Source organism: Phaeobacter sp. 11ANDIMAR09 (assembly GCF_001294455.1).
In the GTDB taxonomy this organism is placed as follows: domain Bacteria; phylum Pseudomonadota; class Alphaproteobacteria; order Rhodobacterales; family Rhodobacteraceae; genus Pseudophaeobacter.
Genome location: NZ_LIKT01000001.1, coordinates 1 through 57155 on the forward strand (window position 1 = coordinate 1; position 57155 = coordinate 57155).

Below are 57155 nucleotides of genomic sequence, written 5' to 3' on the forward strand. Positions count from 1 at the left end.
CGATTAGTCATTTGGGATAGTTATCAACAGGTTAAGAAGGGGTGCAGGCGTATACCACAGATCTTTAGCCTCGGTGGGTGCAGAAGGTTTTGCGAAGATACTGCAGCGCAGCAAGACTCAGGCTGTGGCACGCTTTGGCACAAGGGGAAGACGGGTCGCAAGCAAGGCCAGGATCACAGCCAGGTAGATCAGCGGCTCGATCTGAAACCCCTTTGCCAGCATAACGAAATGCACCCCACCTAAGATTGCTACGGGATAGGTTAGCAGATGAAGACGCTTCCACCTGCGCCCCAGTCGCTTGACCGAGATATTGTTTGACGTAACCGCCAGTGGCAGCATCAGAACAAACCCGACCATTCCGATGGTGATATAGGGCCGTTTGGCGATGTCCGCGAGGATCTGGCTGATGATCTGCACATCCAGCAGCAACCAAACAAGCAGATGCAAGGCCACATAGGTGAAGGTGAGCAACCCCAGCGCCCGGCGAAACCTCATCAGATTCACGCCGACAAAGCGGCGCAAGGGCGTTACCGCCAGTCCCAAAACCAGAAGCTGCAGGGCGCGTTCCCCCATCTCATGTTCCAGGGCTTTCACCGGATCAGGGCCCAAACCGCCGGTCACGCCCAGAAAGAGCAGCCAGGCAGGATAGAGCGCCCCAATGAGATACAGCGCCCAGGTCGGGATTTTGCGCAGGGTCGTGTTCACAGTGTCAATCATCGGCGGTCTATCCTTATCCATTCAAACTTCAGCACCGTCACGCGCTCCTGAGAGATCACAAGACAGGATCCCGGGCTCACTCAAAGATAGGTCATCCCCGCTCCAACCCCAAAGGAGATTGCAGCAATCTCACCCAGAGTTCAGGTAGGTTACAGATCAGCGCCGGGGTGAAGAGAACCAAGAGAAAAGGGCACCCCAGAGGGATGCCCCAGCTTAGTGCAACCAACAAACTGCTCGGCAATGGGCCGGGGCTGTAGGGTCAAAAGAACTTGGTCAGGTCCATCCCGTCATAAAGCGAAGCGACCTCATCGCTATAGCCGTTGAACATCAGGGTGTCCTGTCGGCTGGCAAACAGCCCGCCACCAAGGCGACGTTCAGAAGCCTGGCTCCAGCGCGGATGTGACACCTCCGGATTTACATTACTATAGAAGCCGTATTCCCGCGCGTTGGCCATATTCCAACTGGTCTCAGGCTCTTTGTCTGTAAGGGTGATCCGCACAATGGATTTGATCGACTTAAAGCCGTATTTCCATGGCACCACCAAACGCAATGGCGCACCGTTCTGATTGGGCAGGTCCTGACCAAAGATGCCGGTGGCCATCAGGGTCAGCGGGTGCATCGCCTCGTCCAGGCGCAGACCTTCGCGGTAGGGCCAGTCCAGCACCTGATAGGCAGTGCCGGGCATCTCGGAGGGGCGATAGAGGGTTTCAAAAGCCACATATTTGGCGCCGCTTTGTACGCCAGCCAGGTTCAACAGATCGGCCAGTTCAAACCCGGTCCAGGGCACCACCATCGACCAGGCTTCAACACAGCGGAAGCGATAGATGCGCTCTTCCAGAGTCATCTCACCCAGGATCTGCTGGAAATCATAGTCGCCGGGGCGGTCCACCAGCCCGTCGATCTTGACGCTCCAGGGAGAGGTGGTCAGCTGACCTGCATATTTGGCAGGATCGCCCTTGCCGGTGCCAAACTCATAATAGTTGCAGTAGGTGGTGACATCCTCCCAGGAATTCGGCTCCAGCTCCTGGGCCTGTGCCGCCTGAGGCAAGGCACCCAGCCCGGCCAGACCGGCCGCACCGCCCAGACCCGCCATGATCTGGCGGCGGTTCAGAAAGGTGGCTTTGGGCGTCACATCAGCGGCGGTCAGGGTATTGGTCCAGCGGCGGGCCATCGGCGTCTCCTAAGATAGATTGCTCTCTACTGGCCTAGCGTAGCCGGCACGCCAGGCCAAAACATATCATCTCACGTCTGCGCGACGGCACTGTAACTTGGCATGATCTCACTCATCGGGCGGGACTGGCCATTCTCCTGCATAATCCGCACGTGACGGCGGCGCAGCTTGCGGGGCTCAGTGACGCCAACCGAGTGGGCAATGGTTTCGACCTCTTTGATGATCTCAGTCGCATAGCGCGCCACGCGCTGGTCTTTATCTTCGACCACCAGGCCCTTTTGAAACCGCGGGTCATGGGTGGTGATGCCGGTGGGGCAGGTGTTCTTGTTGCATTTCAGCGCCTGAATGCAGCCCAGCGAGAACATAAAGCCGCGCGCCGAGGTGACAAAATCTGCGCCCGCCGCCAGCGCCCAGGCCACATCGCCGGGATTGACCAGTTTACCGCTAGAAATCAGCCGGATACGATCGCGAAACCCGTATTCATCACGCAGATTGCAGACCAGCGGCAGGGCTTCGCGCACCGACATGCCCACCAGATCAATCAGCGGCATGGGCGCAGCCCCGGTGCCACCTTCGCCGCCATCAATGGTAATGAAGTCCGGCGCCGCCTCAGGACGCGACGCAATCACCATGAACATCTCCCGCATCACCGCTTCGGAGCCAACAACGGTCTTGATGCCGACCGGCTTACCCGTCACCTCCCGCACATGAGAGATCATATCCAGCAAATCATCAAAACTCTTCATCTCGGGGTGGCGGTTGGGTGAGATGCTGGCCTCGCCTTCCGGAATACCACGAATGGCAGCAATTTCGGCGCTGACCTTTTCGGCCGGCAGGATGCCACCTTTGCCCGGCTTGGCGCCCTGCGACAGTTTTAGCTCAAACATCCGCACCGTAGGATTGGCCGCCACCGCGCGCAGCTTTTCATCGTCAAACCCGCCCTCGGCATTGCGCACGCCGTATTTGGCGGTGCCAATCTGAAAGACGATATCGCAGCCCCCCTCCAGATGAAACGGGCTGAGGCCACCCTCGCCAGTGTTCAACCAAACACCCGCCTTGCGCGCGCCACGGCTGAGCGCCCGCACAGCGGGCTGTGACAGCGCACCATAGCTCATGCCCGAGATATTAAAGAAGGAGGGCGCCATATAGGGCACCCGCGCCTGCGCCCCGATGCACAGCGTCTCGGTCTTGGCATATTGGTCATTCAGCGGCGGGAAGGGTGCATTCACAAAGATCGGCGTACCGGGCACCGAAATATTGCGCGTCGATCCAAAGGCAACCGTATTGCCGACACCCTCGGCAGAGCGCCCAACCCATTCGCGTTGGGCCCGGTTAAAGGGCAGTTCTTCGCGGTCCATAGCAAAGAAATACTGACGGAAAAACTCCCCCATGGTGCTGAACAGATGACGAAATCTGCCAACAACAGGATAGTTCCTGCGGATCGCATCATGGGTCTGCAGCCGATCGACAAAGAAGAGCAAAAGACCAACCAGAACCAAAGCCCCAAGTAAGAAAACAAAACCAAGTGCGAGAAACTCTATAGCTTTTGCCGCGAAACCCATGCAAAAATCCCTATATATACATGTACAGGTGGCCCGGTGCTGCCTGTATCTATTCCCCAAAATGAAGGGGATGCTCTATTTGAGCAATACACCGCAGATCACATTGGGAGAATTCAAATGAAACATTTTGCCACCGCCATTGCCCTTGGCACGCTGCTCTTTACCCCCGCCTTTGCTCAGGATCAGGCCATGGTCAGCTATGCGACAGAGCTGGAGTATGATGATGTCACATTTGGTCTCGAAAGCGCCATCACCGACCGTGGTCTGGTGGTCGATCATATCAGCCATGTCGGCGAAATGCTGGAGCGCACCCGCGTCGATGTGGGGTCAGAGGTGGTGCTGTTTGACCGCGCAGATGTCTATTCTTTCTGCTCGGCCAAACTGTCGCGTCAGGTGATGGAGGCAGATCCGATGAATATCACCTTCTGTCCCTATGACATCTTTGTCGCCCAGCGCCCCGGCGAAGACAGTGTGACCATCGGGTTTCGCAGCTTTCCTGAAGGCGAGATGCAGATCATTCAGAACCTGCTGGATGAGATTGCGCGCGAAGCCATCGAGGAATAGGCAAACCGCCAAACAGGATTTGATCATAGAAAAGCCCGCCGGATTGGCGGGCTTTGCTTTTTTCAGGAACCAGATTGATCCAAGGGATCAATGCACCACCGCATCATCCGGTTTTGGCCGCTCGGAGGTGCCAAGCCGATCCCCAATGATCAGCCCCTCGCCACCTGCGGAAACCGGCACGGTATCACCATCCTTGACCTCACCGCTCAACAGCAGCTCGGCCAGGGCGTTCTGCAGGGCCCGCTGGATCACCCGTTTGAGCGGGCGTGCCCCAAAGACCGGATCATAGCCTTCATCCGCCAGCCAGGTCTTGGCGCCCTCATCCAGCGACAGGGTGATCTTGCGCGCAGCCAGACGTTTGGCCAGGCGGGCGATCTGGATATCAACGATCCCATCCATATCCTTGCGCGCCAGCCGATCAAAGATGATGGTCTCATCCAACCGGTTGAGAAACTCAGGCCGGAAATGAGCCTTGACCGCATCCATCACATCGCGCTTGGCATCCGAGGCATCGGCGCCTTCGGGCAGTTGGCTCAGCGCCTGCGCGCCGAGGTTGGAGGTCAGGATGATCAGCGTCTGCTTGAAGTCCACTGTACGACCCTGGCCATCGGTGAGCATGCCGTCATCCAGAACCTGCAACAGCACGTTAAAGACATCCGGGTGGGCCTTTTCCACCTCATCAAACAACACCACCTGATAGGGGCGACGCCGCACTGCTTCGGTCAAAGCACCGCCTTCGTCATAGCCAACATAGCCGGGAGGCGCCCCGATCAGACGGGCGACGCTGTGTTTCTCCATGTATTCCGACATGTCGATCCGCACCATGGCGTTGTCATCGTCGAACAGGAAGTTGGCAACAGCCTTGGTCAGCTCGGTTTTCCCCACCCCGGTTGGCCCGAGGAACAGGAAAGATCCCAGCGGGCGGTTCTCATCATTGAGCCCCGCACGCGCCCGGCGCACCGCATTGGCCACGGCCGTGACCGGCGCGTTCTGGCCGATGACGCGGGAGTGCAGCTCATCCTCCATGCGCAGCAGTTTCTCGCGCTCACCCTCCAACATTTTGGAGGTAGGGATACCAGTCCAGCGCTCGACCACTCCGGCGATCTGTTCGGGGCGCACGGCTTCTTCCACCATAACGCCCTGCTCTTCGCGGCTTTCGGCCTCGACAAGCTGCTTTTCCAGGTCAGGGATCACACCATAGGAGAGCTCCCCGGCGCGGGCCAGGTTGGCCTCACGCTTGGCGATCTCCAGATCAGCGCGGGCGCGGTCCAACTGTTCCTTGATATCGCGGGCTCCGGCCAGCTTATCGCGTTCGGCCTGCCACTGCGCGGTCATCTCGGCGCTCTGCTCTTGCAGATCCGACAGTTCCTTTTGCAGCGTTTCAAGACGATCCTTGGAGGCAGCATCCTCTTCGACCTTCAGCGCCTCTTCCTCGATCTGCATCTGCAGGATCTGGCGGTCGAGCGCATCCAGCTCTTCGGGTTTGCTGTCCACCTGCATCCGCAGTCGGCTGGCGGCCTCATCCACCAGATCGATGGCCTTATCCGGCAGGAAACGATCGGTGATATAGCGGTTCGACAGAGTCGCCGCCGCAACCAATGCCGCATCAGCAATGCGCACCCCGTGGTGCAGCTCGTATTTTTCCTTGATGCCGCGCAGGATCGACACGGTGTCCTCCACCGTGGGCTCCTGCACCACAACCGGCTGGAAACGACGGGCCAGAGCCGCGTCTTTTTCCACATATTTCCGGTATTCATCCAGCGTAGTGGCCCCGATACAATGCAGCTCGCCACGCGCCAAGGCGGGTTTGATCAGGTTCGCCGCATCCATGGCACCGTCAGATTTACCCGCGCCGACCAGCGTGTGCATCTCATCAATAAACAGGATGATCTCGCCAGCCGCCTCGGTCACCTCGGTCAAAACCGCCTTCAGACGCTCTTCAAACTCACCACGGTATTTGGCGCCAGCAATCAGCGCGCCCATGTCCAGCGACAGCAGCTGCTTGTCCCGTAGGCTTTCAGGCACATCGCCATTCACAATCCGCAGAGCCATGCCCTCGGCGATGGCGGTTTTACCCACACCGGGTTCCCCAATCAGCACCGGATTATTCTTGGTCCGGCGGCTCAACACCTGCATGGCGCGGCGGATTTCCTCATCCCGGCCAATGATCGGGTCGATCTTGCCTTCGCGCGCCGCCTCAGTCAGGTCGCGAGCGTATTTCTTCAGCGCGTCATAGCCCTCTTCAGCGGTCGCGCTGTCTGCAGTGCGCCCCTTGCGGATATCATTGATCGCTTCATTCAGCTTTTGCGCGGAAACACCGCCTGCCTCCAACGCCTCCTTGGCTTTGGATTTCACCATGCACAGCGCCATCAGCACCCGCTCGACGGGGACAAAACTGTCGCCAGCCTTTTCGGCAATCTTACTGGCCTCATCCAGAACCTTGGCCGTTTGCCCGTCTAGATAAACCTGCGCAGCGTCGCCGCTGACCTTGGGCAACTTGCTCACCGCCAGATCCACAGATTCGATCACCCGGACGGCATTGCCCCCAGATTTTCCAATCAGGTTGGCTGCGAGCCCCTGATCATCATCCATCAATGCTTTGAGAAGATGTTCCGGCACCATCCGCTGGTGCTCTTCGCGCATCGCAATCGTCTGCGCCGCCTGCACGAAACCCCGTGCCCGCTCAGTGAACTTGTTCAAGTCCATGTCTCTCTCCTTTTACAAGCGCCCGAATAGATATGCTGCGCCCGCTTTGCGGCACGCCCCGGTTCGGGCCTCACAGATCAATTTGGGAGGTCTTACCGCCTCTTCAAGATCATACTGAGTCAAAATTGCTGAAAAATCCCTGATATGGCTCAAAACGAAACCCGATTTCCGGGGTTTTGGGCTTTCTTCATGACGGTCTGCGCAGTAGGAAAGCGCCAATCCCCTCAGCCCAGATACCCGGAGAAGCCTCATGTCCCAGACCACAGCCGACGACCGCCTGATTGTTGCCATGGATGTTCCGGATGCACTCGCTGGCCTAAAACTGGCCGAGCAGCTGGGCGATGCGGTGTCCTTCTACAAGATCGGCCTGGGCATGCTCACTGGCGGCGGGCTCGCGTTGGCCAATGAGATGAAACAGGAACTGGGCAAGCGCATCTTTCTCGATATGAAGCTGTTTGACATCGGTGCAACGGTGGAAAAGGCCGTGCGCGGTTTGGCCCAGTTTGATCTGGATTTCCTCACCGTACATGGCGACCCCTATGTGGTGCGCGCCGCCAAGGAAGGCGCTGCGGGCAAGGACATGAAGATCCTCGCCGTGACCATCCTCACCTCGCTGGACCGCGGAGATCTGGACGGCGCACTGATCAAACCCGGCGAGATTCGCGATCTGGTGCAGGAGCGCGCCGGCAAGGCCTTTGCTTCTGGCGCCGACGGGGTGATTGCCAGCCCACAGGAGGCCGCGCTGATCCGCGCCCTGCCCGAAGCCAATGGCAAGCTGATTGTCACCCCCGGTGTGCGTCCTACGGGTACAGCTCTGGGTGATCAAAAGCGGGTCGCGACCCCGGGTGCCGCCATTGCAGACGGTGCAGATCACATCGTGGTGGGCCGCCCCATCTGGCAGGCCGAAAGCCCCCGAGCAGCGGCATTGGCCATTCTGGATGAGCTTCGCAGTCTCTAAAGCTTCAAACAGGCGCTGGCCGGGTCAAGAACCTTCCAGAAATCAGGGATATTTAGGAGGGCGTTTTGCCAATCAGAACGGCAATGAGCGCCCTCAGAACTCCAGACTCCCATAAAATCAGCACAAAATAACTCCGGACATGCTTCCGTCATGCCCGGAGTTAACGCGCACGCATCGAGTTTACGTAAGGTCAATGCGCTGTATTCAGTTGGAAATTTCATCACCGGGCGACAACTGTGCCAAATTGTCCCGTGACGGGAAAGCCACAGGCCGGGGGGAGGCCTCGGCCGCAACACCAGATGAAATTTGCGAAAGCCTATGAGATAGGCGATTCTAACCTAGAGACACTCCCCGACGGGCTCCTCTTCCTGAGGTCCGTCTTCCTTACCCCCGCCCCAGAGCGGGGGGGTTTTTTCCCGAAAAATCCAACCAAACCAACCCGCAGAGGCGATTCCTTGGTGAATCGCGCCCTGCAATCAGTGGCCAAGATAGCTTTGCAGCTGTTCGGCAAAAGGGGGCACGGCCAGGGCATGGTCGCAATAGCTGACAGGGTCCATCAATTGCCAATACTGCCCCTCGGAGCCAAGTTGGACTTGGTTCACCAGATCCGCCGGTTGATGACTGACAAAGAACCAAACCAACCCACGCGGGCGCTGATAGCTGTTGGACCAGCTCAGTTCTGATGTCGGGATTGTCAGGCCAACCTCTTCCAGGGTTTCCCGCAACACGCAATCTTCTGGGCTCTCGGTGCCTTCGCGCCCTCCGCCCGGCAGATCCCAATAGCCAGGATAGGGAATATCCGGCTTGTCATCGCGCTTGATGACCAAAAGCTGTGGACCTAGAAACAGGGCCAATTTTGCACCGGAAAAAGACATGTTTATCTCTTGATATCGGATCGCTCTAAAGACAAGTCGCGACAGCAGCGGTAAACTGCTGCATCGTCCGCCCAGAGATATAGACCCTACTGCGCCATGCAAGCCCTTTGCCGTGATTGTCTCAGCCAGATTGCCCCAACGCGGCGCTGCCCAAACTGCGGCAGCCCGCGCATCAAGCAGCATGACGAACTGTTTTCTTTGACGATTGCCCATATGGATTGCGATGCCTTTTACGCCAGCGTTGAAAAGCGCGACAATCCCGAACTGGCCAGCAAACCGGTGATTATTGGCGGCGGCAAGCGCGGTGTTGTCTCCACTGCTTGCTATATTGCGCGCATTCGCGGAGTGCGCTCTGCCATGCCGATGTTTCAGGCCCTGAAGCTCTGCCCGGAGGCCGTGGTGATCAAGCCCCGCATGTCGGCCTATGTCGAGGTCAGCCGCGCGGTGCGGGCCATGATGGACGAGCTCACCCCCGAAGTGGAGCCGCTGTCGCTGGACGAAGCCTTTATGGATCTGTCAGGAACGCAGAAACTGCATGGCCACCCCCCCGCCGTGATGCTGGCGCGATTGGTCAAACGGATGAAAGACGAGCTGGGAATAACCGGCTCCATCGGGCTGTCACACAATAAATTCCTGGCCAAGGTGGCCTCGGATCTCGACAAACCGCGCGGCTTTTCGGTGATCGGCAAGGGCGAGACCGCCGATTTCCTGCGCGACAAACCGGTGCGGCTGATTTGGGGAATCGGCCCTGCGGCGCAGGCCTCATTGGACAAGGCGGGCATTCGCAGCTTTGCCGACCTGCTGCGCTGGGAGCAACAGGATCTCATCGCCCGCTTTGGCGGAACAGGTGAACGGCTATGGCATCTGGCGAGGGGCCAAGACCGCCGCCGGGTATCCGCCAATGCCCCGGTCAAATCCATATCGAAAGAGACCACCTTTATGGAGGACACCGCCAATCTTGAAGTGCTGGATGGCCATCTCTGGCGCTTGGCGGAACAGGTGGCGGACCGGGCCAAGGCCAAGTGCATGGCAGGGCGGGTGGTGACGCTGAAACTCAAACGCGCCAATCATTCGGCTCTGACCCGGCGGATCTCGCTGCACAGCCCAACCCAGCTGGCCGATGTGATCTATCGCCGCGCGCGCGCTCTGTTGGACCAGGTTGGGGATCAGGGCCCCTATCGGTTGCTCGGTTGCGGTATCTCGGATCTGGTGCCAGAATCCCAAGCCGATACCAGTGGTGATCTGCTGGACCCCCAAGCCGGAAAACGCGCCCAGGCGGAACGCGCCACCGACGCCATTCGCAAACGCTTTGGTGAAAGCGCCATCCTTAAAGGGCGGGCGCTGCGCTAGGACGCCCCTATTCAGCGGCCAGCGGTTTGGCGCGCGGTTCCAGTTTAATCCCGGCGACCTCAGCAGCAACCTGGCTGAGCAACTCACGAAACGCGCTAAAATTGGCGTTTGGACGCACGCTGCGCTCTTCCATGTATAAAGAACGGTCGATCTCCACCTGGATGGCATGCTGCCCCCGCGATGGACGGCCATAGGTGCGGGTAATATAGGCGCCGGCAAAGGGCGCGTTGCGGGCAACCCGCAGCCCGGCCCCCGCAAAGGCCGCCTCGACCCGCTCCATGACCTCGCCACTGGCAGATGCGCCAAAACGATCGCCCAAAACCACCTCTGGCAGTGGCATGCCCCGCGTAGGCATTGTGGCCACGGCTTCATGGGGCATGGAATGGCAATCAATCAGAATGGAGTGGCCAAACCGGTCCTGGGCTTTCCGCATCAACCCCTGCAAAGCAGCATGATAGGGGTGCCAGACGGTTTCTATGCGGTGATTTGCTTCCTCTTGCGCAAGCTTGCCGCGATAGATCGCCCGGCCATTGGCCACCACGCGGGGAATCACCCCAAGCCCAGAGGCCACCCGCGGATTCTGCCCCCGACGCGCCACACCTTCGATCAAGGCGGGATCCAACTCTTCTGTCGCCCGGTTCAGATCCAAAAAGGCGCGCGGCTTTGCCGCCGTGAGCAAAGGTGCCCCGAATCTGGGGACATCCGCAAAGAGTTGGTCGACAAAGGCATCTTCTGAGCTGCGAATCTGCTGTGCATCCAAAACCGTTTGCTGCAAAAAGGCAGAATCATAGTCCGATCCACTATGTGGCGATGCAAAAACCACTGCAGAGGTCAGCTCAATCGGTGAAAATATGGAATATGCGTGGTTTGACATGGGTGCTTTGGCCCTTGGTTTCTGGAAATCACCATAGAGCGAAAATTCTAGCATCAAAAGCTCTTGCACCGCTCCGCGACTCTGATTATAGACCCCTTCACCGGCGCGGATCACCGCGCCCCTTTCAGTTCTAAGGGGCAGGTCAATGCGCAGGACAGTGGGCGGTTAGCTCAGCGGTAGAGCACTTCGTTGACATCGAAGGGGTCACAAGTTCGATCCTTGTACCGCCCACCATCTAATTCACTGTTTTGGCCATAAGGTCGGAACATCCGCTAACCCAGGCGCTGGTTCGCGCCGCAGAACAGGAGAATGGCTATGAAAGTCAAGAACTCGCTCCGCTCGCTCAAGAACCGGCACCGTGATTGCCGGATCGTGCGTCGCAAAGGCCGCGTGTATGTGATCAACAAGACACAGCCGCGCTTCAAAGCACGTCAGGGCTGAGACTAAGATCTCGCTCTAATCGGAAGAACCGCATCCTTGGATGCGGTTTTTTTGTGTTTGGACTATCCCCTCCCCCTTTCCCACTCCCCAATTGTTCGGCCTAAGGCATGGTTTCGGCGCGGTTTTGCTGTTCAGAATTTTTCTGATGGTTTTTGTCGGTTTTTGTTTCCCTTCACGGCATTTTTCTATAATTGACAAAATCAGTCGGAAACTCCGCACGTTATTCGTAGATTTTTGTAGATCGGAATCGCTATGTTGAAAGCCACCACAATCCTTGCAGGTGCACTTGCTGCCACTGTTGCCACCTCAGCCGCTGCCGAGGGAGAATTGAATCTCTATTCCTCGCGCCACTATGACACCGATGAGCGCCTGTATACGGATTTTGAAGACGCCACTGGCATCACCATCAACCGAATCGAAGGCAAGGCCGATGAGCTGATCGCCCGTATGGTTGCCGAAGGAGCCAACTCGCCAGCTGATATCCTGCTCACCGTCGACACCTCTCGGCTGGCCCGTGCCAAAGAAGCGGGCATTCTGCAGGCCGTTGACAGCGACGTGCTGGAAGCCAAGGTTCCAGGCTACATCCAGGACAGCGACAATCAGTGGTTCGGTTTCTCGCAGCGCGCACGCATCATCTTCTATGACAAAAACGATGTGGCCAACCCCCCCCGTACCTATCTGGACCTGGCGGACCCTGCCTACAAAGGCAAAGTCTGCATCCGCTCTTCCACCAACACCTACAACCAGACCCTGCTGGCTTCGATCGTGACCCATCACGGTTCCGAAGTCGCTGCCGACTGGGCCAAAGGTGTTGTCGCCAATATGGCGCGCGCCCCTCAGGGCGGTGACACCGACCAGCTGCGCGGCATCGTCTCGGGCGAGTGTGAAATCGCCGTCGGCAACAGCTACTACTTCGCACGTTCGATCCGCAGAAACGTCAAAGGTCTGTCCGACAGCCGCGACATGATCGGCTGGGTCTTCCCCTCGCAGGATGCCGAAGGCGCCCATATGAACCTTTCCGGTGGCGGCGTTGCAGCTCATGCCCCCAACCGTGACAATGCAGTGAAGTTCCTGGAATATCTGGCCTCGGATCAGGCGCAGCAGTATTTCTCAGCTGGCAATGATGAATACCCCGGCGTTCCTGGCGTGGCCCTGGCCCCCAGCATCGCGGCCCTGGGTCACTTCAAGCCCGATGATGTGAGCTTGACCGAAGTCGCCAAAAACATTCCAGAAGCTCAGAAGATCTTTAACGAGGCGGGCTGGGAGTAATCCAAGGCTGAGCAGCGGGCGATAGCCCAAAAAACAGGCACCCGGAGCAGGTATCGCTGCTTCGGGTTTCCTTTTTCTTGTGCGAATCTCATATTCGGGAAATTTTCTCACCATTATCTCAAGTGAGGATACGATGGACGATTTTCACACCCGCCTCGCCAAGCGACTGGCGACACTTAGACAGGACCGGGGCTGGTCGCTGGACCAACTGGCCCAGATCAGCGGCATCAGCCGCGCCACCCTCTCGCGCCTGGAAAAGGGAGAGGTCAGCCCAACAGCGGAAAGCCTGGGCCAGCTCTGCACCGCCTATGCGCTGCCGATGTCGCGCCTGATGATGCAGGTGGAAGAGGCCCATGCCCCCCTGATCCCCCGCGAAGAACAAGTGCTTTGGCAAGACCCGGCAACCGGGTTCCAGCGCCGACAGGTCTCTCCACCGGCGCCAACCCTGACAGGGGAGGTGATCGAAGGACATCTGCCCCCCGATGAGCGCATCACCTACGACAGTCCGTCACGCCCCGGGCTGGAGCACCACCTGATCCTGCAACAGGGCGCGTTGCGACTGGCCCTATCGGGGCAGATCTATGATCTGCGCCCGGGTGATTGCCTGCGCTATCACCTGACCGGGCCTTCCGAATTCTCATCCGGTGCCGAAGGCGCCCGCTACATTCTGGTTCTGATATGACACACGACATTCGCAAACTTCACCCTGCCGATCTAGCGATACATCTCGACGCCCTGGCGGATATCCTTTTGGCCTGCGTCGCGGATGGGGCCAGCGTCAGCTTTGTATTGCCCTTCAGCCAAGCCGAGGCCACGACGTTTTGGCTGCAAAAGGTCTTTCCGGCGGTGCAGAATGGCGAGACCGTTCTTTTGGGCAGTTTTCTGAACGGGGAATTGGTGGGGACGGTGCAACTCTGCCTCGGGCTGCCCGCCAACCAGCAGCATCGCGGTGACGTGTCCAAGCTCTTGGTCCACCCAAAGGCCCGCCGCGCCGGGTTGGCCCGTGCACTGATGCAGGCCCTGGAAGAGGAAACTCGCAAACGGGGCAAAGTCCTTCTGGTGCTCGACACCCGTTCCGGGGATCCGTCGCAACGCCTATACGAAAGCCTCGGATATCAGGTTGCAGGCTCTATTCCGGGGTTTTGCAAACATCCGACAGAAGAGCACTTTGAAGCGACAACCTATCTTTATAAAGCTCTCGATTGACTGGACCCGCCCCGATGCTGTGCCTATAGGAGCTAAAGGCACAGCGAGGGAGGGTCGGCCATGCTTCATATTCGTTCACAGGTGCGGGTCGTATGAACCGTCTGCCAGTTACCGTGCTCAGCGGCTATCTTGGCGCGGGAAAGACCACCTTGATCAACCGACTTCTGGCAGAGGATCACGGGCTGCGGCTGATGGTTGTGGTCAATGATTTTGGAGCGGTGAACATTGATGATGCGCTGATCCAGGCCGAAGAGGGCGAGACCCTGGCGCTGACCAATGGCTGTGTCTGCTGCAGTATGGATCAGGATCTACAAATGGCCCTGCGCAGAATCGTCATTCAGGCAGACCGCCCGGATCACATCCTGATCGAGGCCAGCGGCGTGTCGGACCCTTCTGCGATCGCTGACACGGTGCAAGGCATCCCCGAGCTCAGCTATGGCGGCATCGTCACCCTGGTAGATGGTGACAACGCTGTTGAGTTGCTGGCGGATAAGACCGTCGCCGATTTGGTAGGCCAACAAATCCGCAGTGCTGATCTGGTTTTGGTGAGTAAAACCGCAGACCTGCCACAGGATCTGAAGGCGCAGCTGACCCAGATCCCTGCGCGCGGATTGCGGGTGATGGATGACACACCGCTGGCAGAGCTGCTGTTTGATCTACTGCCCCTTCCACAGGGCCATAGCAACGCCAAGGCGCATCCCGCCTTCACCACCTGGCAGTTCCAAAGCCAAAGCCCCGTGGATCGCCGTCTGCTGGGGGATAAATTGGCAAATCGACCCAAAGGGCTCTACCGGATGAAGGGGTTCGTGCTGACCTCAGGCGGGGCCTATGCGCTGCATATCGTTGGCCAAAATGTCGAGGCCAAACGCTGCGACGCCCTGCAGACCCAACTGGTGGCTTTGGGTCCAAAGGACCAGATTAGCCGGGATGAAATCGACACCTGGTGGAACAGCTGACCAGGGGCTCTGGCAGGCCTAGCGGCGCCCCACCTGACGACAGATCAGAATCACCGGCAGCAGCCCGATTGCTACGATCACTAAGGAGGGCACCGCCGCGCCCTCCAGGCGCTCATCCGAGGCCAGTCGATAGGCCTGTACCGCTAGGGTATCATAGTTAAAGGGCCGCATGATTAGGGTGGCCGGCAGCTCTTTCATCACATCGACAAAGACAATCAAAAGCGCCGTCAGCAGGCTGGGTGTGAGCATCGGCAGATGCACCCGGCGCAACATACCCAAAGGCCCCTGCCCCAGCGAACGTGCCGCCGAATCCATATTGGCATGCACCGTGGACTGCCCGCTTTCATAGGCGCCCAGGGCTGCTGCCAGAAAGCGCACCATATAGGCCGCCACCAAGAGCCAGATTGAACCGGAAATCAGCAATCCGGTGCGGATCTCAAAATTGGCCCGCATCCAGGCGTCCAGCGCATTGTCAAAGGCGGCAAAAGGCACCATCAGGCCTACCGCAATCACACCGCCAGGAACCGCATAGCCCAGGCGCGACATATAGGCCGCCGCCGAAGAGGGGCGTCCGGGGCGCAGGCGTTGGTAAAACCCCAGACAGACCGCTGCAAACACAGTCAGCATCGCGGCCAGGGTCGCCAGGGTCAGAGAGTTCTGCAAAAAGGCAATATAGCGGCGGCTCAGAAGGTCCTGTTCTGACTGGAGCCCCATGTTGAACAGGATCAAAACCGGCAACAAAAATCCAAAGCAGACCGGCACGGCACAAAGCACCCAAGCCCCAGCTGCTTGCCAGCCTGCGAGCGCGGCCGGGGGCATGGCCGCGTGTTGCTTGCCCGCCTGATGATAACGGGCCTTGCCACGGGTGGAGCGCTCCACCACGGCCAGAATCAAGGCAAAGGCCAGCAAGCAGAGTGCCAACTGCGCCGCAGCCGAGCGATCCGCCATTGAAAACCAACTTGTGTAGATGCCGGTCGCAAAGGTCTGCACACCAAAATAAGAGACGGTGCCAAAATCTGCGATAGTTTCCATCACCGCCAGCAGCACACCCGAGGCAATCGCCGGGCGTGCCATGGGCAGGCTGACCAGCCAAAAGGCCTGAAATGCGTTCTTTCCCAGGGCCCGTGCGGCCAGAAAGGCGCCACCGCTTTGTTGCAGAAAGGCCGCCCGCGCCAGCAGATAGACGTAGGGGTAGAGCACCAGAACCAGCATCGCCGCCGCGCCGCCCAACGAGCGGATCTCAGGGAACCAATAGTCGCGCGGGCCCCAGCCGGTCACCTGCCGCAGCGTGGATTGCACAATGCCGGGATGATCCAGAATGAAGGTATAGGCATAGGCCAGAACATAGGCCGGAAAGGCCAGCGGCAGCACCAAAGCGATTTCAAAAATCCGTACACCGGGAAAGCGCGTCATGGTCACCAGCCAGGCGGCTCCGACGCCAATGCCCAGGGTGCCCACGGAGACCAGCGCCACCAGTCCAAAGGTGGTCAGCGCATAGCGGGGCAATACGGTGTCTGCCAAGTGCTGAATGGTCTCCGTCCCGCCACCTACAGCCGCCAGGGCAACTGCGACCATCGGCAGGATACAGGCCAGCGCCACGCTCCAGGCCAAAACAGAGAACAGCTCTGTCCCGGATCGTTTGCCCCGGCGGTTCCCCTTAGGGGCATAGTCGTCAATATCGCGCATGGCAGTCATGGATCCGGCTCTTGGCAGTGTCTTGGCTCCCCCCTTATTTGATTATTTTGGTCAGAAACTCCAGCAGGAAACCTGACGCAGGCTACAAAGCAGTCCGGATCAGCGCGGCGGCACCAAAAAAATCCCCCCGACAGACCACAGGTCAAATCGGAGGGTTAGGACACCGACAAGCGGTGCGGGGATAGGGTGAGCCGTTACCTGGTCAAACAGGACATTGGCCTTTGTCAGTCGTAGCTGCGCTGGTCTTCGATCACCAAGCCATCCTTGGGTAGGGCACCAGGGGAAACCACTTCGATCTTGCCCTTCATCTTCAGCACTTCGATCACCGATTTGCCAAAGGTAATCTCATCGCCTGCATTGGCTTCGATTTGCACGGTCATGGTGTCCATTTCACCGTCACGCGCCGCAATGACCCGCGCCTTGACGATCTCGTCATGTTTTTCAACCAGGGCCGCGACCTGTTCGGGGCGGACAAACATGCCTTTGATCTTAGTCGTCTGGTCAGCCCGGCCCATCCAGCCCTTGATCCGCATATTGGTCCGACCGCAGGGAGATATCCCCGGCATCACAGCCGACAAATCACCCGTGGCGAAACGCACCAGTGGATAGTCTGGGTTCAGTGTGGTGACCACAACTTCACCCACTTCACCCGGTGCAACCGGGGTGCCAGTGCCGGGGGTGACGATTTCGACGATGACATTCTCGTCGACAATCATCCCCTCCATCGCCGGGCTCTCATAGGCGATATTGCCCAGATCTGCGGTGGCATAGCTTTGCAAGCAGGTGATGCCGCGATCAGCATATTCCTGACGCAGAGAGGGGAACAGAGCCCCGCCGCCTACGGCCGCCTTGGTGAAGCCCAGCTTGATGCCCATGGCTTCGGCCTTGTCGAGGATCACCTTCAGATAATCCGGCGTCCCGGCATAGGCCGTGGCGCCGACATCGCGGGCAGCTGTCACCTGCAGCTCGGTTTGGCCAGTGCCCGCTGGCAGCACGGCGGCGCCAACGGCGCGGGCGCCGTTTTCAAAGATCATACCCGCAGGGGTCAGGTGGTAGCCAAAGCAGTTCTGCACCACATCGCCCTGCCCAATGCCCACGGCATGCAAGAAACGGCCCATGCGCCACCAGTCATGATCCACTCCGCCGGGTTCGTAGATCGGACCAGGAGACTGAAAGATATGGGCAAAACCAGAGGCTGGTTTCACAGTGAAGCCACCAAAGGGGGCATTCGCTCCCTGTGCCTTGCTGAGGTCAGATTTGCGCAACACTGGCAGAGACACCAGATCGGCTGCCGAAGTAATGCTGGCGGGATCAACATCACCAAGGCTGCCAGCATAGCCCGCTGCCGTTTTAGCCAGGGCGATCTGCGCCTGCAAAGCCTTGGCCTGATCGCTGGCGCGTTGATCGTCGCTTCGTGTTTCTAGGGAATCAAAATAGGTCATATGTTCACCATCACTCCCTTAGCTCAGCCACCGCTTGCGACGGCGGTAGGAGCGCACATCGCGAAAGCTTTTTCGGCCTTCGTCAGACATGCCAAGGTAGAATTCTTTAACGTCAGGGTTTTCACGCAGTTCGGCAGCAGGGCCATCCATCACTACGCGACCGGATTCCAGAATGTAGCCATAGTGGGCATAGCGCAGCGCCACGTTGGTGTTCTGTTCGGCCAAGAGGAAGGTCACGCCCTCTTGTTCGTTGATCGATTTCACGATCTCAAAGATCTGCTCCACCAACTGCGGTGCCAAACCCATCGAAGGCTCATCCAATAGGATGGTTTCAGGGCGGCTCATCAGGGCCCGACCCATGGCAACCATCTGCTGCTCCCCACCCGATGTATAGCCAGCCTGGCTGGTGCGGCGCTCTTTCAGGCGTGGGAAATAGTTATAGACCATTTCCAGGTCCTGCTTGATATTGGCGCCGCTATCAGAGCGGGTATAGGCGCCGGTCAGCAGGTTTTCCTCGACGGTCAGGTGTTCAAAACAATGGCGGCCTTCCATCACCTGGATCACGCCCTTGCGCACCAGATCGGCTGGATCTGCATCATGTACATCGCTGCCGCGATACTTCACCGATCCCTTGGTCACCTCGCCGCGTTCTGATCGCAGCAGGTTGGAGATCGCCTTGAGCGTGGTGGTCTTACCAGCGCCGTTGCCGCCCAGCAATGCGGTGATACCGCCTTTGGGAACATTGAGGCTGACGCCCTTCAGCACCAGGATCACGTGATTGTAGATCACCTCGATATTGTTGACCTCAAGCAGGGTCTCGGCCTGCACATCAGTGGTGTTGGCTGCATCCAGCATCAAAGCTTGTCCTCATACGGGCCAGGGCGCTTTTTCTCGGCGCGTCCGGATCTGTTCGGTGTGGCGCGGCAGACGGACCGCCGCGCCGGATTAAGGCCCGACCCCACAGGGCTGTGGGATCGGAATAGTTCTTAGTTACAACGAGGTTCGATGTTGTTTTCAGACGCATAGGAAGCGGAGTCTGCTTCGATCAGCGGCTTGATCACCTCACCATCGGTTTGCTGGAAGTCAGCAACCAGGCTCCAGGTTTTGGCCTCTGCGTCCCACTGGGTCACACCAACGAGGCCGGGGCCACCATGGTTTTCACAGGACACGTTAAAGGAAGGACCAAAGTAAGGCATGCCGAGGGAGGCCATGCGCGCTTCAGGCATTTCCAGAGCTTCCATACCGTCACGCATCATCGCTGGGGTGATGTCGGCGGTACCGTGGATTTCCTGAGCAGTTTTGGCCGCTTCAACAGCCAACATGGCTGCATACATGCCGCGGTTATACAGAACGTTGCCGATCTGATCGCCGGCACCCGCTGCCTTGCCCGCGTCAACAACATATTTCTGCATGTCGTCAAAGACAGGGAAGTCACGGCCAACGTTGTGGAAGGTCACAGCCTTGTAGCCATCAGCCGCTGCGCCTGCGGACAGAACGTCATGCTCGGCACCGGACCACCATACACCAATGAAGTTTTCCATTGGGAAACGGATGTTTGCGGCTTCCTGAATGGCAACCTGGTTCATCACGCCCCAGCCCCACATCATGACAAAGTCAGGACGCTCGCGGCGGATCTGCAGCCATTGCGATTTCTGCTCCTGACCAGGGTGGTCAACAGGCAGAGCGGTCAGTTCAAAACCATGCTTTACAGCCAGCTCTTCCAGGGTCCGGATTGGTTCCTTACCGTAGGCAGAGTTGTGGTACACCAGAGCAATCTTCTTGCCCTTCAGGTCGCCACCGTTTTCGTCCAGCAGGTAGTTGATGATGCCCGACGCGCCATCCCAGTAGTTGGCTGGGTAGTTGAACACGTTGCCAAAGACTTTGCCGTTGGCAGCCGATGTCCGGCCATAGCCCATGGTGTGAAGCGGGATGCCATCAGCAGCTGTTTTTGGGATCAGCTGATAGGTGATCCCGGTGGACAGGGGCTGATACACCAAAGCGCCTTCGCCTTTGGTGGATTCGTAGCATTCCACACCCTTTTCGGTGTTGTAGCCGGTCTCACATTCGATCAGGCGCGCCTTAACGCCGCCAATGCCGCCATCACGCTCGTTGACGAGGGTGAAGTAGTCAGCGTAGCCATCCGCAAACGGGATACCGCCCGCAGCATAGGGTCCGGTCCGGTAGCTCAGCGATGGGAAAACCAGGTCCGCCATTACTGGACCCGCAGCCATCACGGCGCCCAGCGCCAAAGTGGTAAGTTTCATATTCATCGGTATTCATCCTCCCTTGGTCTCATCCGATAGTCGTCTTAGGTAACGGCGGGGCTGAAATATTGATCTTGTCCCCACCGCTCGTCTCGTACCTTACCGCTTAGTGCGGGAAGGGCCACAGCCTCAGTTTCTCTTTGGCGACGCGCCAGAGCTGCGCCAGCCCATGTGGTTCCACGATCAGGAACAACACAATCAGCGCTCCGACAATAACCAGCTGGAAATGTGCCACAATATCTGTGGGCCAGCCCAACACGTCGACGCCGACCACTTTCAGGATCACCGGCAGCAGAACCAGGAAGGCCGCGCCAGCAAAGGATCCAAAGATCGAGCCCAGGCCGCCAATGATCACCATGAACAGCACCTGGAAAGACTTGGTGATGCCAAAGGCTTCGCCAACCTCAACCGCACCCAGATAAAGCGCAAAGAACAAAGCGCCGGAGATGCCGATGAAGAAGCCCGAGACAGCAAAGGCCGTCAGTTTGGCTTTCAGCGGGTTCACCCCGATGATTTCGGCGGCGATATCCATGTCGCGGATCGCCATCCAGCTGCGGCCCACGGTGCCACGGGTCAGGTTGCGGGCGACAATGGCGCAGATGGTGAGGAACACCAGGCAGAACAGATAGGTTGCCCAGGCCGGCGCATTGGGGCCGGTGATGATGATGCCAAAGACATCACGCTCTGGGGCGTTGATCTGACCCGAGGCCGAGTAGTTGTAGAACCATGGCACCCGGTTGAACACCCAGACCAGGAAGAACTGCGCCGCCAGTGTTGCCACCGCCAGATAGAACCCCTTGATGCGCAGGCTTGGTAGGCCAAAGAGCACGCAGACCAGCGCGGTAATCCCGCCAGCCAGCACTACATGCACAAACATGCTCACCTCTGGGAATGCCGTCATCAGCTTGTAGCAGGCATAGGCCCCCACCGCCATGAAACCACCAGTCCCCAGGGACACCTGTCCGGCATAGCCAACCAGAATATTCAGTCCAATGGCTGCGATCGAATAGATCAGGAAGGGCAGTAGAATGGCGCTGGCCCAATAGTCATTGATGGTAAAGGGAATGACCAAAAAGGCGATGAGCAGCACGAGGTAATACCGATAACGATCAAATTTGATCGGGAAGGTCTGGCTGTCCTGTTCATAAGAGACTTTGAAGTCTCCGGCTTCGCGATAGAACATGGGTTAGATGCTCCCCTGTTGCTGCGCGCGGTTACGATCCGCTGCGCTCATTTGATTGGATTTTTGCGCATATCCGCTCAACTCGGCCGCTTGGGCCAGGCGCAGATAGGCAATGATGCCGGTAAAGAGACCCGCCGCAGCCAGCAGCGCAGAGGTGACGATCTGAGCTTCGGAAAAACCGCTGGCACTGATGGCCAGATATCCGAAGGCCCAGAAACCGGACCAGGCAATCACGTTGATGATGGCGATGAGCTTCATCATGCATGTTCTCCTAATTTGCGGTGCACCAAACCGGGTGCAGGCTGCGAGGTTTCCGTGATGCCTCCCCATCCCGTTGGAGCGGGGAGGCCTGTCTTGCTTCGTTGGGTCAGACCCTCTCGATGATCTTTTCGCCAAACAGACCCTGGGGTCGGAAGACCAAGAAGAGCAGCGCCAGAACATAGGCAAACCAGTTCTCGGTCGCACCGCCCACCATGGGGCCGATGGCAAATTCAAAGAGCTTTTCGCCGACACCGATGATCAAACCACCCACGATGGCGCCAGGGATCGAGGTAAAGCCACCCAGCATCAGAACCGGCAGGGCCTTGAGCGCGATTAGAGACAGCGAGAACTGCACGCCCGATTTGGTGCCCCAGACAATCCCGGCCACCAGGGCGACAAAGCCCGCAACCGACCAGACCAGCACCCAGATGAAGTTCAGCGAGATACCAACCGACAGGGCAGCCTGGTGATCATCCGCCACAGCCCGCATGGCGCGGCCCTGTTTCGTGTACTGCGCAAAGAGCACCAGCCCCGCCACCAGGACAGCAGCAATCACGGTGGCAACGATGTCCAGCTGATCAATAAAGAAGCCGTAGAAGTTATCCGAACCCAGACCCGCGGTCATGTCTTCGATCCAGAAGGAGCCACCCTGCGGCAAGCCCACGTCGAGCTTTTTGATCTCAGAGCCCCACATCAGGTCAGAAAACCCTTCGAGGAAATAAGCCAGGCCGATGGTAGCCATGAACAGGATGATGGGCTCTTGGCCAACCAGATGGCGCATCACGATGCGCTGCACCAGCCAGGCAAAGACCACCATCACACCAACCGTCAGCAAGATTGCCAACAGGGCAGGCACATGCCAGCCAAAGTGGTGCACCTCGGTGCCAAAGACCGCGTTGATGATATGGCTGAAGGGAACCTGCCCCTGCATGATACCCACCAGGGTCATCGCTGCAAACAGTGCCATAACGCCTTGGGCGTAGTTGAAAATGCCGGAAGCCTTGTAGATCAGAACAAAGCCCAGCGCCACGAGCGCATAAAGCACCCCGGCCATCAGCCCGTTGAAAAAGACTTCGGTTGCAAAAAGAAACTGGTCAGACATCAGTCACTCTCCTCATATCTGTCAGAACTTTAGTCATGTGCCACACCAAGATAGGCGTCGATAACGGCCTGGTTGTTGCGCACTTCATCCGGCGTGCCATCGCCGATCTTCTTGCCGTAATCCATCACAACCACGCGGTCGGACAGATCCATGACGACACCCATATCATGTTCGATCAGGGCAATGGTGGTGCCAAACTCGTCGTTCACATCGAGAATAAAGCGGGACATGTCCTCTTTTTCTTCGACGTTCATACCGGCCATAGGTTCATCCAGCAGCAACAGCTTGGGTTCGGCCGCTAGGGCACGTGCCAGTTCCACCCGCTTTTTCAAACCATAGGGCAAACGTGACACCGGGGTTTTGCGAATGTGCTGAATCTCGAGAAAGTCGATAACCTTCTCAACCACTTCACGGTTGGCGGTCTCTTCTTTCTCGGCCTTGCCCTTCCACAGGGCTTGCTGAAACAGACCTGATTTCATGTGGTTCAAACGGCCGGTCATCACGTTGTCCAACACGCTCATGCCTTCAAACAGGGCAATGTTCTGGAACGTCCGGGCGATGCCCTGCTGTGCCACCTCATAGGGGCGCATCTGTGGGCGCGGCTTACCGTGAAACTCGACCGTGCCCTCTTGTGGCACGTAAAAGCCCGAGATCACGTTCAGCATCGAAGACTTACCAGCACCGTTGGGCCCGATGATGGCGCGAATTTCGCCTTCGCGGATATCAAAGGAGATATCTTTGATCGCCACCACACCGCCAAAGCGCAGGGTGATGTTTTTCATTTCCATCACCACGCCGCCAATGGTGCGACCGTCTTCGGTGACATAGCTATCGGATTGGTCAAGCATGGGTGACGTCTCCATTATTCTGCCACACTAAAATGTTAACCATTTTAGAGGACACTTGAGAAAGATGAGCAGCAAGGAGATCCCTGCAATGTTTAGCGAATTCGAGCACGGTTGCCTGTTGGACATGGCGATTGAGTGCAGACGCAAAGGCCTGTCCCCCTCTGAAAGCCGTGCCAGTATCAGCCGCCGAACCCGTGGGTTCAGCGCACCGTTCATGATCCGCCAGGTGGTGCATACCGCCTTTCATCCCGAACACTGCCCCGATCTGGTCTGAACCCAGATCAAGCGTGTCAGAACAGGCAAAGCGCCAGTCTGAGATCAAATTGCTCATTCTGCGGCCACCCGCTGCTGAACAGAGCCAGAAAGATCCGCATCAATGATCGTCAGCGTTGCGGAGATCGACCCTTTGCGACCGTCCTCATAGGTGACTTCGGTGGTGGTCGAAATCTCGCCCGAGCCGTCGTAAAGCGCCCCGATGATATCGGCGAATTTCTCTTCGACGATCCGACGACGCACCTTGCGGGTCCGGGTCATCTCGCCGTCATCCGCATCCAGCTCCTTATGCAGAACCACAAAACGGTGCACCTGACAGCCCGACAGCATCGGGTCCTCAGCAACAGATTTGTTCACCGCCGAGACATGCTCTTGGATCGAAGCCAGAACCTTGGGGTGACCCGCCAGTTCCTGATAGGATGCATAGGCGATATTGTTGCGTTCCGCCCAGTTGCCCACCGCCGAGAGGTCGATGTTGATAAAGGCGACACAGCGGTCCTTTTCATTGCCAAACAGCACCGCCTCTAGGATGTCGGGATAGAACTTCAGTTTGTTCTCGACGAATTTGGGCGCGAACATGCTGCCATCGGCCATTTTGCCAACATCCTTGGCCCGGTCGATGATGCGCAGGTGGCCTGACTTCTCTTCAAAGAAGCCCGCGTCACCGGTTGCGACCCATCCCTCAGGGTCTTTGGTGTCTGCGGTGCTTTCGGGGTTTTTGTAGTATTCCACAAAGGTGCCCGGGGAGCGGTAGAAGATTTCACCATTGTCAGCGATGCGGATTTCCACATCCGGCGCCGGCACACCTACGGTATCCGCCCGCACTTCGCCATCAGGCTGCACGGTGATGAAAACGGTGGCTTCGGTCTGACCATAGAGCTGTTTGAGGTTGATCCCCAGCGAGCGGTAGAATTCAAAGATCTCCGGGCCGATGGCTTCACCAGCGGTATAGCCAACACGCACGTTGCCAAAGCCCAGCGTGTCCTTCAGCGGGCCATAAACCATCAGATCTCCCAGCTTGTATTTCAGCCGGTCCATCAGGCCCACGGGCTTGCCGTCCAGAATGCTGGGACCAACTTTTTTGGCGTGATCCATAAAGTAATGGAACATCTTGCGCTTGAAGTTGCCCGCATCTTCCATGCGGATCATCACATTGGTCAACTGGGTTTCAAAAACCCGCGGTGGCGCAAAGTAATAGCTGGGGCCGATCTCACGCAGATCGGTCATCATGGTCTCGGGGCTTTCCGGGCAGTTCACGCAGAACCCCGCCCAATAGGCCTGACCAATCGAGAAGATAAAGTCACCAACCCAAGCCATCGGCAAATAGGCGAGAATCTCATCCGTCTGCTTCAGCTTATCAAATTCGCAAGCGTTCTTGGCGCTCTCAATGATATTGCGGTTGGACAGAACCACGCCCTTGGGCTTACCCGTGGTGCCCGAGGTATAAAGCATCACGCAGGTGCTGTCATAGGTCAGCCTGGCGCGACGTTCGTTCAGATCGGTGATCCATTCGTCATAGGCCGCGCGCCCCTGGTTCTGAACATGAGAATACTCATGCAGCGTGTGGTGGTCGTATTTGCGCAGGCCCCGTGGATCCAGATAGATCAGGTGCTCAAACTGGTGCAACTGATCCTGCACCTCGATCACCTTGTCGACCTGTTCCTGGTCCGCGGCAATCACAAAACGTGCGCCACAGTGATCCAGCACATAGGCCATCTCTTCTGCGTTGGCATCTTGGTACAGCGGAACCGGAACGGCGCCCACGGATTGGGCTGCGACCATCGACCAATACATATAGGGGCGGTTGCCCCCAATGATGGCAATGAAATCACCCTCATTCACACCAAGATTGATAAGACCAAGCGCCAGTGCTTCGATCTCCTTGGCGGTTTCCGCCCAGGTCCAGCACTGCCAAATGCCAAATTCTTTTTCGCGGTAGGCCGGCTGATCACCGAATTCCGCAACGTTGCGTTCAAGCAGCGCCGGCAGGGAGAGTTTCCCCGCAGCGCCTGACTGCATCTGAGCCAATGTCTTTCTCCTCCCATTCCGGCCTTCCCCGACCGGCAGATCGCTGTCACACGATTCTGGTCCCAATTAGGAACTGTCACATGCTAGCCGGTCAACTTTTTCGTGAAGTTTTCACAAATCTAACGAATTGTAACAGCCCTCAATGGCAGCTCTTTTTGCGGTTCTGCAGCAGTTCCGGAGAGGTGTTTGTCACAATGCTTGCCAAGACGGGCAACAGTCAGCCAACATTGTCGCAGTGAGCATAGTAAAGAGTGGGGGTTAAAATGGGACGAATTCTGGCTGTGATTATGGCCCTGTTGATCGCCTCTCCTGCGCTTGCAGCCCGCCATGCCTTTATCCTGGGAAATTCCGACTACGCCGAACTTGGCGACCTCGCCAATACCCATGCCGATGCCGCGGCCTATGCCGAGGCCCTGGAGGAACTGGGCTTTGCGGTGACCCTGAACAAAGATCTCACCCGGCGCGAGACCCTGCATGCCTTTTACAGCTTTCTTAATCAGGTCGCCCCCGGAGACGACGTGGCCTTTATCTATTCCGGCCACGGCTGGAGCAATGGCCGGGTCAATTACATCGTGCCAACCGAGGTCCACCGCCCCCAGCCCGAGTTTCAGAAGCTACTGGAGGATGCCACCATCCCGCTTCAGAACGGCCACAGCGGGCTGCTGGATGAGCTGGAGGCCAAGGGCGTTGCTCTGACCATCGCTGTCATTGACGCCTGCCGCGACAGTCCTTTTCTGCAAAGCCCCGGCACCAAATCCATCGGGATCACCCGTGGATTGACGCCAATATTGCCCAGCACCGGCACCTTTATTGTCTACTCGGCCGGCAAGGGGCAGCAGGCCTTGGACCATTTGCCGACCGACAGCCCGGATCAGAAGCTTTCAGTCTTCACGCGCAATTTTGTCCAGCACCTGAAGCCTGGCACCTATCTGCAGGATGCGATTCTGGACGCACGCAGACAGACCCGGCAGCAGGCCGCCTCCTATGGGGGGCACCAGCAGCTGCCAGCCTATTATGACCAAACAACCGAGCGTATCTGCCTGGCGGGGCAATGCGGTGTCCAGGCCACCGCTGCCCCTGAGCCAGTGACACAGGCCGCCGTGGCACCAAGGGAACTCGATCAATGCAGCGCCCTGTTCCAGGTCGCCCAGAATGCGGACCAGTGCTATGCCTATGCGGCCTATCAAGCCCATTGTGCCAGCCATATCTTTGCACCTATCGCCGAAGCCTATCTGAGGCTGCGATGCGAAGCCACTGCGCAGCCCCCTCTGAGCACACCGCAAACCCGCGCCCAGGAAACGCCAGACCCTCAGGCCGTGGAGCTGGCAGAAACACAGCCCGATCCAGAACCCGTGCCCCCTGCCCAGACGGGCGCGCCCTCCCAAAGCCAGGCTGAGGATGAGCTGCTGGCCTTGCTGTCCAAAGACAAAGGCCGCGCCCCTATCGCCGCAACCCCTCCTACGCCGCCTGCCAGCTCGCCGCCCGTCTCCACACCTTCCCCCACAGCCTCTGCCACGCCCAGGCGCTCTGCCCAGCAGGCAGCCTTGCAGTCCTGCGCCGATGCTGCCGGGCATCCGCGCCACCCGCGGCTGAACAGGCAGGACATCAATTCCAGAGGTATTGAGTGGAAAGAGATCGACGCCGCTGCCGCCATTCGCGCCTGCCGCCGGGCCGTGCAGCTCAATTCCGACTCGTCGGCGGCTCTGGCCTTTCTGGCCCGCGCCTATGACAAGGCAGACAATCTGACCGAGGCTCTGGCCTATTACCGCAGGGCAGCCGGGGCGCAGGACCCGATGGCACAAACCAATCTGGCCCTGATGTACCGCAAGGGCCAGGGGCTGACCCAAAACGACCAACTCGCGGTCAGCCTGCTGCGGCGCGCCGCAAATCAGGGCTACCCCATTGCAGAAACACAACTGGGCTGGATGTATGAAAAAGGCCGCGCCGTACCGCAGGATGACGCCCAGGCGGTGTCCTGGTATCGCCAGGCCGCCAATAGGGATCACCCCCGCGCTCAGTACAATCTGGCCTGGATGTATGAAAACGGCCGTGGAGTCACCCAGAGCTACGCCCGCGCCTATAGCTGGTATCAAAAGGCGGCGCGGGCCGATTATCTCAATGCGCTGTACAAGGTCGCCATCTTCCTGCGCGAAGGCCAGGGCGTGTCGCAAGACGATGTCGAAGCCGTCCGCTGGCTTCGCATGGCCGCTAATCGGGATCTTCCCAAGGCGCAGAACTCGCTGGGGTGGATGTATGAAAAAGGCCGTGGCGTGCAGCAAAGCTATGCGCAGGCAATAAGCTGGTACCAAAAGGCCGCCGCACAGGGGCATGCCACCGCAACCGTCAACCTTGGGGTTCAGTATGAGCTGGGGCGCGGCGTCACTCAAAGCGACCAGCGCGCGGTCTCCTATTACATCGACGGTCTAAAACTGGGCAGCGAGACCCCACTGGGCTGGTCTTCGGATTCCTGGCGCCAAAGCACCCTGATGGCCATGCAACGCAGGCTGCGCGATCTGGGGCTTTACTCTGGCTCGATCGACGGCAAGGTCGGCCCCGGCACCCGGGCTGCGATGCGTGCGCTCAAAGATATGTAGCCCTGATACGTAGCCTGCCGCGGCACCGCGCCGCCCTTGCTCTTTTTTGCCAAGCTGTTACCCCATGAGCGGGGAGGCAGCATGAACACATCCGATAAATCACGTGCGGCAATGACCACCGCCGGGTTGAACCTGATTGCTCAGGCGATCTCGATTTATGACAGCGAGCTGCGGCTGGCAGTCTGCAACAGCCGTTTTCAGGAAATGTTCAACCTTCCCAACGCTCTGGTCACCCCAGGGGCGCGCTTTGACGACACCATTCGCCATATTGCTGTCAGCGGTGAGTATGGCCCTATGGAGGATATCGAAGAATTTGTCTCGGCCCGCGTCGAGCAGGCGCTGGATTTTGAACCGCATTACATCGAACGGACCCGCGCCAATGGTCAGGTAATTTCGATCGAAGGCGCGCCACTACCGCAGGGCGGCTGGGTTGCGGTCTATACCGACATCAGCCGCACCAAACGGGTGGAACAGCTGTTGCGGGCCCGCTCCGAGGAAATGTCAGATCGGCTGATCGCCCATACCGAGGAGCTTTCGGCCACCAACCGCAAGCTGGCCGCCACCATCACCGCTCTGGAAGAGGCCAAGCGGCAGTTGACCGAGATCGAGGGCCGCACCCGTCTCACCACTGAAATGATGCCGGCGCATATCGCCCATGTCGATGCGGATGGCCATTACACCTATACCAACCGACGCCTCAGCTCAGTCTTTCCCAGCCGTCCTTCGGATATCCTGGGCATGCATATCTCGGATGCTTTGGGGATCCAGGCCTTTGGCCGGATCGAGCCGCATCTAATGGCCGCCTACAAAGGGGCCAGCCCGGTGTTTGAATTCACCGAAGAACACGACAGCCGCCGCATCCGGGTGGCCTTTACCCCCGATCAGGCCGGCGGGGTCTATATCTTGTCGATGGATGTGACCGAAGAAACCCAGGCGCGCGTGGCGCTACAACAGGCCCGCCGCCGCGAAATGGCGGCACAGATGACCTCGGGGTTGGCACATGACTTCTCTAACCTGCTGACCATCATTCTCGGCATGCAGGGCAAGCTGGAAAAAATGGCGCTGCCCGAGGCCGCCCAAGACATGGTGCGCGGCACCCTGTCGGCCGCACGGCGCGGCGGGCGCCTGCTGAACCGGATTGCGGAGATGACGGGGCAACGCACCCTCCGACCACAGGCCACCAATATGCATGCGTTGCTGTCGGAGCTGAAGATCCTTGCGACTCCCTCGCTGCCGCAGGGGCTGGGGCTTAGCGTGCTAGACAACACACCCGACGTGCTACTGCTTTTGGATGCGGGCAAGTTGCAAGACGCACTGTTGAACCTGATCCTGAACGCCCGGGATGCCTGCGGGGTCAATGGCCAGATCACCGTCAGCGCCCACGTGGTGGGCAAAATCTGGCTGGAGATCAGCGTCAATGACACCGGGCCCGGGTTTTCTCCGGATGCGCTGAAAAACGCGCTCAATCCCTTTTTCACCACCAAGGGCAGCGAAGGTTCCGGACTGGGCCTGCCCATGGTCTATGACATGGCCAAATCCACCGGCGGCGACATGCGGGTGGGCAATACAGTATCCGGCGCCAGCGTCACCCTGCGCCTGCCCTATCGCCAGGCCCCGGATGCCCAGGGCGGGTTGGCGCTCCTGGTCGAAGACAGCGAAGAGCTGCGCGCGACCTTCCGCGATATGTTGATGGATCTGGGCTATTCGGTGATCGAAGCCACCAGCGTGGATGAGGCCTCGGCTCTGGCCGCAGACCTGCCTGATATTGCCCTCGTCCTGTCGGATGTGCGCCTGGAAGGCGAAGCCACCGGCATTGATCTGGCGCAACGCCTGAAGGGATCGCATCTGCCTATCCTGCTGATGACATCGCTGCCGCCCAGTGACCCGCAGTTTCGCATGGCGCTCAAGGCCGGGCCGGTGCTGCAAAAACCCTTTACCACGCAACAGCTGTCCGCTCTGCTCAAGCCGGAGACCCCCGCATGACCGCGCCTCTTGTCACAATTTTGGACGATGAACCCGAAATTCGCCAGATCCTCACCGATTGCCTGCAGGACGCGGGGTTTCGCACCCAGAGCTTTGCCCGTGCCCGCGAGTTCGAAGCCTCGCTGAAACGGGTGACACCTGATGTCTGTCTGGTCGATCTGTCGCTGCCGGATGTGGATGGGCTGGCCCTGGTACACCGTCTAGCTCTCGAACAGGGCGCGGCGGTGATCATCATCTCCGGCCGGGCTCAGGTGCAGGATCGTATCACCGGGCTGGAATTGGGCGCGGATGACTATATCACCAAGCCCTTTGATCCGGCCGAGGTGGTAGCCCGCATTCGCGCCCGCCTGCGTTCGGGGCCACGCAGCCAACCGGTGAGCGGCAACTCTGCGCAGTTTGCCGGCTGGACGGCGCATTTTGATCGTTACCTGCTCGAAGATGACACGGGGGATGAAGTGCCGTTCTCCCATGCCGAAGGGGAGGTGTTGCGTCTGTTCCTCGACGCCCCAAAACGGCTGATCTCACGGGCGCAGATGCAAGAGAGCCTGGGCGGTGGGGCTGGCGACAGTTTTGACCGGGCCATGGATGTGCGGGTGTCGCGCCTGCGTACCAAGCTGCGGGAAGATCCAAAAAATCCCCGCCTTATCAAAACCATATACGGTGCCGGATATATTTTCCTGGGCGATGTGACCTGGAGCTGATCCGCCTCTTGCGGGGGAGAATCAGCTTGGTTAGAATCACCTCATGGCCACCTGTCTACTTTACCGCCAAGCGCAAAGCCGCCGCCCCCGGTTCTATCGTATCGAACTGGCCCTCAACCTGTTTTCCGAGATCTCGGTTCTCAGGGAATGGGGGGTAGCCGGCGGCAATGGCCAAAGCGCGATCAATATCTATGACAACCTGCGCGAGGCCTCGCTGGCAGCGGACAGGCATCGTACCCGCATGCTGAAACGCGGCTATGCCCGCAGCTGATCACGGGGCTAAGGGCCTGCCAAAAGCCCACCCCCTGGGCAATGTCACAATGACAGCGCCGCCTGGTTCAGGACTTCCAGCCCTTTCACCAGATCCGTCTCTTTGGTGTCTTCATCAAAGGCATGGCTGATGCCGCCAATCGACGGCACAAAGAGCATCGCACTGGGCATCACACGAGAAACATTCGCAGCGTCATGCAACGCGCCCGACGGCAGATCCAGCCATTTTCCTGGAGCCAGATCCTCAGCCGCCTCGCGCAACGCCGCCTTGAGCCGCGTATCCATTGCCGCGGGTTCAATGCCACCAACCTCCCCCAATTCGATGGTAACCTGCTTTTCCAGCGCAACCTCTTCTGCCACTTCCCGCAGAATCGTCTCCATGTAAATCAGACGAGCCGGATCCCCGTCCCGCCATTGCATGGAAAACCGCGCCAGCCCCGGAACGACGGAGGAAGCATTGGGGCTGAGTTCGGCATGACCCAAAGTCCAGACAGTGGCCGGTGTGGCCACCACAGAAAAGCGTTCGTTGATCCGTTGGTTGAAGGTCGAGAGCGCCTGAAAGGCATCCTGGCGCAGGGCCATCGGCGTCGTGCCCGCATGGTTCTGCCGTCCTGTGATCTGGATGCGAACCTCACGGATGCCAACAATATCACTGACAATACCAATCTGATCCCCCGAGACATCCATGCCCGGCCCCTGTTCGATATGCATCTCGATAAAGCCGGTGAACATGTCATGAGGTAAAAATTCGCGCGCGCGCCCCGCCATGCGGGACCGGGCCGCGCCCAGGGCCAGACCATCGGTGTCGGTGAACATATCGGCTTCGGCCAGAGAAATGCTGCCCGTCCAGACATCCGATCCGGTGAGAATGCCAAAGCGCCCCTCTTCGTCCTGAAAATTGACCACCGAAATCGCTGGACCGCCCGTCTCCTTAGCGGCGCGGGCAATCTCGAGCCCCGCCACCACACCCAGCGCGCCGTCAAGCCAACCGCCTTCGGGCTGGCTGTCACTGTGGGAACCGATCAGCAGGGATTTCTCGCCTCCCAGTCCAAATAGATTGCCGATCGGGTCAAAATGTGTCTTCAGCCCGGCCTCTTCCATGCGCGAGGCCAGCCAGCGGCGGGCGGCGATATCCACTGCCGAAAAGGCTGGGCGCACAACGCCCTTTCCTTCCCCTGATGCGCCAAAGGATCGCAGACGGTGTAGGTCATCAAGAAAGCGATCGGGATTCAGGGGCATTTAAGTACCTATGTCTTTAGGGGAGCGGGCGACGCATGTGAGCGTCAGGTGGTGGAGGCGGGTCACTTTGCATTCAAAGATATCGGATATAGTTCACGGCTTTGCGCCCGGCGCAATGGTCAACAGGCAAAAGGCAGCATTTACTTTTGAATGCAGCAAAATAACCAAATCGAACATTTTCCCCAAAAAAACCCCTATGGGGCTCCGGAAAATCTCACTGCATCGAAAAGTTGCGCTGATCCAAAACCCTCTCTTCCATGTCGCTGCCCGCTCACCTATGAAATTCAAGAACAGAAACAGGATCCGCCGTATGACCCATATCACCTTGATCCGCCACGGGCAGGCAAATACCGAAGCCCGCGATGAAGTCAGCTATGACCGGTTGAGCGCTCTGGGCCATCAGCAGGCGGCTTGGCTAGGACGTCATCTGGACAGCAGCGGGGCGCATCATCCCCGGGTCTATTGTGGCACCCTCACTCGCCATATTGAAACCGCAACGGGCATGGGCTGTCACGAGGTCATCCGCGATCCGCGTCTCAACGAGATGGAATATTTCACCATGGCCCAGGCCATGGAGGCCCAACATGGGCTTGCCATCCCGCAAGAGCGCGAAGGCTTTATTGCGCATTTGCCAAAGGTGTTCAAAGCCTGGTCCGCAGGCGAGATCGACAACCCGCCGGAAAGCTGGGAGAGTTTTGAAAGCCGCACCCGCGCGGTCCTGGCTGAGATTGCCGCAGGTGATGGCCCCGCCCTGGTGGTGACCTCAGGGGGCTTTATCTCGATGGCCATGCGGCAGGCCATGGGGCTGGATACCGATGGGATGGCCCGAATGGCGCTGGCGATCATGAATACCTCGATGCACCGGCTGTTTCCCATCGGCGGTCACCTAAGCCCGGTGCTATTCAACGCGGTACCGCATCTGGACACAGCGGATCGGCAATACGCGCAAACTCATCTATAACGGCCAGACCCCAATCAGACGCCAAGCCCCAACAGGAGATCTGACATGCAACTCTATTACGCCTCCGGCACCATTTCGGTTGCTGTAGCCATCGCACTGGAAGAGGCTGGGCTCGACTATGAGGCCATCAAGATCAGCTTTGCCGACAAAGAACATCTGAGCCCCGCCTATGCGCAGATCAACCCCAAGTCCCGTGTGCCGGCATTGGCAGTGGAGGGCGGCATCCTGACTGAGACCGGCGCCCTGCTGGACTACATCGCGGATATTGCCCCAGAGGCAGGCCTGCGCCCCAGCGATCCGGTGTTGCTCGCCCGGATGCGCGAGGTGATGTATTATCTCGCCTCCACCATGCACGTAAACCACGCCCATAAACTGCGCGGCAGTCGCTGGGCCAGTAAGACCTCAAGCTACAAGGACATGCAGGCCAAGGTGCCCCAGACCATGGCCGACAGCTGCGCCCACCTGAGCCAATACGGGCTGCGCGGCCCCTTTGTCCTGGGCGATGAGGTCAGCCTGGCAGATTGCTATCTCTATGTGGTTTGCACCTGGCTGGAGGGCGATGGCGTCACCCTTGCAGATTTTCCCAAAATACAGTCCTTCATGACGGCAATGGAACAGCGCGACTCGGTACGCGCCGTTTATGCCAAGGACATGCTCTAAAGGATCCCAAAATGACACATCTCTGGGTACGGGCCGAACAGCGCCCCAATGAAGACCGTGTAGGCCTGACGCCCGAAGGCGCCAAGGCGCTCATGTCAGGCGGCATCAAGGTCACGGTGGAGGAGAGCGCAGTGCGGGCCATCCCCCTGCAGGGCTACATTGATGCGGGCTGTGAGATCGCGCCAGAGAATTCCTGGCCCACAGCGCCAGCAGACGCCATCATCTTTGGGCTCAAGGAACTGCCAGAGGATGGCACGCCGCTGCCGCATCGCCACATCATGTTTGGCCATGCCTTCAAAGGTCAGCACTCCGGCAAGGCGCTGCTGGCTCGTTTTGCGGCTGGCGGCGGTACGCTCTATGATCTGGAGTATCTGGTGGATGAGGCTGGTCGCCGGGTTGCCGCCTTTGGCTATTGGGCGGGCTATGCGGGCGCTGCGGTCACCCTCAAGAGCTGGTGCGCGCAACAACGGGGCGAGATCTGCGGCCCGGTTGGGGTCTACCCTGGCAAAGAGGCCTTGCTGGCTGAATTGGGTGCAGACCTGAAAGCCGTACAGGCAGATGTCCCCTCGGCCATTGTTATCGGCGCTATGGGCCGGGTTGGCACCGGTGCCGCAGATCTGTGCGAAGCCATGGGGATCACGGTCACCAAATGGGACATGGTAGAGACCGCAAGCGGCGGCCCCTTCCCAGAAATCCTGCAGCATGATCTGTTCCTCAATTGCATCTTTGCCCGCCCCGGCACGCCCGTCTTTGTGCCTGCCGAGGCGCTCACCGCCGCGCGCAAACTAACCGCGATCGGCGATGTGGCCTGTGACCCAGACAGCGATTACAACCCGGTGCCCATCTACAATGAGGCCACCAGTTGGGAGGCGCCAGCCCTGCGGGTCGCCAATGATCCGGTGATGGATGTCATGGCGATTGATAACCTGCCCTCGATGCTGCCGGTGGAGAGCTCTGAAGACTATGCAGCACAGCTGCTGCCCTCGCTGCTGACGCTCACCGATCTGAAGACGGGCGTCTGGGGCCGGGCCGAGGCCACATTCCGCGACTTTGTACCCGCCTAATGGAGCTTTACGTCGGATACATTGCGGCCTTTATGGGGACGATCTGCTGGCTGCCACAGGCCTGGAAGGCCTGGGCCAGTCGCGATACCTCTGGCCTATCACTGCCTGCGAATCTGATGTTTCTGCTCACCGTCAGCCTGTGGTTCGTCTACGGGCTCATGGTCGGCGACTGGCCGATCATCATTGCCAATATCTGCGCCATTCTCATTGTGCTGAGCATTGTCGCTGCCAAACTGCGTTATAAATAAGGGAGAACTCTCATGACTATTCACTGGTGCGGCACCGGCCTCTCCGCCATCCCAGGCCTGCGTCGCCTGCTGGAGGCTGGTCACGATGTCGCTGTCTGGAACCGCACCGCCGATAAGGCCCGCGAGGCCGTTGGCGATCTCACCTCCAACATCCATGTCTTTGACATCAACAACCTGGGCGAAATGCTGAGCCCGGCGGATGTTGTTGTCTCGATGCTGCCCGGTGACTGGCACGTGCCGCTGGCGGAACTGGCGATCTCAAAAGGGGCGCATTTTGTGTCGTCTTCCTATATCGCGCCAGAAATGCGCGGGCTGAACGACAAGGCCAAAGCGGCCGGTGTGGCGCTGGTGAACGAAGTTGGCCTGGACCCCGGCATCGATCATCTGATGGCCCATGCCCTGGTGGATGAATACAAGGCCTCCGCCGCCTTTGATGCCGCCAATGAGGTCAGCTTTCTGTCCTATTGCGGTGGCATTCCCAAAGTTGCGAACCCGTTTCGCTACAAGTTCAGCTGGTCGCCGCTGGGCGTGCTGAAAGCCCTGCGTTCGCCGTCAAAATCCATTCGTGATTTCAAAGAGTTCGACGTCGCCCGCCCCTGGGATGCGATCTCTACCTTTGACGCACCATTGCCAACACCCGAGAGCTTCGAGGTCTATCCAAACCGTGATTCCCTGCCCTTCATGGGGCAGTACGAATTTGGCTCGGACTGGCAGGTGAAGGAATTCGTCCGCGGCACCCTGCGCCTGAACGGCTGGACCGAGGCCTGGGGGGATGTGTTTAAAGCGGTAGAGACGCTCGAAGGCGACGCTGGCGATGCCCGCCTGAAGGAAATGTCAGATCAGTTCTGGGAGGAAAACTCCTATGATGAGGGCGAAGCTGACCGGGTTGTGCTCTGTGTTGATCTGAAGGCCGAAAAAGCCGGTGAGACCCTCTGGCACAAGACCTATGTGATGGATGCCTGGGGGGACGCGCGCGGCACCGCTATGGCACGTCTGGTCTCCTATCCTGTGTCCTATGCCATTGAGGCGGTGATGAACGGCAAGATCACCCCGGGTGTTCATGCGGCGCCGAGCGATGCTGATCTGGTCGCGGATTGGATGGGCAAGATTGGCAGCCTGGCACAGCACCTGGAGGTCACCGACCGTCTGGCTTGAGGCACCTGCCTATCAACGTTCAAGGGGCCTGCGCGAGCGGGCCCTTTTTCATTTCTTCAGGGCGCGGTTCTGGATCAGGCTTGCACTCTCCGGCGCGCTGGTATCCGCTAGCGGAAGTTGCGTTTGGAGTAGCCCTGTTGAGTCTCGCGAAAAAATTCACCGCCCCAAAGGGCACGATCCTGTTCAGCCCAGGCCAAGACTGCCCAGGGTTTGTCATCCTGAAACGGGGCTGCATCAAGGTCACCCTCACTGGCAGCAGTGGTCGCGAGGTGGTGCTTTACCGAGTGCATCCCGGCGAGGTCTGCCTGCAGACCTTTACCTGCCTGATCAAAGATCAGACCTATTCCGCCGAGGGCGTCGTTGAGGAAGACCTGCAAGGCGACTTGATCCCGGCGGGTCAGTTTCGTCAGGTGATGGAACAGGATGAGAGCTTTCGCAATACAGTGCTGACCTCGGTTGCACTGCGGTTCAGCGAATACCAGCAACTGATCGAAGACGTGGCACTGACGGGGTTTGATGCCCGCCTGGCCAAGGTTCTGCTGCGACTGGCCGATGTGCAGGGAATGGTCCAAGTCACCCATACCGCGCTGGCTGCTGAAACCGCATCAGGCCGGGCCTATGTGTCGCGTCGCCTCGCAGAATTTGCCCGCCGGGGCCTGGTCGAACAGCTCCCTGACGGTGTTCACATCTGCAATGCACCTGAGCTGGCGCAGATTTCGGACCAAAAGTAACTTTCTTTACCAAGTTGGTGACACTGTCACCGCGCCTCACATCTTCTTTTTGCTATGCTTTTGGCAACAGTACAAAAGGAGATCTCTCATGACCAAAAACGAAGGCAAAATTGACCGTACCCTGCGTGTCATCGCTGGTATCGTTCTGCTCTCACTTGTCTTTATCGGCCCACAGTCGCTTTGGGGTTTGATCGGGATTGTGCCCCTAGCCACCGGCCTTCTGGGCAACTGCCCACTCTATTCAATCCTGGGTATCAACACCTGCTCGCTGAAAAGCTGAGCCCAGCAGGCGCGCCCTTTGGCGGAAGGGGGCGCCCCTTTGCCAGCCCGTATTAAATTCGGGCTGGCAGGATCACATCTGCGCCAATTTGCGCTAGATCAAATCACCACGTCCCGGCTTGCCCTATAGGCGCGTTTTCCCAGTCATAGTGAAGGGTATGAAGCCGATGATCCGCCCCGCGTCCTCTCCCGAGCATCGCTCCGAACTCTTGATGCCCGCAGGCAACCTGCGCAAGCTCAAGCTCGCCATTCTCTACGGGGCTGATGCGGTCTATCTGGGCACGCCGGATATGTCCCTGCGCACCAAATCCGAGTTCTCCTTGGAGGAGGTAATCGAGGGCGTGGAATTCTGCCACCAGCATGGGCGGCGCGCCTATCTGACGCTGAACCTGTTTTCCCACAATAAAGACATCGACAAGCTGGACGAATATATCGAGACCGTCCGCAGGGTGCGCCCTGATGGGTTGATCATCGCCGATCCCGGTGTGTTCCAATACGTCAAGGATCGCGCACCAGAGCTGCCGCTGCATATCTCCACCCAAAGCAATATCTGCTCCTGGCTCTCGGTGAAATTTTGGCAGGATCAGGGGGCTGAGCTTTGCGTTTTGGCCCGCGAGGTTTCCTTTGCCGAGCTGAAAGAGATCCGCGAGAAATGCCCGGATATCAAGCTGGAAGCCTTTGTGCATGGGGCCATGTGCATGACTTATTCCGGCCGCTGCCTCTTGTCGAACTTCATGGCCGAACGGGGTGCCAATCAGGGCAATTGCGCCAATTCCTGCCGCTGGAACTATACCTTCCGCATGCGGCTCAAAGACGGCACGGTGCAGGATCTGCAGATCACCGATGACAACGCCGATATGTTCGAATTCCTGCTCGAAGAGGGCTGCCGCCCCGGTGAGCTGATGCCGATTGAGGAAGACGCGCGCGGCTCATACATCCTCAACTCCAAAGATCTCTGCATCATGCCCAAGCTGAACGAGTATCTGGAGATCGGCGTTGATAGTCTCAAGGTCGAGGGCCGTGGCAAGTCGGAATACTATTGCGCCATCGTGGCCCGCGCCTATCGCATGGCGATAGATGACTACTACGCTGACCCCGAAAACTGGGACCCCAAACCCTATATGCGCGAACTGGAAGCGGTCGGGAACCGCGGATATACGCTGGCTTTCCACGAGGGACGGCTGACCAATTACGCCCACAATTACGAGCACACAGCCTCATTGGCGCAGTGGGAATATGCCGGGGTTGTCACCGAGGTGACCGAGGATGCTTTGCTGGTGGAGGTGAAGAACAAGCTGGTAGCGGGCGAGGTTTTGGAATTTGTCTCGCCCATTGCCCGCGAGACCGTCTTGCTGCGGGTCTATGACTTTGAAAATGCCGCCAGTGGGGCGCGCACCGAGGTGGTGCAGGGCAGCACCAAGACCGTGATCCGCCTGCCCTTCACCCTGTTTGACCATGAAGACATCGACGATCTGAAGGCGCGCTTCCCGCAGTACTCCGTCATGCGTAAGGAACGCGCCCTGACAGAGGAACAATGGAACCGGGTGCGTTTTGACAAACTCACTCAGGGGCTGGAAATCACCGGCAAAGAAAACCCAAAGGCCTATGAGAAACGCCGCGATGCCCTGGCCAAGAGCATCGAAGACGACGGCAATGAGCGCCGCTTCAAAACCAATCGCGTCGGGGTCGAGGGCTGTTGCGGCAAGGGCTGCAATGGCTGCATGATCTTCTGGCAGGATGATCAATATGCCCGCGCCCGCGAGGTGCTGCTGAAACGCAAACAGGGCCAGCAGCTCAGCCGGGCAGAGGCGACCGAGCTGAAGCTGGCTGTGCCGCAGCTTTGATCAGGCAGGCATGGTGCCTTGACAGATCGGCCTAGCGGCCGATCACATCCTCTTCGACGTCCTGCACATCCACGCCCAGCGCATCCAGACCTGCCTCGATATTATCCGCCAGATGCGGGGTGCCAATCAGATAGTCGGCGGTTGGGACAGTGGCCTCACGCTTGGCGGTCTCGATGGCCTCTGCTAGTTCCTCGGCTTCAAAACTGCCACGTCCGATCCACATGATAGCCGTCAGTTCTGCCTGTTCGTCCAATCCCAGACGGTCGACAAAGGCCCGCAACTCCCCCTCGGCACGGCCAAGCTCGCGCGCCATCATGGCAACCTGCGCCACCCTGCGTGATGAGATCTCAAGCATTGTCTGTCTCCTACTGTTCGCCGCTTGCCCCCATCTGACAGCAGCTGTGGCACAGGGTCTTTGATCTGAGGCAAAGAAACGACGGAGCTCTTGCCTTAGTGCGCCTCGGGCGGCTCCAACTCCCGTCCGAGGATCTCGAGTCCCTGGCTACGCCCGCGCAGGTGAACCGGCGGCAGCGCAGACCAACCCTCGCGCGCGGGCGCGCTGTCCAGAACCGCAGCCGATGCGATGACCCCAGCTCCGGCGCTCTTTGTCAGCTCCTCCAACCGCGCCGCCGTATTCACAGTATCGCCAAAGACAGAATACTCCAAACGGTCCACATCCCCAACCACGCCAGAGAACACCTCGCCCAGGTGCAGGCCAATGCCGATCCGCACCGAGTTGCGACCCGCCCCGCGGCGCTCTTCGCTCCAGTCCAGCATCTGCTTCAGGATTTCGTCGACACAGTTCAGAGCATGGGTCGAAGCCTCATCGCCCTCAAACAGGATCATCGCCGCATCGCCGATAAACTTGTCGATCATGCCGTCATTGTGGCGCACCGCCGCCTGCACCCGGCGCCGAAACTCGCTGATATAGGCGCCCACCTCTTCCGGGGCCCGCCCTTCCGACCACTGGGTAAAGCCGCGAATATCGACAAACATCACCACCATCTCCTGCTGCTTGCCCTGGCGCAGCTCGCTCAGCTCGCCTCTGGCCAGTTGATCCGCCATCTGAGCAGGCAGATACCGCGTCAGATTGGCCCGGGCCTGAGCATCCGCGATCGAACTATGCAGCAGTTTTCGGGTGCGATAGGCGGCCACCACCAACACGATACCGCCCAGGGCAATCATCACCACCCGCACCATATTCGGCGGGATCATCACCATGTCTTTCACCCGTTCGGCAATAAAGGGCGTCACCGCCTCGGGTTGCCAGAACGTAAGCCAGACCAGACCTCCCACCGTCAGGATCACACAATAGGCCTGCAGGTAGGGGTTAAAGCGCAGCACCGCAAACCCCAGAATAACCGGGATCAACCAGGTTGGCGGCAGCAGAAAGGTCAACTCTCCGGGCAACCCGGTATTGGCCAATCCCATCCAGGTGTTCACCAGCATAAAGACGCAGTCCGCCGTGACCGCAGGCCAGACCATCCAGCGTCGGAACCGCCCAGAGATCGCCAGCCAATACGACAGCCCCCCCAGAACAAAATACGACACCAAAGTTATAAATGCCAAGGCCCACTGAATTCTAAGATAGGGCTGCTGCGCTCCTTCGCCGTGCACCACAAAGAAAAAGGCAATCAACAGGCAAAGCGCCACACCAATCCGGAGCATCGCCACAACGCGCTCCACCTTTACCTCGGCCCGGTGCAGCAGGGCAGTGTCGAGAGATTGGCGTGTCATATTTTTACGGCTCCAAAGGCACGATTTGTCCGGGCCGTTCGGCCTGGATCTCTTCAAAGTCAAAATTGTCTAGCCGTTTGGCCCGATGTCCGGCCTTTTCAGCGCTGATCTTTATCTCGGCAATATCCTTGGCGGCCTGGCCAAAATGACGGTCCAGATTGCCCACCCGTTCACCTAGGCGTTCCATGTCCCGATACAAGTGCCCAAGCTCTGCGCGAATGGCCCCCGCCTGTTCGCGCATACGGGCGTCCTTGAGGATCGCGCGCATGGTGTTCAGGGTTGCCATGCAGGTGGTGGGGGACACGATCCACACGCGGGCGGCAAAGCCTTCGCGCACCACGGCGGTGAAATTGGCGTGCAGTTCGGCATAGACCGCCTCGGAGGGCAAAAACATCAGCGCGCCCTCGGCGGTTTCGCCCTCGATTATGTATTTTTCCGAGATCGCAGCGATATGTGCCCGCAGCGCCGCCTTCATCTGTCTTATGGCATAGGCTTTCTCATCTCGGCTCTCGGCCCGGTGGAGCGCCTCATAGGGCTCCAGCGGGAATTTGCTATCGATGACAATTGGCCCCGGCGGATTGGGAAGATGCACCAGGCAATCCGCGCGTTTGCCATTGCTGAGCGTCGCCTGCAGGGTATAGCTGCCCGCCGGCAGGGCCTTGGAGACAATGTCGAACAGCTGGATTTCGCCAAAAGCCCCGCGGGTCTGCTTGTTCGAGAGGATATCCTGCAGACCCAGCACATCGCCAGAGAGCTTGGTGATATTGTCCTGCGCCTTATCGATCACCGCCAAGCGCTCTTGCAGCTGGGTCAGCGATGTCACCGTACGCTTGCTGCTGCCATGCAGGCTTTCTTGCATCCGCTCCTGCATCTGGGCCATGGATTGGGCCTGACGCAGGGCATTATCGGCCAAGCGGTCGTTCATATGTTGCTGCACCGCCGTCAGCCGCGCCTCAACCGTCTGCACCATCTGCATCTGCGCCGTGGCCTGGGTGTCGGAGACATGCTGCAGCCCTCCCTGCAACTGCTGCACCGATTGACCCAACTGCCCAATCTGTCCCGACAGGGGCACCATAGCCCGCGCAACACGCGCCGAAGCTCGCAGAGACATCAGCAAAAGGATCAGCAGCAGCGCGGCAAAGCCCCCTGCCAGCAGGATCAAGGTCCAGATCTCCTCCATCGCCTGAACTGCGCTCTCCATCCCCTCCATCAACTGCGCCCGAACAGCCGTTCGATGTCGACGAGCTTCAGCTCCACATAGGTAGGGCGACCGTGATTACATTGGCCGGAATGGGGTGTTGCCTCCATCTCGCGCAACAGCGCATTCATCTCTTCACCGCGCATCCGGCGGCCCGAGCGGATCGAACCATGACATGCCACCCGGCTCAGGATGGCCTCTAGCCGGGCCTGCACCAACTGGCTTTCGCCCTGATCGTCCAGCTCATCCAAGATATCTTTCACCATAGCCTCCGCATTTACTTCCCCCAGAATGGCAGGGGTTTCACGCACGGCGACGGCATTTCCGCCGAAGGCTTCCAGCCCGAGGCCAAATTTCCTCAAAGCCTCTGCATGGGCCAGCAATCGGGCACAGTCATTGCTGCCCAGCTCGACAATCTCCGGGATCAGCAGCGCCTGGGCCGCGACGCCATTTTCCGCCATCTGATGTTTCAGCTTCTCATAGACCAGCCGTTCATGGGCGGCGTGCTGGTCAACAATGACCATCCCATCGGCGGTCTGGGCGATGATGTAGTTTTCATGCACCTGGCCACGGGCCGCCCCCAATGGCAGGGCTTCGGCCCCGGGCGCGGCTCCCTCGGGCGCATCCGACATCTGACCCGGGGCCTTGAAATCCGGGGCGGGTTCGGTGACGCGACCACTGTAGGCACCTTGGAACTCTGCAAACCCCGGCGCTGCCGGTGGCGGCCCAGGCACGGATATCTCTTGCGGCTGTCCTGGGGATTGCGCCGCATAAGACAGGCTTCGTGCGCCCATGGAGGGGCGATCCATCTGATAGACCCGTGCAGCCCCGCTGGCGGTGGGGGCTTCGGGGCGCATGGCGCCCAATGTTGCCCCCGCAACGGTGGTTGAAGCGCGATGTCCGGCCTCAGCCAGGGCATGGCGCAGCGCCGAGACAATCAGCCCCCGTGCCAGGCCGGGATCACGAAACCGCACTTCAGATTTGGCCGGATGTACGTTCACATCCACCAGGGTTGGATCGCAATCAATAAACAGCGCTGCCGCCGGGTGGCGATCGCGGCTGAGAAAATCAAAATAGGCCCCGCGCAGCGCTCCTGTCAGCATCTTGTCCTTCACTGGCCGCGAGTTCACAAACAGGAACTGCGCCACCGCAGCCCCGCGCGAATAGGTTGGCAGCGCCGCATAGCCAAACAGCCGGATACCATCGCGCGTGGCATCGATCTTGAGCGCGTTTTCGGCAAATTCGCGCCCCAGAACCGAGGCAAGCCGCCCATGCAACGCGTCAAACAGATCGCCTGTCAAAGGATCGGCGCGAAAGGTCACACGCCCCTCGCCACCTCCCGAAACATCCCGCAGCGTGAAACCCACCGAGGGCTCTGCCATGGCCAGACGTTTAACAACATCGCCAATAGCCTGGGATTCGGCGCGATCTGTGCGCATGAATTTCAGCCGTGCCGGGGTGGCGTAAAACAGATCACTCAGCTCAACAATTGTACCTGCACGAAGGGCTGCCGGGCGCACCGGCTCCATCTTGCCGCCTGCCACTCGGATCATTGCCGCGTCATGACCTGCGGCCCGGCTGGTGATGGTCAGCCGACCCACCGCCCCCAGACTGGGCAGGGCCTCGCCACGAAACCCAAAGGTATGGATATTGAGCAGATCCGTCCCATCAATTTTTGAGGTGGCATGGCGCGACAGCGCCAGCGGCAGGTCCCGCGAGGTCATACCACAGCCATCATCAGTCACCCGGATCAGGGTCTTGCCACCATCGGCGATCTCGATGGTGATGCGCTGTGCGCCGGCATCAATGGCGTTTTCCACCAGTTCCTTGACGGCCGAGGCCGGGCGCTCCACCACCTCGCCAGCGGCGATCCGGTTGATTGCGCTGTCATCTAGCTGACGAATGGTCGGGCGATCAGAATCGCTGATATGGGGGTCTTGGCTGCTCATGCCGCTAAATTTAGCAGCTTCCCCCGATTCTACCACCGGGTCCCGCGCAAAAATCGAACAAGAGGGGAACAAAAGGAGAGCCGCGCTTTGGCACGCCCCTCCATCCTTTGCGCAGAGATCGGCGCACGCACGCCTCAGGCCGTAGCCGGCGCCCCGGAACGACCCCTACAGGGACCAAACCGAGCGGTGATCGCCAGGATCACGCCAGAGACGGTGGCGATCATGCCGGCCGCGCTGACCGCATCCCCGCCCCCCAACCAGAGGGGGCCAAAACCGGCAAGAACATAGCCAAGTACCGCTGAAAGCACCGCGTAGAGCACACTCCAGGCGATCTGCGCCTCCAGGCGATTGGTCATCATCCGCGCCGCCGCAGGCGGACAGATGAACATGGCAATCACAATAATTGACCCGACCGCGTCAAAGGCCGCCACGGCCGCCACGGCGGCGGTGATCACCAGCCCCAGCCCCAGCAGATTGGTGCGGATGCCCATGGTCCGGGCAAAGCCTTCGTCAAAGGTCGAGATCTTCAGTGCCCGCCAGAACAGCGTGGTAAACAGGCACACACCCAGCAGGGTCAGCGCCATGCGCGGCAGCTCGGAGGGCAGGTATCTCAGAGCCTGCGGGTCCAGCAGCGAGGCCCAGCCAGTGGCATCCAGCCAGATCAGGCTTTCCAGATTGCCATAAAGCGCGTGCTCCACATCCAGATGCACGGTTGAGGTATCGGTCTGTTCCAACAGCAAGACACCGCCGGCAAACATAGTGGTAAAGACTACGCCCATGGCCGCACCGGGCTCGATCCGGCCCAGGCGGCGGATTGCCTCGATCATCACCACGGCAACAATCGCCGCTCCGGCAGCCCCCAGCATCATGGGCCAGGCGGCAATCATGCCCGTCATCAAAAAGGCCACCACAATGCCCGGCAGCACCACATGGCTGATGGCATCGCCAATCAGCGCCTGTCGGCGCAAGAGCAGAAAGTTGCCCGGCAGAGCGCAGGCAATGGCCGCAAAGATGCCAATCAACATTGGCGTCAGGGACAGGGGAACAAACTCTTCACCGCTCATGAGACTACCTCGCGTGGGCCACCAATGCGGCGGTCTATTTCCTGGATCTGATCCCGTGTCAGCACCGTCTCGATATCGCGCAGCCCATCATATAGTGCCGCTGCAGCCTCTTGTGTGACGTCACTACGCACCACTTCCCAACGCTGCTCATCGCGCAGAGCCTTGGCCGCGCGGACCTTGCCTTTGCCAGTTGCCACCCCGTCCGCACGCACCAGATCGGCGCGGCGCAGCAGCCGCAGGGTCAGGCTTTCATAGATGGCCTGGCCCTGCGCCAGAGCCAGCAATCCCTGACGCAGATGCACCCGGCGCTGGAAGCGCATATGGCGCAGAACCGCCGCCAGAACACCCCGATTGGGGGCTAGAAACAGTGACAGAGCGAAAAGAGCAAAACTGACCAGGACAATCAGTGGTCCCGTCGGCAGATTCGGCGCCGAGGCAGATAGAGCGGCTCCCAGATAGGCGGCAACACCGCCAAACAGGCCTGCCAGCAGAACCACATATTCGGACCGTTCCGTCCAGAACCGCGCAGTCACGGCGGGAATGATCAGCAGCGCCACAATGAGGATCAACCCGACGATCTTCAGCCCGACAACCGTCACGGCCATGACCAAACCCATCATCAGCATGTCGATGCGATCCACCTGCAGGCCACGGGCTGCGGCATATTCGGGGTCAAAGGCCACCAGAGTCATGGGGCGGCGCGTCACCAAAACCAGAAACAAGGTGACGGCTCCGCCCGCTGCAATCACAACCGCATCGCTATACAGCATGCCTGCGGTGGAGCCGAGCAGGAAGCCTTCAAGCCCCGCCTGGCGGCCCACACCCAGCGTCTGAATGACGGTGAGCAACACGATACCAAACCCAAAGAACACCGACAGAACCGCGCCGATGGCTGCGTCTTCGGCGAGGCGGGTGTTGCGGGTCAGCCAATTCATGCACCACAGGCCAATCCCGGCAGAGACAGCGGAACCCGCCAGAAGCCCCGCCAGATTCCGCCCATCGCCACCCGCAAAGGCCATCAACAGGAAGGCAATACAGACACCAGGCAGGGTCGCATGGCTGACCGCATCTGACACCAGCGCGCGTTTACGCAGAAACAGAAAGGTCCCGGTGATTCCGGCAGCCGTGCCCAATAGTGCTGCGCCAATCGCCACCAGCGTGGCGTTATAGCCAAGCTGCAAGAGCAGAGCGTCCAGTAACATAGGTTGCCCCCTCAGACCCTGGCCAGTTTATCAATTTGCGAGGTTGCGAGCCGCCCGCCATAGGCCGCCTGCAGGGTCTCTTCGGTAAAAGACTCAGCCACCGGACCTTCGGCTACGCGACGGGTATTGATCAGGAAGACCCTGTCAAAATACTCGGTCACGGTGGCCAGATCGTGATGCACCACCACCACCGTCTTGCCCGCCTCGCGCAGGGATTTCAGCACCGAGATGATCGCCTTTTCGGTCGCGGCATCCACCCCGGCAAAGGGCTCGTCCAACAGATAGAGATCTGCCCCCTGGGCCAGGGCGCGGGCGAGAAACACCCGTTGTTGCTGGCCACCGGACAGCTGGCCGATCTGGCGGGCGGCAAAATCGCCCATGCCAACCCGTTCCAGACAGTCCAGCGCTTTGGCGCGATGCATCCCCCTGATCCGACCCAGTAGACCCAGCTCGCGGTAGAGCCCCATCAGCACCACATCAATCACCCGCGTCGGGAAATCCCAATCGACGCTGGCACGCTGTGGCACATAGGCAATCCGGGCGCGCTGCTCTTCCAGCGAGCGGCCAAATACTGAGACCCGGCCGGAGAGCGGTGCGACGATGCCCAAAGCCGCCTTGAGCAGCGTCGATTTACCGGCCCCATTCGGACCGATGATCGCGGTCATCTGCCCCGGCTCCACGGTCATATCCACCGAGAAGACGGCGGGTTTTTCACCGTAACTGACGGTGAGACCGCGAATGGCTAACGGGCTCTGTGCCATCTTTGCTTCTGGTGCCTGGCCTGTGCTCAGGTCGTCCTGGGGCTGCGTCTTCACGATTTCCACTGTTACAATCCTGCCGATAGTTTTCCATCCATGCCACGGGCCGGGGTATCCGCTGCCCCCAGGGCTCGGGAGATGGTTGTCATATTGTGATCTAGCATGCCTAGGTATGTGCCCTCATAGGTGCCATCGGCCCCCATGGCATCGGAAAATAATTCACCGCCGATTGCAACCTCATGCCCCCGAGCTGCCGCCCCTTCGATCAAAGCGCGTACCGAGCGATCCGAAACCGAGCTTTCGACAAAAACCGCCTTGATGTCACGTTCAACCAGCAGGTCAACCAGCTCGCCAATGCGGTTCAGCCCGGCCTCTGATTGGGTCGAAATCCCTTGAATACCCAGCACCTCAAAGCCGTAGTCGCGGCCAAAATAGCCAAAGGCATCATGCGCCGATAGCAAGACCCGGTTTTGTGCCGGAACCCGGGCCAGCACATCCCCGCCATAGGCGATTAGCCGATCCAGATCCGCGATATGAGCCGCGGCATTGGCGGCAAAGATCTCTGCAGCCTCAGGACGCGCTGTGGTCAGGGCCTCCTGGACTTCAGTCACAACCAGTTTCCACAGCGCCGGAGTCATCCAGACATGGGGGTCAAATTTGTCCGCATAGTCATCATGGCCACGCAGCACATCCTTGGGCAGGCCCTCGGCGACGGGGACAACTGTGCGTTTGCGCTCCAGATCATGAAAGAACTCTTCCATCTGCGCCTCTAGGTACAAGCCATGCCACAGAACCAGATCCGCGCGGGTCATGGCGACAATATCGGAACGGGTCTGGCGATAAGCGTGCGGGTCGACTCCGGGACCCATCAGGGCTTTGACTTCTACCTGCTCTCCCCCGACCTGGCGGGCCGCATCCGCAATCATGCCAGTGGTGGCCACCAGGGCCAAAGGCGCATCGGCAGTGGCTCGGCTTGCTGCCATTGGTAGGGCAAAAAGCACCATCAGGCCCAGATAGGCATAGTGTTTGAGTCGCATGGGCCGAGGCCTCCGTAAACTTGCTGTTGCGACAAATATGAGAACGATTCTCAACTTAGTCAATGAAATTGCGACTTATTCGCAAGAAAATCTTGTAATATTTGTCCATTAGGTCAAATTTCACTCGCTGGCCCGGCTGGTTTACTTGCCAAGATGCCGCACCCGTGCGACTTTCGCGCAGAACTCTGTTGAGGACCCCCGGAATGGAAAGCCAAACCTTGGAACATACACAGCCGCTGGCGCTGGCGCAGGAGCCCCGCAACCCTGGCATGGCGCTTGACCTCGACTGGGTCACTGGTGTGCAGGCCAATACCTCTGCGATCGAGCGCCGCTGTGCCACGCTGGCTGCAAGGCGCAGCGTCAAAAAGGACTATCAGGCCGCCTGGCTCTTGAAGGCCGTGACCTGCATCGACTTGACCACGCTGTCTGGCGATGACACCGAAGAGCGCGTGCGCCGGCTTTGTGCCAAGGCGCGTCAACCCGTGCGGGGTGACATCATGCAGGCGCTCGACATGGCCCCAATCACCACCGGCGCCGTCTGCGTCTATCACGAAATGATCCCCGCAGCGGTCAAAGCGCTGGAGGGCAGTGGCATCCCCGTCGCCGCCGTCTCCACCGGGTTTCCGGCCGGGCTATCGCCCTTTCATCTGCGGGTGGCCGAGATCGAGGAAAGCGTCAAGGCCGGCGCCAAAGAGATCGACATCGTGATCTCCCGCCGTCATGTGCTCGCGGGCAACTGGCAGGCGCTCTATGACGAGATGAAAGCCTTCCGCGCCGCCTGTGGCGATGCCCATGTCAAAGCCATCCTCGCCACCGGAGAGCTGGGAAGCCTGCGCAATGTGGCGCGGGCCTCACTGATCTGCATGATGGCCGGGGCGGATTTCATCAAGACCTCCACTGGCAAGGAAAGCGTCAATGCCACGCTGCCTGTCAGCCTGGTGATGATCCGCGCCATCCGCGATTATTATGACCGCACCGGCTTCCGCGTTGGCTACAAACCTGCCGGTGGCATCTCCAAGGCCAAGGACGCGCTGGTCTATCTGTCGCTGATCAAAGAAGAGCTGGGCGACCGCTGGCTGCAACCAGACCTGTTCCGCTTTGGCGCCTCATCCTTGCTCAACGACATCGAACGCCAGCTCGAACACCACACCACCGGCGCCTATTCCGCCAGCTACCGCCATGCCTCGGCCTGAAGGAGCATCAGACATGACCATCAAAGAGAAGTTCGACTCCATGGACTATGGCCCTGCCCCCGAAAATGCCGCCGAAGCACTGGCCTGGTTGATCGATCAAGGCGACCGGTTTGGTCACTTCATCAACGGCACCTTCACCGCGCCGCAGGACGGGTTTGACAGCCGCAATCCCGCCAGTGGCGAAGTGCTGGCCACCCTGAGCCAGGCCACACAGGCGGATGTTGATACCGCGGTCAAAGCCGCCCGTGCGGCCCAGCCGAAATGGGAAAAACTCGGGGGGCCGGGACGCGCGCGCTTCCTCTATGCCATTGCCCGGCTATTGCAGAAACACTCCCGCCTTTTTGCGGTGCTGGAAACCATGGACAACGGCAAGCCGATCCGCGAGAGCCGCGATATCGACATTCCTCTGGCACAGCGGCATTTCTACTATCACGCGGGCATGGCCCAACTGATGGAAAGCGAATTACCCGACGCGCAGGCGCTCGGCGTTTGTGGCCAGATCATCCCCTGGAACTTTCCGCTCTTGATGCTGGCCTGGAAGGTCGCTCCTGCCATTGCCATGGGCAATACCGTGGTGCTGAAACCGGCGGAATACACCTCGCTCACCGCGCTCTTGTTTGCCGATATCTGCCAGCAGGCCGGGCTGCCCAAGGGCGTGGTCAATATTGTCACCGGCGACGGTGCCGTGGGCGAGATGATCGTTGCCGCCGACGTGGACAAGATCGCCTTTACGGGCTCCACCTCGGTGGGGCGGCGCATCCGCGAGGCAACCGCCGGCACGGGCAAGGCGCTGACGCTCGAGCTGGGCGGCAAGTCGCCCTATATCGTCTTTGATGACGCCGATCTGGATTCAGCGGTTGAGGGTCTGGTGGATGCGATCTGGTTCAATCAGGGACAGGTCTGCTGTGCCGGCTCGCGCCTGTTGGTGCAAGAAGGCATCGCAGCGCGTTTCTACACCAAGCTCAAGGCCCGCATGGACAAGCTGCGCATTGGCAGCCCGCTGGATAAATCCATCGACATCGGCGCCGTTGTGGACCCGGTACAGTTGGAAACCATCACTTCGCTGGTCGCGGGCAATCAGGCAGGTGAAACCTATCAACCGAACCTAACGCTCCCCTCTGAAGGCTGCTTTTACCTGCCGACCTTGATTCAGGGCCTTTCGCCCGCTGATCCCCTGATGCAGGAAGAGATCTTTGGCCCGGTTCTGGTCTCTTGCACCTTCCGCACCCCTGCCGAGGCTGTGGAGCTGGCCAATAACAGTCGCTATGGGCTTGCCGCCACGGTCTGGAGCGAGAACGTCAACCTGACGCTGGATATCGCCCCCAAACTGGTGGCCGGTGTTGTCTGGATCAATGGCACCAATATGTTTGACGCCGCTGCGGGTTTTGGTGGCCTGCGCGAAAGCGGTTTTGGCCGTGAAGGCGGCTGGGAGGGCCTTAGCGCCTATACCCGTGCAAAAGGCAAAGCAAAGGCGCTGGCGCCAGTCACAGCCTTTGCCGGCAAACACGATAGCCACGCCGCAGACCCGGTGGATCGCACGGCCAAGATGTATATCGGCGGCAAACAGGCGCGACCCGACAGCGGCTATTCCAAAGCCGTCTACAATGCGCACGGTGCGCTTTTGGGCCATGTGGGCATGGGCAGTCGCAAAGACGTGCGCAACGCGGTTGAGGCCGCAGCCGGGGCCAAGGCCTGGTCCAAGACCACCGGCCATCTGCGGGCTCAGATCCTGTATTACATTGGCGAAAACCTCTCGGCCCGCGCCGAGGAGTTTGCCCATCGTATTGATGCCATGACCGGCAAAAAGGGCGGCGCCAAGGAGGTCGATCTGTCGATCCAGCGCCTGTTCACCGCTGCGGCCTGGGCTGACAAATACGACGGTCAGGCCCATGGGGTGCCGATGCGTGCTGTCGCCCTGGCGATGAAGGAACCCGTCGGGGTGATTGGCGTGCTCTGCGCCGATGAGGCACCGCTGCTGGGCCTGGTCTCGGCCCTGGCCCCGGCATTGGCCATGGGCAACCGGGTGGTTCTGACCGCCTCCTCGCCCTTCCCGCTGGCTGCAACGGATTTCTATCAGGTTCTGGAAACCTCTGATGTGCCTGCAGGTGTGGTCAACATTCTGACCGGTGAAGCCCGCGATCTGGCGGAACCCCTGGCCGCCCATATGAATGTGGATGCCGTCTGGAGCTTCTCCTCCAGCGATCTGAGCGCCAGTATCGAGAAGGCCTCGGCGCTCAACCTCAAGCGGACCTGGGTGGCTAACGCCACGTCGCTCGATTGGACGGTCGATCACAGCCGCCGCTTCTTGCTAGAGTCCACCGAGGTGAAGAACATCTGGGTGCCCTACGGGGAATAGCCCGCAGGACCAAAAGGGAGAATATGATGGCCACCGGATTTGATTTTAACAACAAAACGGTGGCCGTCATTGGCGGCACCAGCGGCATCAACCGCGGGATCGCCGAACGTTTTGCCGCCGCAGGCGCACGGGTGGCTGTGGCCTCGCGCTCGCAGGACAAGGTGGATGACACGGTTGCCGCTCTAAATGATCTTGGCGCAGCCGAGGCCATGGGAATCGCCTTTGACGTGCGTGATCCGGATGCGGTTGCGGCGGGATTTGAGCAGATCCACCAGGCCTTTGGCGATCTCGACATCCTGGTGTCGGGAGCCGCAGGCAACTTTCCGGCACTGGCAGCGGATATGTCGATCAACGCCTTCAAGACCGTGGTCGATATCGACCTGATGGGCACCGTGCATGTGATGAAGGCGGCTTATCCCTATCTGACCCGTCCCGGTGCCAGCATCATCAGCATTTCGGCGCCACAGTCCTATCTGCCCTATGAAGGCCAGTCCCATGTCTGCGCCGCCAAGGCGGGCGTGGATCAGATCACCCGTACGCTCAGCATGGAATGGGGCCTTGAGGGCATCCGCATCAACTCAGTCGTGCCCGGCTTTATCGACGGCACCGAAGGCGCCCGACGCCTGGCCCCCAGCCCCGAAGTGCTCAAGGGGCTGACCCGCAGCATCCCGCTGGGACGCCTGGGGGAATGTGATGATGTGGCCAATGCCTGCCTGTTCCTGGCCTCGGATATGGCCAGCTATATCAGCGGTACGGTTCTGGCCGTGGATGGCGCGCTCTATCAGCGTGGTTCAGGCGGGATTGGCGAAATGATGGGGCATATGCTGCGCCAGGCCTCGACCGCAAAAAAGAGCTGATCGCCAGCCCCTCGCAGAAGATCATGCAGCCCCATCAACTGGCGGGGCTGCTTTTTATTGCCTCAGACGCGCCTGTCACTGGTTGGCGATCAGCCCTTCGGGGCGCCCCACCACAGTGAAATGCAGCTTCTCTGGCAGCAGGATCTCGCTGGCGACCCGGTTGATCTCCTCCAGAGTGACCGCGTTGACCTTGTCGTTGCGGGTCTGAACATAGTCAATCGGCAGATCATCCATCTGCATCCCCACCAGGATCGAGGCAATGCGGCCATTGCCATCAAAGCGCAGCGGATAGGCGCCAGTCAGATAGGTCTTGGCATCCATAAGCTCTTTCTCAGTCACGCCCTCCGTGGCCAGACGCTGCCATTCGCCTTGGATCACCGAGACGGCCTCTGCCATCTTGGAGTTTGCGGACCCCAACTGCCCCATATAGACCGCTGCCAGATCCTGAGGCACGAGATAGGAATAGACCCCATAGGTGAGCCCGCGCTTTTCGCGCACCTCTGTCATCAGGCGGCTGTCAAAAGAGCCACCACCCAGGATCTGGTTCATGATATAGGCCGCAAAGAACCGGTCATCATCACGAGTGATACCCGCATGGCCAAACAGCGCCACCGATTGCGGCGTGTCATAATCCACAATGCTGACCCCACCGGGAATGGCGACATCAGCCGGACCCGGCAGCGGTGCGCCTGTCGCGGCCAAATCGCCCAACAAATCATCCAGAAGCGCGCCCAGTTCCGCAGGCGTTATATCCCCAACAGCGCTGACATAGAGCCTGTCGCGGGCCAAAATCGCCTCATGTGCGGCAAAGATATCCTGACGCGACAGCTCAGACACGCTGTCGATGGTGCCTTTGCCAGAGCTGCCATAGGGATGATCGCCATAGGCCATGGCGGCAAAGGCCTGAGAGGCGATTTTGTTGGGATCTTTCAGATCCGAACGCAGCCCTGCCAATACCTGCGCCCGTACCCGGTCCAGCGCATCCTGATCAAAGCGCGGCTCATGCAGGGTCTGACGCAGCAGCGCCACGGCCTCGTCGCGGTTTTCGCTGAGGAAGCGGGCGGAAATCGACAGGCTGTCGCGATCAGTGTCATAGCCAAAGCTGGCGGCCAGGTTCTCAACCGCGCGGGCATAGTCCTGCGCCTGCATCTCGCCCGAACCCTCCTCCAGCAATCCGGCCATCAGATAGGTCGCACCCCGTTTTCCCGGCGCATCCAGCGAGGTGCCACCGCGAAAGCGCAACTCGAGCGCGGTAAAGGGGATCGAATGATCCTCCACCAGCCAGGCACTGATGCCGCCCGGGGATGTCACTTCGTTGATTTTGATTTCGGCCTGCGCGGGAAGAGCAAGCAGGGAAATCCAGGCAATAACGGTGGCGGTAAAAGCTGAAAGACGCATCATTTGCCCTCCTCCTGCCGCATCATCCACCCCGTGACCGAGGCTTCGGGGCGCAGCAAACCCTGCGCGGCAGCAATGATTTCATCTGCAGTGACCGATTGCAGGATCTGTGGCCAGTCCTGTACGTCCTGAACCGTCAACCCCGAGGTCAGCGCCCGGCCGTAACGATTGGCAATCCCGTCCACATTGTCACGGGCATAGACTTCAGAAGCGCGCAGTTGCAGTTTGATCCGATCCAGCTGTTCGGGGTCCACCCCTGCCTCCAGAAACGCGACCAAGGTGGCGTCCAGCGCCGCTTCGGCCTCTTCCAACGTGACGCCCTGGGCGGGCACGATCAGGAAATCAAAGCTGGTCTTGTCCAGTGAAACCCCGGAATAAAAGGCCCCCGTATAAACCGCCACCTGCTGATCAAACTGCAGCGCATTGGAGAGGTAAGAGGTCGATCCACCGCCCAGAAGCTCTGACAACAGATACAGCGCTGCCGCCTCTTCTTGGGCACCGGTATTGCGCTCGGTTGCAAGATAGGAACGCTGAACATAGGGCTGGGCCACGCGGGGATCGCGAAAGATCAGCCGCCGTTCAGCGTTTTGGGGCGGCTCCTTGCTGCGCGCACGCTCTGTCGGCAGGTCTGGGTTGGCCGGAATGACACCATAATATCTCTCGGCCAGGGCTTTCACCTCTTCCGGGTTCACATCCCCTGAAACCACCAGAATTGCGTTATTGGGCGCGTAATAGGTGCTGTAAAAGGATAGGGCATCTGCCATATCCAGCTCTTCCATTTCATGCCGCCAGCCAATCACAGGCTGGCCATAGCGATGGTTGAGATACTGCGCCGCGTTCAACTGTTCTCCAAACAGGGCCCGGGGATTGTTGTCGGTGCGCTGGTTGCGTTCTTCCAGGATCACTTCGCGCTCAGTGAGGATATCCCCTTCGGAAAGGCGCAGATTGACCATTCGGTCGCTCTCCATCCGCATCATCAGTTCCAGCCGATCCGAGGCAACCCGCTGATAATAGGCGGTGTAATCATAGCTGGTAAAGGCGTTATCGCGCCCCCCATTGGCCGCCACGGTGGCAGAGAGCTCACCAGGGGCGAGGGTATCAGTGCCCTTGAACAACAGATGTTCCAGGAAATGCGCCACACCGGACTGGCCGACGGGTTCATCCGCAGACCCCGCGCGATACCAGACCATATGCTGCACCACCGGCACCCGGTGATCCTCGACAACAACAACCTCCATGCCATTCTCCAGAGAGAAACTGGTCACCAGGTCATCCGACCCCGAAGCACCGTCCTGGGACTTGGCCACAGCGCCTGACAGGCTGAGGCTCAGCATGGTTGCCGCCAAAGCAATCCTTGCGAACATTGGGGTGTCTCCTCATTGTTGACGTCTCGGCCCGTTGGGCCTGGGCCTCTATTTGGGTCACTGCTGCTTTGTGTTCAACCTACGCCCCTGATATCTGGGCGCAAGCAACACTATCGTAAACGTGAAAAGTGAAGGCCTCACTGCGCCGCGTTTTGACACAGAGTAACAAGAGCTCGCTCAACAACAGATGAAGCGGGTCAAAGCAAAACAGGGCTGCCAAAGCAGCCCCGTCATCCTGATTTCACCGTAGAGTTACTCTCCGCTTGCAGGCGGCGCGGAAGGCGTAGCGACCCCGGCCCGGCGGAAGGCCTCATTAGCGGCAAAGGGATCTAGTGTTTGTCTGGAATAGATCTGCTCGTAGCGGTCAACTGGGGCGATTTTGATGCGCCCGCCACGGCGTCTGCGTTTCAAGAAAGCCGCATCTTCAGCAGCCAAGACCTGGCGCACGTCCGGCGAGACACCATACCGGCTGGAGGCGGTGACCAAGCCGGCATCACTGGCTGGAACAGATCCGGCGGGCAGCAATGCATCTGGCCTGCCCCCCAGGGCAGCGACGGCCTCGGCCTGCGGATTGACATCGGTGCGGTTCTGACCACCCGGTGTTGGCACCGGCAGATCCGCGTAGCTGTCCGGCGCGCTCAATGGCTTGGGAGGCAGCACAAGAAACTCATCCGGTCCGGTGCCGGTACTGCGAATATCGCGCAGCTCCTTTTTGCCGCAGCCAGACACAGCCACAGCACAGATCAGACCGATTATCGCCAGAGGAATCCGCATTTCCCCAATACTCCCGTCAGTTTCAACGCGGTTTTAGCCTATTTCCCAAAGGAGGTCACGCAGGCTTTTTGATGCGCCCTTCAAACAGGATCAAACCCGCCGCTCCGGCAAAAATAAACACATCCGCCAGATTAAAGACATAAGGATTGTTCAGCCCACAACAGGACATATTGAGAAAGTCGAGCACATAGCCATAGAGCAGCCGATCCGCCACATTGCCAAGAGCGCCGCCAATGACCAGGCCTGCCGAGAGCTGCATCAAAGCGCCCTTGTCACGCCCCCGCCCGATCCACAGGACCAGCGTCAGACAGATCGCCAGCGACAGGCCAATAAGGATCCACCGGGCGCTGTCTGCCCCGTCGCCAAAGAGGCCAAAATTGATGCCTGTGTTTTCGCCATAGCGAAAATTCAGCAGCGGCGGCAGCACATCAATGCTGAGACGACGCGACAGGCCCATCCAGTGGATGACCAGGTATTTGCTGGCCTGATCCAGGAGGAAGGCCCAAAAGGCGCCCCAGAATATCATACGTGCTGCTGCCATGTTTTTCTCGTGTCTCGTCTTAGTGGCGGAAGTGGCGCATGCCGGTAAAGACCATCGCAATGCCCTGCTCATTGGCCGCCGCGATCACCTCTTCGTCGCGCATCGAGCCACCGGGTTGGATCACGCAGGTCGCCCCAGCAGCCGCCGCTTCCAGCAGACCATCGGCAAAGGGGAAAAACGCGTCAGAAGCCACGGCTGAGCCCTTGGCAAGGCTTTCGTCCAGACCCAGCTCATCCGCCATGCGCTGCGCTTT

At 59.3% G+C, this 57155-nt stretch carries 53 protein-coding genes and 1 tRNA gene (1 of these 54 running past the window's edge); 25 read left to right on the forward strand and 29 right to left on the reverse strand.

Annotated features, from left to right (window positions below; all coding sequences use genetic code 11):
* Window positions 1-117: 117 nt before the first annotated feature.
* The 3 genes from msrQ to AN476_RS00015 form a co-directional block, all read right to left on the reverse strand.
* Complete coding sequence (gene msrQ, locus AN476_RS00005; protein ID WP_054458294.1) at window positions 118-717, reverse strand: protein-methionine-sulfoxide reductase heme-binding subunit MsrQ; 600 nt, start codon at window positions 715-717, stop codon at window positions 118-120.
* A gap of 259 nt (window positions 718-976) precedes the next feature.
* On the reverse strand, window positions 977-1888 hold the full coding sequence (gene msrP, locus AN476_RS00010; protein WP_054458297.1) for a protein-methionine-sulfoxide reductase catalytic subunit MsrP: 912 nt from the start codon (window positions 1886-1888) through the stop codon (window positions 977-979).
* 71 nt (window positions 1889-1959) lie between these two features.
* Window positions 1960-3450 (reverse strand): FMN-binding glutamate synthase family protein, encoded by a 1491-nt coding sequence (locus AN476_RS00015; protein WP_054458299.1) that lies wholly within the window; start codon window positions 3448-3450, stop codon window positions 1960-1962.
* Window positions 3451-3567: 117 nt separating this feature from the next.
* Between AN476_RS00015 and AN476_RS00020 the strand changes: the two genes are divergently transcribed.
* Entirely contained in the window at window positions 3568-4014 is a 447-nt protein-coding gene (locus AN476_RS00020) for a DUF302 domain-containing protein (RefSeq protein ID WP_054458301.1), read from the forward strand.
* Between the two features lie 87 nt (window positions 4015-4101).
* Here AN476_RS00020 and clpB read toward each other — a convergent pair whose 3' ends face one another.
* Window positions 4102-6720 carry an ATP-dependent chaperone ClpB gene (gene clpB, locus AN476_RS00025; protein ID WP_054458303.1) on the reverse strand — a complete coding sequence of 873 codons (2619 nt, stop codon included), beginning with the start codon at window positions 6718-6720 and terminating at the stop codon, window positions 4102-4104.
* A gap of 250 nt (window positions 6721-6970) precedes the next feature.
* Here clpB and pyrF point away from each other — a divergent pair, with 250 nt between their 5' ends.
* Window positions 6971-7678 carry an orotidine-5'-phosphate decarboxylase gene (pyrF, locus tag AN476_RS00030; protein ID WP_054458305.1) on the forward strand — a complete coding sequence of 236 codons (708 nt, stop codon included), beginning with the start codon at window positions 6971-6973 and terminating at the stop codon, window positions 7676-7678.
* 476 nt (window positions 7679-8154) lie between these two features.
* Here the strand turns inward: pyrF and AN476_RS00035 are convergent, their stop codons facing one another.
* The gene (locus tag AN476_RS00035) at window positions 8155-8553 is read right to left on the reverse strand and encodes an NUDIX hydrolase (protein ID WP_054458307.1); all 399 of its coding nucleotides are present in this window, start codon (window positions 8551-8553) and stop codon (window positions 8155-8157) included.
* 96 nt (window positions 8554-8649) lie between these two features.
* On the opposite strand from AN476_RS00035, the gene AN476_RS00040 reads away from it, so the two are divergent.
* Entirely contained in the window at window positions 8650-9903 is a 1254-nt protein-coding gene (locus AN476_RS00040) for a DNA polymerase IV (RefSeq protein ID WP_054458309.1), read from the forward strand.
* A gap of 7 nt (window positions 9904-9910) precedes the next feature.
* Here AN476_RS00040 and AN476_RS00045 read toward each other — a convergent pair whose 3' ends face one another.
* Window positions 9911-10777, reverse strand: coding sequence for an N-formylglutamate amidohydrolase (locus AN476_RS00045; RefSeq protein ID WP_054458866.1), 867 nt, complete (start codon window positions 10775-10777; stop codon window positions 9911-9913).
* 159 nt (window positions 10778-10936) lie between these two features.
* Between AN476_RS00045 and AN476_RS00050 the strand changes: the two genes are divergently transcribed.
* From AN476_RS00050 to AN476_RS00075, 6 genes are all read left to right on the forward strand, one after another.
* Window positions 10937-11011: transfer RNA gene (locus tag AN476_RS00050), tRNA-Val, on the forward strand.
* Between the two features lie 81 nt (window positions 11012-11092).
* A complete protein-coding gene (gene ykgO / locus AN476_RS00055) occupies window positions 11093-11218 on the forward strand; it encodes a type B 50S ribosomal protein L36 (protein ID WP_008205324.1) in 126 nt (41 codons plus the stop codon).
* Window positions 11219-11470: 252 nt separating this feature from the next.
* Window positions 11471-12487, forward strand: a complete 1017-nt coding sequence (locus AN476_RS00060) for a Fe(3+) ABC transporter substrate-binding protein (RefSeq protein ID WP_054458310.1) — start codon at window positions 11471-11473, stop codon at window positions 12485-12487.
* A gap of 133 nt (window positions 12488-12620) precedes the next feature.
* The gene (locus AN476_RS00065) at window positions 12621-13169 is read left to right on the forward strand and encodes a helix-turn-helix domain-containing protein (RefSeq protein WP_054458312.1); all 549 of its coding nucleotides are present in this window, start codon (window positions 12621-12623) and stop codon (window positions 13167-13169) included.
* The gene (locus AN476_RS00070; protein ID WP_054458314.1) at window positions 13166-13693 is read left to right on the forward strand and encodes a GNAT family N-acetyltransferase; all 528 of its coding nucleotides are present in this window, start codon (window positions 13166-13168) and stop codon (window positions 13691-13693) included. Before AN476_RS00065 ends, AN476_RS00070 begins: the two co-directional genes overlap by 4 nt.
* 92 nt (window positions 13694-13785) lie before the next feature.
* On the forward strand, window positions 13786-14649 hold the full coding sequence (locus AN476_RS00075) for a GTP-binding protein (protein ID WP_054458316.1): 864 nt from the start codon (window positions 13786-13788) through the stop codon (window positions 14647-14649).
* An 18-nt stretch (window positions 14650-14667) separates the two neighbouring features.
* On the opposite strand, the gene AN476_RS00080 is transcribed toward AN476_RS00075, so the two are convergent.
* The 8 genes from AN476_RS00080 to AN476_RS00115 form a co-directional block, all read right to left on the reverse strand.
* Window positions 14668-16344 (reverse strand): iron ABC transporter permease, encoded by a 1677-nt coding sequence (locus tag AN476_RS00080; RefSeq protein ID WP_054458318.1) that lies wholly within the window; start codon window positions 16342-16344, stop codon window positions 14668-14670.
* A 224-nt stretch (window positions 16345-16568) separates the two neighbouring features.
* A complete protein-coding gene (locus AN476_RS00085; protein WP_054458320.1) occupies window positions 16569-17786 on the reverse strand; it encodes a phenylacetate--CoA ligase family protein in 1218 nt (405 codons plus the stop codon).
* 18 nt (window positions 17787-17804) lie between these two features.
* Window positions 17805-18641, reverse strand: a complete 837-nt coding sequence (locus AN476_RS00090; protein ID WP_054458323.1) for an ABC transporter ATP-binding protein — start codon at window positions 18639-18641, stop codon at window positions 17805-17807.
* 131 nt (window positions 18642-18772) lie between these two features.
* Window positions 18773-20056 carry an ABC transporter substrate-binding protein gene (locus AN476_RS00095; RefSeq protein WP_054458325.1) on the reverse strand — a complete coding sequence of 428 codons (1284 nt, stop codon included), beginning with the start codon at window positions 20054-20056 and terminating at the stop codon, window positions 18773-18775.
* A gap of 100 nt (window positions 20057-20156) precedes the next feature.
* Window positions 20157-21233: a branched-chain amino acid ABC transporter permease gene (locus AN476_RS00100; RefSeq protein WP_054458327.1), complete on the reverse strand. Its 1077-nt coding sequence runs from the start codon at window positions 21231-21233 to the stop codon at window positions 20157-20159.
* Between the two features lie 3 nt (window positions 21234-21236).
* Window positions 21237-21494: a hypothetical protein gene (locus AN476_RS00105; protein WP_054458329.1), complete on the reverse strand. Its 258-nt coding sequence runs from the start codon at window positions 21492-21494 to the stop codon at window positions 21237-21239.
* A gap of 106 nt (window positions 21495-21600) precedes the next feature.
* Window positions 21601-22596: a branched-chain amino acid ABC transporter permease gene (locus AN476_RS00110; protein WP_054458331.1), complete on the reverse strand. Its 996-nt coding sequence runs from the start codon at window positions 22594-22596 to the stop codon at window positions 21601-21603.
* A gap of 29 nt (window positions 22597-22625) precedes the next feature.
* The gene (locus AN476_RS00115; RefSeq protein WP_054458334.1) at window positions 22626-23444 is read right to left on the reverse strand and encodes an ABC transporter ATP-binding protein; all 819 of its coding nucleotides are present in this window, start codon (window positions 23442-23444) and stop codon (window positions 22626-22628) included.
* Window positions 23445-23532: 88 nt separating this feature from the next.
* Between AN476_RS00115 and AN476_RS00120 the strand changes: the two genes are divergently transcribed.
* Window positions 23533-23718, forward strand: a complete 186-nt coding sequence (locus AN476_RS00120; RefSeq protein ID WP_054458868.1) for a hypothetical protein — start codon at window positions 23533-23535, stop codon at window positions 23716-23718.
* Window positions 23719-23771: 53 nt separating this feature from the next.
* Here the strand turns inward: AN476_RS00120 and AN476_RS00125 are convergent, their stop codons facing one another.
* Window positions 23772-25736, reverse strand: a complete 1965-nt coding sequence (locus AN476_RS00125; RefSeq protein ID WP_054458335.1) for an AMP-binding protein — start codon at window positions 25734-25736, stop codon at window positions 23772-23774.
* A 272-nt stretch (window positions 25737-26008) separates the two neighbouring features.
* Between AN476_RS00125 and AN476_RS00130 the strand changes: the two genes are divergently transcribed.
* From AN476_RS00130 to AN476_RS00145, 4 genes are all read left to right on the forward strand, one after another.
* On the forward strand, window positions 26009-28339 hold the full coding sequence (locus tag AN476_RS00130; RefSeq protein ID WP_054458337.1) for a caspase family protein: 2331 nt from the start codon (window positions 26009-26011) through the stop codon (window positions 28337-28339).
* A gap of 81 nt (window positions 28340-28420) precedes the next feature.
* Window positions 28421-30322 (forward strand): PAS-domain containing protein, encoded by a 1902-nt coding sequence (locus AN476_RS00135; RefSeq protein WP_054458339.1) that lies wholly within the window; start codon window positions 28421-28423, stop codon window positions 30320-30322.
* Window positions 30319-31023, forward strand: a complete 705-nt coding sequence (locus AN476_RS00140; protein WP_054458341.1) for a response regulator transcription factor — start codon at window positions 30319-30321, stop codon at window positions 31021-31023. The genes AN476_RS00135 and AN476_RS00140 overlap by 4 nt, the downstream gene beginning before the upstream one ends.
* 43 nt (window positions 31024-31066) lie before the next feature.
* Entirely contained in the window at window positions 31067-31294 is a 228-nt protein-coding gene (locus tag AN476_RS00145; RefSeq protein WP_054458343.1) for a WGR domain-containing protein, read from the forward strand.
* Window positions 31295-31338: 44 nt separating this feature from the next.
* Here AN476_RS00145 and AN476_RS00150 read toward each other — a convergent pair whose 3' ends face one another.
* The gene (locus tag AN476_RS00150) at window positions 31339-32532 is read right to left on the reverse strand and encodes a hydantoinase/carbamoylase family amidase (protein WP_054458345.1); all 1194 of its coding nucleotides are present in this window, start codon (window positions 32530-32532) and stop codon (window positions 31339-31341) included.
* 310 nt (window positions 32533-32842) lie between these two features.
* On the opposite strand from AN476_RS00150, the gene AN476_RS00155 reads away from it, so the two are divergent.
* The 8 genes from AN476_RS00155 (at window position 32843) to AN476_RS00190 (ending at window position 39474) form a co-directional block, all read left to right on the forward strand.
* Window positions 32843-33493 carry a histidine phosphatase family protein gene (locus AN476_RS00155; protein WP_054458347.1) on the forward strand — a complete coding sequence of 217 codons (651 nt, stop codon included), beginning with the start codon at window positions 32843-32845 and terminating at the stop codon, window positions 33491-33493.
* 45 nt (window positions 33494-33538) lie between these two features.
* A complete protein-coding gene (locus tag AN476_RS00160; RefSeq protein ID WP_054458349.1) occupies window positions 33539-34153 on the forward strand; it encodes a glutathione S-transferase family protein in 615 nt (204 codons plus the stop codon).
* Between the two features lie 11 nt (window positions 34154-34164).
* Window positions 34165-35217 (forward strand): saccharopine dehydrogenase, encoded by a 1053-nt coding sequence (locus AN476_RS00165; protein WP_054458352.1) that lies wholly within the window; start codon window positions 34165-34167, stop codon window positions 35215-35217.
* Entirely contained in the window at window positions 35217-35465 is a 249-nt protein-coding gene (locus tag AN476_RS00170) for a SemiSWEET family sugar transporter (protein ID WP_054458354.1), read from the forward strand. Before AN476_RS00165 ends, AN476_RS00170 begins: the two co-directional genes overlap by 1 nt.
* A 12-nt stretch (window positions 35466-35477) precedes the next feature.
* Window positions 35478-36620, forward strand: coding sequence for a saccharopine dehydrogenase family protein (locus tag AN476_RS00175; RefSeq protein WP_054458356.1), 1143 nt, complete (start codon window positions 35478-35480; stop codon window positions 36618-36620).
* 137 nt (window positions 36621-36757) lie between these two features.
* Window positions 36758-37351, forward strand: a complete 594-nt coding sequence (locus tag AN476_RS00180; RefSeq protein WP_054458358.1) for a Crp/Fnr family transcriptional regulator — start codon at window positions 36758-36760, stop codon at window positions 37349-37351.
* A gap of 88 nt (window positions 37352-37439) precedes the next feature.
* Window positions 37440-37631: a DUF2892 domain-containing protein gene (locus AN476_RS00185; RefSeq protein WP_054458360.1), complete on the forward strand. Its 192-nt coding sequence runs from the start codon at window positions 37440-37442 to the stop codon at window positions 37629-37631.
* Between the two features lie 166 nt (window positions 37632-37797).
* Complete coding sequence (locus tag AN476_RS00190; RefSeq protein WP_054458362.1) at window positions 37798-39474, forward strand: U32 family peptidase; 1677 nt, start codon at window positions 37798-37800, stop codon at window positions 39472-39474.
* Window positions 39475-39505: 31 nt separating this feature from the next.
* On the opposite strand, the gene AN476_RS00195 is transcribed toward AN476_RS00190, so the two are convergent.
* The 8 genes from AN476_RS00195 to AN476_RS00230 form a co-directional block, all read right to left on the reverse strand.
* Window positions 39506-39829, reverse strand: coding sequence for a DUF3775 domain-containing protein (locus AN476_RS00195; RefSeq protein ID WP_054458364.1), 324 nt, complete (start codon window positions 39827-39829; stop codon window positions 39506-39508).
* A 95-nt stretch (window positions 39830-39924) separates the two neighbouring features.
* On the reverse strand, window positions 39925-41211 hold the full coding sequence (locus AN476_RS00200) for an adenylate/guanylate cyclase domain-containing protein (RefSeq protein WP_054458366.1): 1287 nt from the start codon (window positions 41209-41211) through the stop codon (window positions 39925-39927).
* A 4-nt stretch (window positions 41212-41215) separates the two neighbouring features.
* Complete coding sequence (locus AN476_RS00205) at window positions 41216-42421, reverse strand: DNA recombination protein RmuC (protein WP_157063651.1); 1206 nt, start codon at window positions 42419-42421, stop codon at window positions 41216-41218.
* A complete protein-coding gene (mutL, locus tag AN476_RS00210; RefSeq protein ID WP_054458371.1) occupies window positions 42421-44358 on the reverse strand; it encodes a DNA mismatch repair endonuclease MutL in 1938 nt (645 codons plus the stop codon). Before mutL ends, AN476_RS00205 begins: the two co-directional genes overlap by 1 nt.
* A gap of 134 nt (window positions 44359-44492) precedes the next feature.
* On the reverse strand, window positions 44493-45422 hold the full coding sequence (locus AN476_RS00215) for a metal ABC transporter permease (protein WP_054458373.1): 930 nt from the start codon (window positions 45420-45422) through the stop codon (window positions 44493-44495).
* Entirely contained in the window at window positions 45419-46624 is a 1206-nt protein-coding gene (locus AN476_RS00220) for a metal ABC transporter permease (protein WP_054458375.1), read from the reverse strand. The genes AN476_RS00215 and AN476_RS00220 overlap by 4 nt, the downstream gene beginning before the upstream one ends.
* 11 nt (window positions 46625-46635) lie before the next feature.
* The gene (locus AN476_RS00225; protein ID WP_054458870.1) at window positions 46636-47385 is read right to left on the reverse strand and encodes a metal ABC transporter ATP-binding protein; all 750 of its coding nucleotides are present in this window, start codon (window positions 47383-47385) and stop codon (window positions 46636-46638) included.
* Between the two features lie 65 nt (window positions 47386-47450).
* Window positions 47451-48419 (reverse strand): metal ABC transporter solute-binding protein, Zn/Mn family, encoded by a 969-nt coding sequence (locus AN476_RS00230; protein ID WP_054458377.1) that lies wholly within the window; start codon window positions 48417-48419, stop codon window positions 47451-47453.
* Window positions 48420-48622: 203 nt separating this feature from the next.
* On the opposite strand from AN476_RS00230, the gene deoC reads away from it, so the two are divergent.
* From deoC to AN476_RS00245, 3 genes are read left to right on the forward strand one after another with little or no spacing between them, the layout of a single operon-like run.
* Window positions 48623-49612, forward strand: coding sequence for a deoxyribose-phosphate aldolase (deoC, locus tag AN476_RS00235; RefSeq protein WP_054458378.1), 990 nt, complete (start codon window positions 48623-48625; stop codon window positions 49610-49612).
* A gap of 13 nt (window positions 49613-49625) precedes the next feature.
* On the forward strand, window positions 49626-51968 hold the full coding sequence (locus AN476_RS00240; protein WP_054458381.1) for an aldehyde dehydrogenase family protein: 2343 nt from the start codon (window positions 49626-49628) through the stop codon (window positions 51966-51968).
* Window positions 51969-51994: 26 nt separating this feature from the next.
* On the forward strand, window positions 51995-52825 hold the full coding sequence (locus AN476_RS00245) for an SDR family oxidoreductase (protein ID WP_054458383.1): 831 nt from the start codon (window positions 51995-51997) through the stop codon (window positions 52823-52825).
* 75 nt (window positions 52826-52900) lie between these two features.
* Here the strand turns inward: AN476_RS00245 and AN476_RS00250 are convergent, their stop codons facing one another.
* The 5 genes from AN476_RS00250 to purH all read right to left on the reverse strand — a co-directional run.
* Window positions 52901-54223 (reverse strand): pitrilysin family protein, encoded by a 1323-nt coding sequence (locus AN476_RS00250; protein ID WP_253279813.1) that lies wholly within the window; start codon window positions 54221-54223, stop codon window positions 52901-52903.
* Window positions 54223-55587, reverse strand: coding sequence for a pitrilysin family protein (locus AN476_RS00255; protein ID WP_054458388.1), 1365 nt, complete (start codon window positions 55585-55587; stop codon window positions 54223-54225). Before AN476_RS00255 ends, AN476_RS00250 begins: the two co-directional genes overlap by 1 nt.
* Window positions 55588-55839: 252 nt before the next feature.
* Complete coding sequence (locus AN476_RS00260; RefSeq protein WP_054458389.1) at window positions 55840-56361, reverse strand: DUF3035 domain-containing protein; 522 nt, start codon at window positions 56359-56361, stop codon at window positions 55840-55842.
* Between the two features lie 55 nt (window positions 56362-56416).
* Window positions 56417-56902 carry a signal peptidase II gene (gene lspA / locus AN476_RS00265; protein ID WP_054458391.1) on the reverse strand — a complete coding sequence of 162 codons (486 nt, stop codon included), beginning with the start codon at window positions 56900-56902 and terminating at the stop codon, window positions 56417-56419.
* 19 nt (window positions 56903-56921) lie between these two features.
* Window positions 56922-57155, reverse strand: the 3' portion of a protein-coding gene (gene purH, locus AN476_RS00270; protein WP_054458393.1) for a bifunctional phosphoribosylaminoimidazolecarboxamide formyltransferase/IMP cyclohydrolase. 1356 nt of this gene lie beyond the right edge of the window; the window shows 234 of its 1590 coding nt (coding positions 1357-1590); its start codon lies beyond the right edge, outside the window — the gene reads right to left on this strand; it ends in the stop codon at window positions 56922-56924.

Excerpts from the sequence above, each read along its gene's own strand:
- pyrF (WP_054458305.1), top strand. The coding sequence starts at position 6,971 with ATGTCCCAGACCACAGCCGACGACCGCCTGATTGTTGCCATGGATGTT.
- AN476_RS00070 (WP_054458314.1), top strand. The coding sequence starts at position 13,166 with ATGACACACGACATTCGCAAACTTCACCCTGCCGATCTAGCGATACAT.
- AN476_RS00140 (WP_054458341.1), top strand. The coding sequence starts at position 30,319 with ATGACCGCGCCTCTTGTCACAATTTTGGACGATGAACCCGAAATTCGC.
- AN476_RS00145 (WP_054458343.1), top strand. The coding sequence starts at position 31,067 with ATGGCCACCTGTCTACTTTACCGCCAAGCGCAAAGCCGCCGCCCCCGG.
- ykgO (WP_008205324.1), top strand. The coding sequence starts at position 11,093 with ATGAAAGTCAAGAACTCGCTCCGCTCGCTCAAGAACCGGCACCGTGAT.
- AN476_RS00240 (WP_054458381.1), top strand. The coding sequence starts at position 49,626 with ATGACCATCAAAGAGAAGTTCGACTCCATGGACTATGGCCCTGCCCCC.
- AN476_RS00065 (WP_054458312.1), top strand. The coding sequence starts at position 12,621 with ATGGACGATTTTCACACCCGCCTCGCCAAGCGACTGGCGACACTTAGA.
- AN476_RS00015 (WP_054458299.1), bottom strand. The coding sequence starts at position 3,450 with ATGGGTTTCGCGGCAAAAGCTATAGAGTTTCTCGCACTTGGTTTTGTT.
- AN476_RS00035 (WP_054458307.1), bottom strand. The coding sequence starts at position 8,553 with ATGTCTTTTTCCGGTGCAAAATTGGCCCTGTTTCTAGGTCCACAGCTT.
- AN476_RS00040 (WP_054458309.1), top strand. The coding sequence starts at position 8,650 with ATGCAAGCCCTTTGCCGTGATTGTCTCAGCCAGATTGCCCCAACGCGG.
- AN476_RS00020 (WP_054458301.1), top strand. The coding sequence starts at position 3,568 with ATGAAACATTTTGCCACCGCCATTGCCCTTGGCACGCTGCTCTTTACC.
- AN476_RS00090 (WP_054458323.1), bottom strand. The coding sequence starts at position 18,641 with ATGCTGGATGCAGCCAACACCACTGATGTGCAGGCCGAGACCCTGCTT.
- AN476_RS00095 (WP_054458325.1), bottom strand. The coding sequence starts at position 20,056 with ATGAATATGAAACTTACCACTTTGGCGCTGGGCGCCGTGATGGCTGCG.
- AN476_RS00160 (WP_054458349.1), top strand. The coding sequence starts at position 33,539 with ATGCAACTCTATTACGCCTCCGGCACCATTTCGGTTGCTGTAGCCATC.
- AN476_RS00215 (WP_054458373.1), bottom strand. The coding sequence starts at position 45,422 with ATGAGCGGTGAAGAGTTTGTTCCCCTGTCCCTGACGCCAATGTTGATT.
- AN476_RS00100 (WP_054458327.1), bottom strand. The coding sequence starts at position 21,233 with ATGTTCTATCGCGAAGCCGGAGACTTCAAAGTCTCTTATGAACAGGAC.
- AN476_RS00115 (WP_054458334.1), bottom strand. The coding sequence starts at position 23,444 with ATGCTTGACCAATCCGATAGCTATGTCACCGAAGACGGTCGCACCATT.
- msrQ (WP_054458294.1), bottom strand. The coding sequence starts at position 717 with ATGATTGACACTGTGAACACGACCCTGCGCAAAATCCCGACCTGGGCG.
- AN476_RS00080 (WP_054458318.1), bottom strand. The coding sequence starts at position 16,344 with ATGACTGCCATGCGCGATATTGACGACTATGCCCCTAAGGGGAACCGC.
- AN476_RS00185 (WP_054458360.1), top strand. The coding sequence starts at position 37,440 with ATGACCAAAAACGAAGGCAAAATTGACCGTACCCTGCGTGTCATCGCT.
- deoC (WP_054458378.1), top strand. The coding sequence starts at position 48,623 with ATGGAAAGCCAAACCTTGGAACATACACAGCCGCTGGCGCTGGCGCAG.
- AN476_RS00205 (WP_157063651.1), bottom strand. The coding sequence starts at position 42,421 with ATGGAGGGGATGGAGAGCGCAGTTCAGGCGATGGAGGAGATCTGGACC.
- AN476_RS00230 (WP_054458377.1), bottom strand. The coding sequence starts at position 48,419 with ATGCGACTCAAACACTATGCCTATCTGGGCCTGATGGTGCTTTTTGCC.
- AN476_RS00260 (WP_054458389.1), bottom strand. The coding sequence starts at position 56,361 with ATGCGGATTCCTCTGGCGATAATCGGTCTGATCTGTGCTGTGGCTGTG.
- AN476_RS00120 (WP_054458868.1), top strand. The coding sequence starts at position 23,533 with ATGTTTAGCGAATTCGAGCACGGTTGCCTGTTGGACATGGCGATTGAG.
- AN476_RS00135 (WP_054458339.1), top strand. The coding sequence starts at position 28,421 with ATGAACACATCCGATAAATCACGTGCGGCAATGACCACCGCCGGGTTG.
- AN476_RS00220 (WP_054458375.1), bottom strand. The coding sequence starts at position 46,624 with ATGTTACTGGACGCTCTGCTCTTGCAGCTTGGCTATAACGCCACGCTG.
- AN476_RS00060 (WP_054458310.1), top strand. The coding sequence starts at position 11,471 with ATGTTGAAAGCCACCACAATCCTTGCAGGTGCACTTGCTGCCACTGTT.
- mutL (WP_054458371.1), bottom strand. The coding sequence starts at position 44,358 with ATGAGCAGCCAAGACCCCCATATCAGCGATTCTGATCGCCCGACCATT.
- AN476_RS00200 (WP_054458366.1), bottom strand. The coding sequence starts at position 41,211 with ATGACACGCCAATCTCTCGACACTGCCCTGCTGCACCGGGCCGAGGTA.
- AN476_RS00165 (WP_054458352.1), top strand. The coding sequence starts at position 34,165 with ATGACACATCTCTGGGTACGGGCCGAACAGCGCCCCAATGAAGACCGT.
- clpB (WP_054458303.1), bottom strand. The coding sequence starts at position 6,720 with ATGGACTTGAACAAGTTCACTGAGCGGGCACGGGGTTTCGTGCAGGCG.
- AN476_RS00245 (WP_054458383.1), top strand. The coding sequence starts at position 51,995 with ATGGCCACCGGATTTGATTTTAACAACAAAACGGTGGCCGTCATTGGC.
- AN476_RS00155 (WP_054458347.1), top strand. The coding sequence starts at position 32,843 with ATGACCCATATCACCTTGATCCGCCACGGGCAGGCAAATACCGAAGCC.
- AN476_RS00075 (WP_054458316.1), top strand. The coding sequence starts at position 13,786 with ATGAACCGTCTGCCAGTTACCGTGCTCAGCGGCTATCTTGGCGCGGGA.
- AN476_RS00125 (WP_054458335.1), bottom strand. The coding sequence starts at position 25,736 with ATGCAGTCAGGCGCTGCGGGGAAACTCTCCCTGCCGGCGCTGCTTGAA.
- AN476_RS00195 (WP_054458364.1), bottom strand. The coding sequence starts at position 39,829 with ATGCTTGAGATCTCATCACGCAGGGTGGCGCAGGTTGCCATGATGGCG.
- lspA (WP_054458391.1), bottom strand. The coding sequence starts at position 56,902 with ATGGCAGCAGCACGTATGATATTCTGGGGCGCCTTTTGGGCCTTCCTC.
- AN476_RS00110 (WP_054458331.1), bottom strand. The coding sequence starts at position 22,596 with ATGTCTGACCAGTTTCTTTTTGCAACCGAAGTCTTTTTCAACGGGCTG.
- AN476_RS00045 (WP_054458866.1), bottom strand. The coding sequence starts at position 10,777 with ATGTCAAACCACGCATATTCCATATTTTCACCGATTGAGCTGACCTCT.
- AN476_RS00150 (WP_054458345.1), bottom strand. The coding sequence starts at position 32,532 with ATGCCCCTGAATCCCGATCGCTTTCTTGATGACCTACACCGTCTGCGA.
- AN476_RS00250 (WP_253279813.1), bottom strand. The coding sequence starts at position 54,223 with ATGCGTCTTTCAGCTTTTACCGCCACCGTTATTGCCTGGATTTCCCTG.
- msrP (WP_054458297.1), bottom strand. The coding sequence starts at position 1,888 with ATGGCCCGCCGCTGGACCAATACCCTGACCGCCGCTGATGTGACGCCC.
- AN476_RS00255 (WP_054458388.1), bottom strand. The coding sequence starts at position 55,587 with ATGTTCGCAAGGATTGCTTTGGCGGCAACCATGCTGAGCCTCAGCCTG.
- AN476_RS00105 (WP_054458329.1), bottom strand. The coding sequence starts at position 21,494 with ATGATGAAGCTCATCGCCATCATCAACGTGATTGCCTGGTCCGGTTTC.
- AN476_RS00170 (WP_054458354.1), top strand. The coding sequence starts at position 35,217 with ATGGAGCTTTACGTCGGATACATTGCGGCCTTTATGGGGACGATCTGC.
- AN476_RS00175 (WP_054458356.1), top strand. The coding sequence starts at position 35,478 with ATGACTATTCACTGGTGCGGCACCGGCCTCTCCGCCATCCCAGGCCTG.
- AN476_RS00225 (WP_054458870.1), bottom strand. The coding sequence starts at position 47,385 with ATGGCACAGAGCCCGTTAGCCATTCGCGGTCTCACCGTCAGTTACGGT.
- AN476_RS00190 (WP_054458362.1), top strand. The coding sequence starts at position 37,798 with ATGATCCGCCCCGCGTCCTCTCCCGAGCATCGCTCCGAACTCTTGATG.
- AN476_RS00130 (WP_054458337.1), top strand. The coding sequence starts at position 26,009 with ATGGGACGAATTCTGGCTGTGATTATGGCCCTGTTGATCGCCTCTCCT.
- AN476_RS00085 (WP_054458320.1), bottom strand. The coding sequence starts at position 17,786 with ATGACCTATTTTGATTCCCTAGAAACACGAAGCGACGATCAACGCGCC.